Here is a 55648-nt window from a genome sequence, read left to right on the forward strand (position 1 = left end):
GCGCGCACGATGCCCTGCACCCGCTCCTGCTCGGTCTGGCGGGTGATGGTGCGCAGGCTCTCCTCGAGCGGCGAGACGCGGTTGAGCGTCGCCAGCTGGCGGGTGAACAGAGTCAGCTGCTTGCCCGACATGCGCGCGCGGCCCAGCTGCAGCCCGAACAGCGGCCGCGCCCGCGCCACCGGAGGCGCGCCGGGCTCCAGCCGCACGACATAGAGGCGCTGGCGATCGAGCGTGCTGCGCGCCGCATCGATATCGGCGGCGGCGACATGGCCGCGGCGCTCGTTGCCGCGGGTGTCGATCGCCAGATAGTCGAAATCAGCCATCGGCCGGCTGGACGAAGCTGGTCGCCGGCGGCGTCCCTTCCGCCGCGGGCGCCGGCGGATCGATGACCGGCTCGACATCGGCGGCATCGCGCCGGGAGACGCGGATCGCCTCTTCCGGCGTGGTCAGCCCGGCGACCACCAGATCGCGTGCCGCCGCGGCGAGGTTGGGCGTGCGGGCAAAGGCATGGGCCGCGATCGCCGCCTCGTCGCCGCCCTCGTTGATCAGGCGGCGGATCGTATCGTCGACCCGTACCGCCTCGAACACGCCCACCCGCCCCTTGAAGCCGGTATGGTTGCACTGCTCGCAGCCGACGGGTTCGTAGATGGTGGCGCTGGCGGGAACGCCCAGCAGGGTCGCGGGCGTGTCGCCGGTGCGTGCGCGGCCGCGCGTCGCGCTCCGCCCCGCCGCTGGCACGGCGCGACGGCAGTTCGGGCACAGCCGGCGCACCAGCCGCTGGGCGATCACCGCGCGGAGCGTGGAGGCGAGCAGGAACGGCTCGACCTTCATGTCGCGCATCCGGGTGATCGCGCCGACCGCGTCGTTGGTATGCACCGTCGACAGGACGAGGTGACCGGTCAGCGAGGCCTGCACGGCGATCTCGGCCGTCTCGCGATCGCGGATCTCGCCGACCATCACCACGTCGGGATCCTGGCGCAGGATCGCACGCAACCCGGCGGCGAAGGTCAGCCCGACCTTGGCATTGACCTGGGTCTGGCCGACTCCCTCCACCGCATATTCGACCGGATCCTCGACCGTCAGGATGTTGCGGCTGCCGTCGTTGAGCAGGCGCAGCGCGGCGTAGAGACTCGTCGTCTTGCCCGAACCGGTCGGGCCGGTGACGAGGATGATCCCGTTCGGCTCGGCCAGCGCGCCCTTCAGCAGCGCATACATCGCCGGGGTCATGCCGAGCGCGTCGAGGTCGATGCCGGCATTCTCCTTGTCGAGGATACGCAGCACCACCCGCTCGCCGGCGCGGCTCGGCAGGGTCGAGACGCGCACGTCGAGCAGCTTGCCGCCCAGCGTCAGGCCCATGCGTCCGTCCTGCGGCACGCGCCGCTCGGCGATATCCAGCCGTGCCATCACCTTGATGCGGCTGACCACGACAGGCGCGACGTGCGGCGGCATGCGCAGCGTCTCGCGCAGCACGCCATCGATCCGCATTCGTACGACGAGACCCGTCTCATAGGGCTCGATATGGATATCCGACACGCCGTTGCGCGCGGCATCGGCGATGATCCCGTTGATCAGCCGGATGGCGGGCGCATCGTCCGCCGTGTCGAGCAGATCCTCCGCGGTCGGGATCCCTTCCGCCAGCTCGTCCAGCTCGTTGCCCATGCCCACGGCCGCGAGCGCGCGCGCCTGCCCGTCCATCGCATAGGCGTCGGAGAGCAGCCGGTCGAAGCCCGGCTGGTCGACGGGCTCGATCGCGAAGGGCTGTGCCAGGAAGCGGCGCACCTCGATCAGCACGCGCGGATCGGCGCCTTCGCGCAATGCCACGGTCAGCGGTCCCTCCGGCTCGCCGGGCCGCACCGCCACACCATATTTGCGCGCGAAGCCATAGGGCAGGACGAGCTGCGGCACGACCGCGCGCTCGCCGTCCGCGGCGGGCGGAACGATTGGGTCGTCGGTCGCCGGGGTCATTTGCGGTCCGGCCGGATCGACATGCTCGGCTGCCCCTGGCGGGGCACGGCGATGTTCGGATCCTCGATATTGCCCGGCAGCGGCGCCGACGGGATCGGCGGCGCGGCATTCATATAGTCGCGGACCAGCTGGTCGATCGACGGCTCCACGCCCGGCTGCGCATAGCCCTGCGTGGCGCGCAGATAACCGTAGCGTTGCTCGGTCACCCGCCGGCTGTCCTCGGGCGTGCGCAGGATGGTCGGCCGGATGAAGACCATAAGGTTGGTCTTGGTCCGGCTACGCGCCTTGGACTTGAAGAGGTTGCCGAGCACGGGAATGTCGCCGAGCAGCGGGATCTTCTCGATCGTCCGCCGCTCCGCATCGTCGAGCAGCCCGCCGATCACGGTGATCTGCCCGTCGTCGGGCGTGAAGACGTTTTCGAACGCGCGCTTGTTGAGGATCAGCTCCTGGTTGCTCGCCGAGACCGGCCCGGCGATCGAGCTAACCTCGAGCCGGACGTGGAGCTTCAGCGATCCGCCTGCATTGACCTGCGGCTTCACGTCGAGCTGGATACCGACATTCTGCCGCTGCACCGTGCGGAAGCTGTTGTCGAAATTGTTCGACAGCGCCTGTCCCGTCGTCACCGGGATCTCCTGCCCGACCAGGCTATGCGCCTGCTGGTTGTCGAGCGTGATGATGTGCGGCACCTGCAGCAGGTTGGAGGTGTTGTCGCTCTTCACCGCGTTGATGATCGCACCGAAGATCGTGTCGCCCACCCTGCCGCCCCAGCCGGCGAAGCCGCCGCTGGTGCCCAGGATCGAGCTGATCGCCGACTGGGTCAGCTGATCGGTCGCCGCATTGGGCGTGGTGGTCGTCGTCCGCGTACCGTCGGTGCCGATCACGGTCGTGGTCTGACCGCCGATATAGCGCGCGCCGACGGCACCTGCGATCTGGAGGATGTTGGGCGCGGTGTTGGTATAGGTGGACGCCGCGAAGGCGCCACCCGACAGGTTGCCCAGCAGGAACTGCGCGCCGAGCCGCTTGACCGTGGAATCCGAGACCTCGGCGATGATCGCCTCGATCAGCACCTGCTCGCGCCGGGTGTCGAGCTGGCGCGTGACCTCGGCGAGCTGCCGCTGGATGTCGGCGGGCGCCGCGATGACGATTGCGTTCGCGCCGGTGAAGCGCGTCACGACCGCCTGCGTGCGGCTGCCCACCGACGAGATCGGCGCCTGCTGGCCGTTGGCCAGCGTCGTACCGCCGCCCCCGCCACTGGTCGGCACCGGATTGGACGGCTGGATGATCTGCGGCGTGATCTGGCCGCTGCTCGTGCCCGTCGTTCCATTGGTGGTCTGGAAGCTGCCGCGCGACAGCGTGGTCTCCTGCACCGGATCGGGCGTCTGCCCCACCAGGCGCTGAAGTACCGGCAGCAGCTGCTCGGCATCGGCGTTTTCGAGGAAGACGACCTTGATCTCGGTCCCGCTCTGCGCCTTGCGGTCGAGATCGACCGCGATCTGCGCCAGCCGCGTGACGCTCGACGGGTCGCCGCGAAGACCGATCGAGTTAGAGCTTTCGATCGGCACGACGGATACGCTACCCGGTGCCACCGAGGCACCGCCGCCGCCGGTGCTCGAGCCGCCCCCGGCCAGCGCCTGAAGCGCCGTGGCGATCTCGCGCGCGGACGCGTTGCGCAGCGTGACGACGCGGGTCGCGGCACCATCCGTATCCACCCGCCGCAGCACCTCGCGGATGCGGCGGATATTGTCGGCGAAGTCGACCACGACGATGCTGTTGCCGCCGCGATTGGCGGTGACCGACCCTTGCGCGCTGACCAGTGGGCGCACCGTCTCCACCGCGCTCTGCGCGTCGATCGAGCGCAGGCGGACGATCTCGGTGACGAAGCTGTTGCGCTGGGCCCCGGCGCTGCCGATGCGGCTCGGCTGCGCGGCGGCATTGTCGAGCGGCTGGACGCGCAGCACGCCGTTGCCGGTCGGCACCGCGACCAGCCCGTTGGCGCGCAGCGTCGACAGGAACACCTCGAAATATTCCGATCGCGACAGCGGCCGGTCGGTGACCACCGTCACCTTCCCCGCCACCCGCGCATCGACGATGAAGGTGCGGCCCGTCACCCGGGCCGCATCGGCGATGAAGGCCCGGATGTCGGCATCGCGGACGTTGAGCGTCAGCTGCGCGGCGACGGGCGCTGCCACCGCCAGCGCGGCGGCGAGAACAGGCAGGGAAAGCGAGGAACGGATCATTTCTTGGGGGCCGCTATCGTGATGGCGAGCGGCAGCGTGTCCTGTCCGCGCTCGACGGTGATGGGAATGTTGCCGCCGCCGGCGAATTCGGCGGCGATACGGTCGATGTCGCCGGGGCCGGTGACCGGCCGCCCGCCGATCGAGGTGACCACGTCGCCCTCGCGAAGGCCGGCCCGGCGAAATGCCTCGCCGCCGCCCTGCGGCCGGACGACGAGCCCGCTGATCCGGCCGTTGTCGAGGCGGGGGATGAAGCCGATGTCCTGCCGCAGCTGGCTGGCGGGCAGGCCGCCGCCGGGCACCGCCGAGCCGCCGGACGCGGCGGGGGTGATCGGGCCGACTCCCGCCGGCAGCGGCGGCGCGCCCGGCGGTCCGCCCGTACCCGGCGGCGGCGGCGTCGCGCCGGACTGGTCGAGGAACAGGTCCTCGGTCACGCCGCCGCGGTCGAGCGTGATATGGTCGAAGGCGACGCCCTTCAGCCGGACGCCCGGCTGGATCTCCTCGCCGACCGCGACGCTCTGCTGGACGCCGTCCGGGCCCGCGACGATCGCCGAACCGCGGCCGGTCGCCTCGTCGAGCCGGATGCCGAATACGGTCAATTGCAGGTTGGTCACCGTCGTGGGCGCGGTCTGCGCCTGTTGCAGACGGAAGAACGGGTCGAAATCGGTCAGCAGCTCGAGCGCCGATCCCGGAACCGCGACGCCTGCCGGCCGCCAGTCGCCGACCGGCCCGACCGGGGTCGCGACGACCCAGATCAGCCGGGCGAGCTGCACGGCGAGCCCCGCCATGAGCGCGAGTTCGGCCACCGAATAGACGTTGACGACCGGCAGCCGCTCCAGCAGCCGCCGCGCGCGCGGATCGAGCCTCAATCGCATCGCCAGATCATCCCGCCGCCCGATCGCATACCATCGACCCTGCATCTAACAGCGAACGGCCGCGCTGCCGACAAAAAAGACGCTTGGACGCGCGCTGCGCGCGCTGCCACTCTGCCGGCCATGCCAAGCTCCCTTTCTCTCGGCTCCGGGCTCGACGGCGCGCCGATCGCCGAGCGCATCCTGTCGCATCACGGCGTCCAGCGCATCCCCAGTCCCAAACTCACCCTCTTCGTCCAGCGCGACTTCCTGCCGCCGGAGCTTTGCACCGCCCTGATCGCGCGGATCGATGCGGTCCGCCGCCCCTCGACCATTGCGGACGCCAATGGCGATGCCGCCTACCGGACCAGCGAGACGGGCGACCTCGCGGCGGACGATCCGGTGGTGATCGACACCGAGGCGCGGTTGCTGGCCTTTACCGGCCTCGATCCGACGCATGGCGAGCCCCTGCAGGGGCAGCGCTACGCGGTCGGGCAGGAGTTCAAGGGGCATACCGACTATTTCGAGCCGCAGGGCATCGACTATGACCGCTACTGCTCCGTTGCCGGCAACCGGACCTGGACGGCGATGGTCTATCTCAACTCTCCCGAAGCGGGCGGCGCGACGCGGTTCAAGGCGGCCGACAAGATCATCCAGCCCGAACGGGGCAAGCTGGTCTGCTGGAACAATCGCCGCCCGGACGGCAGCCTCAACCCCGCCACGCTCCATCAGGGCATGAAGGTGCGCAGCGGGGTCAAGTACGTCATCACCAAATGGTATCGCGAGCGGCCCTGGGGATAGACCTTGATCCGTTGAAGCTGAAACGATCGTCATCCCGGCAAAGGCTGGGATCTCCCGGTAAAAGCACGAGGCATGAACCGCTCGAGGCCCCAGCCTGCGCTGGGGCGACGATTCAGGTCGGCTGGACCGAGCTTTAGCCGCCGCCCGCGCCCGGCGTCAGAACTGGATGCTGGCCCCGAGGCTGAAGACCCGGCCGAGCCGGTACCGGTTGATGTCGACCCGCGCATTCTCGAAGGTCTGGAACTCGCGATAGCCGGTACCCGTCAGGTTGCGCGCCTCCGCCTTGATCTCGACCTCCTTGCCCGCGATCCGGATGCCCTGCCGCCCGACGATGTCGAGGCGGATGCCGGGGCGCTCGATCAGATCGGGCAGGCGCACGCCGCCGTCGCCGACCGGGCCGCGATTGGTCAGCCGGTCCGAGGCATAGTTGAACAGGAAGGTCAGCTGGCTGAGCGACTCCTTGTCCTCGATGCCGAGCTGGAGATTGACCAGATGGTCCGACTGGCCGACCAGCGGGGCGCCGTCGCGGAACAGCACGTTCGCCGGCCGCAGGTCGGCGATCGCGCCCGAGGACAGCGGGCTGGCGATCAGCTGGTTGCCCGCCTCCACCTTCGAATGGGTGTAGGTGTAGTTGACGATCGCGACGAGGCGGCGCGTCGCGAAGAAGCCGTCGCCCAGCGCATCGAGCGGGATATACTTCTGGAACTCGACCTCGCCGCCGTAGAGCTTGGCGCGCGGCGCGTTGGCGAAGCCGGTCTGGAGGGTCGACGAGCCGGCCGGGAAGAAGGCCACTGCCTCGATCGGATCGTCGATCCGCTTGAAGAAGCCCGCCAGGTTGAAGCGCTGGTCGCGCGCAAAATACCATTCGTAGCGCAGCTCGGCATTGTAGAGCTGCGAGTCCTTCAGGAAGGTGTTGCCGAAGAACAGGCGGTCGCTCTCGAAATCCTGGTAGAGCTGCGGCGCGAGTTCGCGGAACTGCGGACGGGCCAGCGTCTTCGACAGATGGCCGCGCAGCTGCATGTCGGGCGCGAAGTTCCAGGTGATGGTGACCGCAGGCAGCCAGTAGCTGTTGTCCAGCCGGGTGCCGGTGGCGGTGCCGATCGGGTTGACCCACTCGACCGCCTGCTCGTAGCGGATGCCGCTGGTCGCGCGCAGCCCGTCGGTGATCTCGCCCTCCACCTGGGCATAGCCGCCATGGACGCGCAGGCTGGCGTCATAGGCCGCCGCGCCCTGCGCGGTCGAGGTGTTGCGCAGGCTGATGCCGTAGGTCAGCACCGTATAGTCGGACAGCAGATAGTCTGGGCGCAGCTGCGCCACCGCGACCGGCAGCGTGGCGTTGTTCGGCGCCTGGTACTGGAAGGTGTAGCGGCTCGAATCGCGGCTGGTGTCGGTATAGGCATAGCCGACCGAGACCGAGAAGGGCCGGTCGAACGACGAGACGTTCCAGGTCAGGTTCGCCTGACCGGACCATTGCCGCTCGTCCAGCTCGGAAAAGGCGATCGACGCGCCTTCCAGCCCGCTGAGGCTGTTGCGATAGTCGCGCGCCTGATTGCTGTACTGATAGGTGAAGCCACGCTCGTAGGGGCTGTTGCGCTGCGTCTTGGCGAAGGAGCCGCGCACGTCGAGCGCGATGTCGGTCCATTTGAACTCGCCGACGGCCTGGGTGTCCATCAGCTCGCGCTCGAACCAGCTGGTGTTCTGGACGATGAAGGGCTGGATGCCGCCGGGCAGGATGCCGACATTGGCGGTGTTGCCGCGGCTCAGCCGGCCCTGCTTGACCGTGTCGTGAATGTAGAGGTTGGTCAGCCGGATCTTGTGCTCGTCCCACTCGGCGCCGACGCCGAGCAGGCCGTTTACGATCGCGCGATTGTCGGTCAGCACGGTCTGGAAGTCGCTGATCAGGATCCCGGTCGGGTCGTTGGTCAGCTGCTGGCGGTTGTCGCGGGTGCGCCAGCTGTTGCTGATCCCCGCCGCCGCGATCACGCCGACGCGGACGCTGCCGAAATCGGCCGAGGTGCCGAAGCTCATCTCGCCCGACCAGTTGGCGGGGAGCTGGTTGTTCTGCTGGAGGAGCGTCGTCTCGGCATTGGTCAGCCCGGTGATCTGCTGCGGGGTCAGCGACGTGCCGTTGACCCCGGCGGCGCGGATGACGCCCGGGACCTTGCGCTCGCCGCTGTCGAAGCCGGTCCAGTCGTACCGGCCACCGTCATAGACATAGCCGAGCTCCGACGTGGTCACCGTATCGGCGGCCAGCGAGCCGCCGAGCTGGAAGAAGGTCTCCTTGGGCACCGCACGGGTGGTCAGGTTGATGACGCCGCCGCCGAACTCCGCAGGATAGTTAACCGAATAGCTCTTCTGCACCAGCGCAGAGGCGATGACGTTGGTCGGGAAGATGTCGAGCGGCACGACGCGGCGCAGCGGCTCGGGCGAGGGCAGCGGCGAGCCGTTGAGCAGCGACGAGGAATAGCGGTCGCCGAGGCCACGGACATAGACGAAGCCGTTGCCGACCACCGACAGGCCGGTGACGCGGGTCAGCGCGCCGGCGATGTCGCCCTCGCCCGTCCGCGCGATGTCGGCGGTCGACAGCACGTTCACCACCTCGGGGGTCGAGCGCACGATGTTGGGGATGTTGCGGCCGACGACGACGATGTCCTCGTTGCCGGCCGAGCCGGGCGCCGAGACCTCCACCTGGTCGGTCTGCCCTGCCCCACCCGGGGTGGCGGTGCGCAGATCGTCATTGTCGACCGGCGTTCCCGCCTGCGGCGCGACGACGCTGCCCGAAGGCGGCGAACCGGCCGGCGCGCTGCCGGCTGTCCCCTGCGCGATCGCGGCCGCGGGCATCAACATGGACGTGCCCAGCAGAAGGGTGGTGAAGGTCTTGGTCATGGCTGCCCCGGCAGAAAAAGGAATTGGCGGGCGGCCCCCCGGACCGCCCGCTTCGATATGCGCCCCGTCCGGATCAGCCGGTGGGCAGCGCGGTGCAGCTGCCGCTGGTCGAGCCGAAGCTCGCCCGGTTGGAGTTGCACGTCCAGCCTGCGAAGGAGGTGTCGTTCGGTCCGCTCACCGCGCCGATGAAGCTGGTGTTGACGAAGAAGGAGTTGATCGTCGACGCGTTGAACGGGGTCGTCGTGCTGGCGACGCCGGCCGGCAGGTAGGTGCCGGTCAGGATGCCCGTCGCGCTCGCCGTGTTGTTGGTCCCCGCGGTGAACACCGCCGCCTGCTCGGCCGCGGTCACCGTCACGCCGTTGACGGCGGTTTCCGCATAGGAGCTGGCGCAGCCGAACACGACCGAGCTGAACACCGGCGGCCCGAGGTCGTCGAGCGTGGTGTTGGCCGGACGGATCGTCGACTTGCCGTTCGAGTCGAGGCCCGCGACGATGTTTAGGCAGGCGTTCGGGCCGGTGACGATGCCGTTGATGAAGCGGGCATCCGCGCCGCCGCGCAGGCGGATCGCGGCGTTGGTCGCCGTCGAGGTCGAGACGAAGGTGAAGTTGGCGAGGTTGTACCGCTGGCGGGGCAGCGCATCCTCGTTGCCGTTCGAGTCGATCTCGGTCGAGTAATTGTCGGTCTGGGTGTTGTTCGGCTTCTGCACCGCCAGCACGAACTGCACGAAGCCCTGCCAGCCCACATCGGTGTCCAGGCCGTCGTCATCGGCGCCGGTGATCGCCAGATACTTCATGTTGGTCCGGCCGCCGAACACCTCGATGCCGTCGTCCGAGGAGTTGTGGACCTGGACGTGATCGATCGTCGTGCCCGAACCGGTGCCGCCCAGCGTCAGTCCCTGCAGCTCGTTGTTGGGGCTGATGACGGTGCCCGAATAGCGGATCTGGACGTAGCGGACGGTGCCCGAATCGTCGGTCGCGTTGGCGCCGCCGTAGAGCGCCGTCGTGGTGCCCTCGACGATGTTCTCGCAGGTCGCCGAACCGCCCGCGACGGTGGTGTTGCAGTTCGAGATCGGCGCACGGCCGGCCATGATGATGCCGCCCCACAGGCCCTGGCTGTCGTCGCTGACGCCGCCGGTCAGGTTCTGCTGCGCGGTGAAGATGATCGGGCTGGCCGCTGTGCCCTCGGCGAGCAGGCGCGAGCCGCGGTTCACGACCAGGAAGTCGTTATTGGCGTTGGTGGTGTTGGCGTAGACGATGACGCCCGGCTGGACGGTCAGGTCGACGCGGGTGCCGCCCGACTTGGTGCCGTCGCCGCCGATGTCGACGCCGACATCGACCTGGCCGTTGATCTCATAGGCGACGCCCGGCAGCTTCTGCAGGGTCAGGCTGCTGGTGACGACCGTCGGGATGCGACAGCCGCGGAAGTTGCCGACCACGCCCGCATCGGCGAAGCCGGTCGGGCACGAGGCGGCCGGCGTGCCCGCGGTGGGGGTCGGGGTGCCGGTGGGGGTCGGCGTCGGCGTGCTGCCGCCGCCCGGTGCCACGATCACGCCTTCGCCGGGCGAGGCGACGCTGTCCGCGCCATCGCAGGAGGCCAGAAGCATGGAGGCGGTACCCGCCATCAGGAGGCGGGTGGTGCGCGAGAAGGTGGACATCGGAAGACTCCCGGTCGATCATTGGATTGCGGGCCATTCGCCCGGGATCGACTCGGGTCCCCCTGCCGATCACGGCAGTCCGATTAGGCATGTTAAATGACGGCTAGATGGGATTCGCGTTTCGAAACCATGACGCCACCGTTACGGTTATGTGACGCGCGGATTCGAGATCCGGCGTTTTCGTGCGGTCCTCGATGACGTCATTCCGGCACGATCGCATGCACGGCGATGGCGGCATGGCCGTCGCGCGCGATGACGAGGTGATCGTGCAGCCGGATATCGAGACACTCCGCCGCGGTCGCCAGCCGACGCGTGAACAGCCGGTCCGCCGCACTCGGCGTCGGATCGCCGCTGGGATGGTTGTGGACCAGCACCAGCCCCGTCGCGCCGAGCAGCAGCGCGCGCTCCAGCACCTGTCGCGGCTCGACCGACAGCGCCGAGGGCGTCCCCTGCGCGATCGCCTCCTCGGCGATCAGCTCGCGCCGTGTGTTGAGGAAGAAGGCGTGCAGCGTCTCGACCGGGGCGAAGGCATGGGCGTGATGGAGATAGTGGATCAGCGCGTGCCGGGTGGCCAGGATCGGGCCGCGGACCGCCGCCTCGCGCAGTGTCCACAGCATCGCGCGATGGTGCGCCTTCAGCATCCGTGCGGCGTCGCGATCCGCCAGGACGTCCGCCAGCCGATCCGGGCCGGCTGCCAATGCGGGCCCGACGGCGCCGAACACCTCGATCAGCCGGTCGGCGTGCGAACCGGCGCGGTCGGCATCAAGGCCGGCCAGGAGATCGACCAGGACCTGTCGCGCCCGTGCGCGTGCACCCGCTGCCGGTGGCGATACGTCGCCACGACCAGCGTCAGGAGGATCGGATAGGAGGCGATGGCGTGCGCCGCCTTGTAGACGTCGGGGAGAATGTCCGGCGCGATCATCCTCGCCAGATGCGCCACCAAACCAAAGGCGTGCAGAGCGCTCAGGCACAGCGGCCAGAACCTGTCCGCCAGCGCGGCGACCGCGACCAGCGCGAGGAGGAGAACGGCGTCGACCGCCAGGATGCCATATTCCACATGGCGGAACTGTCCGCCATGATAACCGCGCCCCAAGATTGCGACCAGGAAGGTCGATAGGGCGGCGAGTGGCAGCAGCACCGCGACCCAGCGTTCGGGCGCCCCGCCGCAGCGCAGCGCATAGCCGCACGCCCCGACAAGAAGGACATAGAACAGAAGGACATGGATCATGGCTCGGATCGCGGCGCCTCGCCGAAGCGCCGCGATCCGAAACGGGCGTTCAGGCCGCGATGCGGACGATGCTGGCCTCGCGGTCGGCCGCGTCCGCCAGGCTCCGGACGAAGTCCTCGCAGGGGAATTGATCGCCGAACGCGGTGGTCAGCCCCTGTTCCTTCGCATAGGCGAGCAGCAGGCCATGAGCACGCGCGACCCTGCCGCGCGCCTCGACCAGTGCGGTGAAGGTCTCGGCAACGGCCCCCAGCACGCGCTGCGCCTCGATCGGCGAGGCGCCCGAGCGCGCGAGCTCCTCGAGCAAGTCGGCCGGCAGCCTTGCGCTCGAACGGGCAGCAAGGTCGATCTCCTGCTCCAGCGTCGTCAGACGGGTCGCGATCTTGTGGGCGGCGGCGGGCGCGATCTTGGTCATGGTCACGGGTCTCCGGGCGACCCGCGGCGAAGAGCACGGGCGAGGTCGGTCGCCGGAGCATCAGAAGCGCAATCCCCGGCTCGCCTCGACGAAGAAGCCGACCGCCGCGATCAGCAGCACGGTCAGCAGCACGACGATGGCGAGCCTGGCGGGAATGGAGAGTGCGTTCCGCTGCCCCCTTCGCGCCGGATAGGGCAACGGTAGGACGAAACCGGTCGGCGGCGGCGCGAGGCCACTGGCATCCGCCAGCCCGCGCGTCGTCGTCTCCGTCTCGTCGTCCCGCTCCCGGTCCGACTGGCCCGCCGCTTCAACGTCGTAATAGGACCGGTCCGCTATCCCCGGCGGGGCACTAGTACCCGAAGCACCAGCCTCGTCCGCCGCCACCATCCGCGCCGCATCGATACTCCGCGCAACGCCCAGCGCGGTGCGCGCGGCACTCAGATGGTTCTTCACCGTCAGGTCGGAGATGCCGAGCGCGCGGCCGATCTCCTTCCCCTCCAGCCCCTGTGCCACCAGGCGCAGGCATTCGCGCTGTCGGGGGCTGAGCGCCTTGAGCCGATCGTGGCGGGGGTCGGGCATGACCGCCACGTAGGGGTTCCCGGGCCTGTTTGCGGGCCGATTACCTCCATTATGGAGCAACCGCGCGGGATTGCGCGTCCAAGCATTTGGCGACACAGCCAATGCTCATTTCTGGGGGAAGACGATCATGCCATCGGGTCTGGCTGCGCTGCTCGACGACGTCGCCGCGATCACCCGCCTCGCCGCCGCGTCGATCGACGATGTCGGCGCCGCCGCCGGACGCGCGGGCGCGAAGGCGGCCGGCGTGGTGATCGACGATGCCGCGGTCACACCGCGCTACGTCACCGGCCTCTCGCCGGCGCGCGAGCTGCCGATCATCTGGCGGATCGCGCTGGGCTCGATCCGCAACAAGCTCCTGATCCTGCTACCGGTCGCGTTGCTGCTCAGCGCCTTCGCGCCCTGGCTGCTGACGCCCCTGCTGATGCTGGGCGGCGCCTATCTCTGCTTCGAGGGGGCGGAAAAGCTGTGGGAGGCGGTCAGCGGCCACCATGAGGAGGCGGGCGCCGGCGATGCCGGCGCGGAGAGTGCCGAAGCGCTGGAGAAGAAGACGATCGCGGGCGCGATCCGCACCGATTTCATCCTCTCCGCGGAGATCATGGCGATCGCATTGGCCGAAGTGTCCGGTACCGGCATCGTCCAGCAGGCTGCGGCGCTCGCGATCGTCGCGCTGGCGATCACCGCCGGCGTCTATGGCGCGGTCGGGCTGATCGTGAAGCTCGACGATATAGGCCTCCACCTCGCGCGCCGTTCCTCGTCCGCGGTGCAGGCGATCGGTCGGGGCATGGTCAAGGCCATGCCGGTCATCATGTCCGCCCTCGCCGCGATCGGCACGGCGGCGATGATCTGGGTCGGCGGCGGCATCATCGTGCACGGGCTTGCCGGCTTCGGAGTGACGGCGCCCGAACACGTCATTCATGCAGCCGCCGAACACATGGCGGAGCTCGCGCCGGCGGCGCATGGCGCGATCGCCTGGACCGTGACCGCTATCGGCTCAGGCATGGTCGGGCTGGTCGTCGGCGGCATCATCGCGACCGTGCTGCATCTGGTGCCAACGCGGCACCAAGCTTCTTGACCCGTTCGTTTTGAGCGACCTCGAAGCACGGGCTGCGACACCCGCCCTTTAATTGCACTCAGGGCGAAGGGCTGGAGGTCGGGATCCAACTGGACGATGCCGTACGGTAGGTTACCGCCGTCGCCTCAGACGGGCGGCCCGCGGGCAATGTCCACCCGAACAGTCTCCGCCTTGCCCCCCGCATATGAAAAGACCCGCGCTCGTCGCCGAGCCGCGGGCCGTTCATGACCGATCGGGATGGTGGGCGCGACAGGGATTGAACCTGTGACCCCACCCGTGTGAAGGGTGTGCTCTACCGCTGAGCTACGCGCCCATCCCGGCGGGAGGCGGCCTCCTAGGCGAGGCGTGCCCCGCCTGTCCAGCCCCTAGTTGACCGAATCCTTCAGGATCTTGCCGGCCTTGAACTTGGGCTGGGTCGAGGCCTTGATCGACATCGGCTCGCCGGTGCGCGGATTGCGGCCGGTCGACGCCTTGCGGCGCGAGACCGAAAAGGTGCCGAATCCGACCAGGCGGACCTCGTCGCCCTTCTTCAGGCTGGCCGAAATGGCGTCGAACACGGCCTCGACCGCACGTGCGGCGTCGCTGCGCGCCAGTCCCGACGTATCGGCGACCGTCGCAATCAGCTCCTGCTTATTCATTGAATCGTCCCCCAAAATTCAAGCGAATCGATTATGCGCGATAACCGGGCACGGCGCGCGCAAGCGCCCACTAAAGAGCGGGGCTGCCCTCCAAGTCAACTCCGACATAGGGGTAGAAATGGTAGAACCGTGCCACGCGCCGGGTCTTGCCCCGATCGCGTGGCACCGGAATGACGGCCGCCGGCCGTCCGTCCGCTCAGTGGTGCAGTTCGCCTCCGGCCGGAGCAACCCCCGCCGGCGGCAACGCGGCAAGCTCGTCGGCATCGCTCCAGTCGATCGACTCGAGCGGCTCGGTCAGCGCCAGCCGCAGCACCTCGTCGACATGGGCCACCGGCACGATCTTCAGCCCCTCCTTCACATTGGCGGGGATGTCGGCCAAGTCCTTCTCATTCTCCTGCGGGATCAGCACCGTGGTGATGCCGCCGCGCAGCGCCGCCAGCAGCTTCTCCTTCAGCCCGCCGATCGGCAGCACGCGGCCGCGCAGCGTCACCTCTCCGGTCATCGCCACCTCGCGCCGCACCGGTACGCCGGTCAGCGTCGAGACGATCGAAGTCACGATGCCGATGCCGGCCGACGGCCCGTCCTTGGGCACCGCCCCTTCGGGCAGATGGATGTGGACGTCCTTGCGGTGGAAGAGCGACGGCTTGATGCCATAGCTGGGCGCGCGCGCCTTCACATAGCTCCACGCCGCCTCGACCGACTCCTTCATCACGTCGCCGAGCTTGCCGGTCGTCTTGATCGCACCCTTGCCGCCGACCGTCACCGATTCGATGGTCAGCAGCTCGCCGCCAACCTCGGTCCAGGCGAGGCCGGTGACCGCACCAATCTGATGCTCGGTCTCCGACAGGCCGTGGCGGAACTTCTGGACGCCCGCGAACTCGTGAAGATTCTCGGGCGTGACCGTGACGCTCTCCGCCTTGCCCTCGAGGATACGACGCAATGCCTTGCGCGCCAGCTTGGCGATCTCGCGCTCCAGCGTGCGCACGCCCGCCTCGCGGGTGTAGCGCTGGATGAGGGCGCGGAGCCCCTCCTGCGTCAGCACGAACTCGCCGGGCTTCAGACCGTGCGCCTCGATCTGCTTGGCGACGAGGTGCCGCTCGGCGATCTCGACCTTCTCGTCCTCGGTATAGCCCTCCAGCCGGATGATCTCCATGCGGTCGAGCAGCGGCTGCGGCAGGTTCAGCGTGTTCGCCGTGCAGACGAACATCACGTCCGACAGATCGATGTCGATCTCGAGATAATGGTCGTTGAACTTCGCATTCTGCTCCGGATCGAGCACCTCGAGCAGGGCCGAGGCCGGATCGCCGCGGAAGTCCTGACCGAGCTTGTCGATCTCATCGAGCAGGAACAGGGGATTGGACGCACCCGCCTTTTTGAGGTTGGTGACGATCTTGCCCGGCAGCGAGCCGATATAGGTCCGCCGGTGGCCCCGGATCTCGGCCTCGTCCCGCACGCCGCCCAGCGACTGGCGGATGAATTCGCGCCCGGTCGCCTTGGCGATCGACTGGCCGAGGCTGGTCTTGCCCACGCCCGGCGGGCCGACGAGGCACAGGATCGGCCCCTTAAGCTTGTTGGTGCGCGCCTGCACGCCGAGATATTCGACGATCCGGTCCTTCACCTTCTCCAGCGCATAATGATCCTGGTCGAGGATCGCCTGCGCGGCGGCGATGTCCTTCTTGACCTTCGACTTCTTGCCCCAGGGTAGGCCCAGCAACACGTCGAGATAGTTGCGCACCACCGTCGCCTCGGCGCTCATCGGCGCCATGGTCTTCAGCTTCTTCAGCTCCGACGTCGCCTTGGCGCGCGCCTCCTTGGAGAGCTTCAGTGTCGCGATCTTCTGCGTCAGCTCGGCGACTTCGTCGCCGTCGCCGTCATCGTCGCCATTGCCCAGTTCGCGCTGGATCGCCTTCAGCTGCTCGTTGAGGTAATATTCGCGCTGCGACTTCTCCATCTGACGCTTGACGCGGCTCTTGATCTTCTTCTCGACCTGCAGAACGCCGAGCTCGCCCTCCATCAGCGCATAGGCCATTTCGAGCCGCTTGGCCGGATCGAGCTCGACGAGCAGCGCCTGCTTGTCCGCCACCTTGACCGCGATGTTCGCCGCCACCGCATCGGCGAGGCGCGACGCGTCCTCGATCTCGCCCATCTGCGAGACGGTTTCCTGCGGCAGCTTCTTGTTGAGCTTGGCGTAGTTCTCGAACTGGCTGACGACCGAGCGCATCAGCGCCTCCGTCTCGCCGCTCTCGGCACCGGCGGCCTCGACCGGCTCCACCGCCGCCTCCAGATAGCCATCGGCTTCCCGCATCTCGCCCAGGCGGCCGCGTTCCTTGCCCTCGACCAGCACGCGTACGGTGCCGTCGGGCAGCTTCAGCAGCTGGAGCACCGTGGCGGTGACTCCCAGCTCGTACAGATCCTCGCGCGACGGATCGTCGAGATCCTTGTCGAGCTGGGCGGTCAGGAAGATCTCCTTGTCCGCCGCCATCGCCGCCTCCAGCGCGGCCACGGACTTCTCGCGCCCGACGAACAGGGGCACGATCATATGGGGGAAAACGACGATGTCGCGCAGCGGCAACACGGGATAGGTCTGGTTCATGCACACTCCGTCGGGTGCCCGCAGACGGCCGCGGGCCCGCTTCTTGTCTTCCTATATGGGGAGCGTTGCCGGGGCATCAATCGGGAACGACAATCGTCCGTCCCCAGCGACCGCCGGTCAGAAGAGTTCGTCCCGCAGACGCAAGGGATAGAGGCCCAAACGGACGCCCCGCTTTCTCAGGATCGCCGCGCGGCGGTAGTAGAACACTCTTCGCGCGAGGCCGTTGACGAAAGTACCCTTGAAAAAGCTGCGGGACGGGGAGCGCATCGGCGCCTGCGAGGTGTTCGCACCATGAACCCGCCATCGAACCCAGGAGCGGTCGATATAGTGCACCCGAGTGTGCGCGGCTGCGACGAACGCCAGCCATATGTCGTGCGCCTGCTCGTTCGCCGGTACAGGAAAAGCAGTGTCGAGCAGTTCCCGCCGAAACAGTGCCGTGCAGCCCTGACACAGGCTCTTGCGCGTCAACAGCGAGGCTATGTGATAGTCTCGATCTAGAAAAACTCTGTCGTGGACCCCCCCGAAATTGCGACGCCTGACGGAAGGAGCAACGATCAGGCCGTTCTCATCCATCATCGCGACATCTGCATGGACGAGCAGGTCATTGCCCAATTCCCGCACAAGGGATCGTAGCTTGTCGGCGTCCCAGATGTCATCCTGATCTGCCAAAGCGATGAGCGGCGCCGTGCATGCGGCGATCGCGCGCGCGAAATTGTTCTTGTACCCCAGATTCGGGACTGCCGGGAGGAGGATCAGGCCGCATCGATCCCGATATTCCTCCAGGATCGACCGAGTTCCGTCGGTTGATGCATCGTCGGATGCGATGATCTCCACATCGACGTCCTGTTGCGCATAGATGCTTTCCAACTGCTCGCGGAGCCAACGCTCACCGTTGTAAGTTGCCAGCGCGACTGACACAAAGGGCTTTTCTGCCACCAAGATGATATCCTCACGCACCGGGAAGTTGTGGCGGCCCGCCGCGGCGCCACTCCGCAATCCATGCCGCAAGAGCAAGAGGCAGCCCACGTAGCGGGACGTTACCCAAACTCGCAGCGTGTAAGAATCGAGCAAGAGCCGTCCGCCGCGCTAACCAGGGCGGATCGCCCAGTGCGCGAGCGTAAGGTTGCGCCGCGGCGTGGAAGGGGGACAATTCAAAACAGACCATGTTGAAATAGTCTACACGCTGCTGGCTGCGCTCGGGCACCTTTGTGAACAACCAGGGCTTGTACCGACCCAACATATGGACGAACGCTGGCGGCGGCGCGAACATTGTCCGCAAGCGATCGATCACGTGAAAACCATTCGCGCCGCAATGCTGCACCATGTCAGGCCCATTGCGAATATAGTGAACCGGAACGTCATGAAATCGCTCCGACACAAGCAACGCGGCCAGCACATCCTGATCGCCAACGAGATGCGTTTCTCGCCGCGCGATCGGCTGCTCCTGTGCGGTCTTGAAGCGCGGGTCCGCCATCATGGCGCGCCACGCCTCCAACAGCGTACGATGCGCTTGGGTCACTCGCAGCGAACCGGAATTTGTCATCCAGTCCAGCTCGCGAGCAACTGTCAGGCCCCAGGCTCGCGCCCGGCTTGAGCATCCCCCCGGCTGGCGATAGCGAAATTCCTCGCCGACGACGATCGCGTCCCGCGGCCAGGACGCGATCAGCCGCTCAAGATCGCCTGAGACAATGACATCGGTGTCGAGCCAGAGAGCCTTTTCTGCTTCGCCCAGCGTGCGCAGCAGCACTTCGGGTTTCACGCTCCATCCGCTGCCATTGAAGCTCCTTGTGTCGCGGACGGCGACATTGGGGAGTTCAGTCACAAGTGCGGAAGCCGCGGGAAGAGGTGAATAGATTAGTAGATGGAGGTTGGGAGCCTTGTCAGCCAATGATCTCGCCAAAAGCTCAAGGCCGGGCACGGCCGATGGCCGATCCTCATAGGTGCAAACCAGCAGTGATCTTTTCGCAGACCCCTGATCGATCATCGCGAGGGCCGCAGCGCATGACGGTTGGATGGCACGCCCATCTGAAGTGCCACGAGCAGATCGGTAACCGGCGACTCGCCGCTGTGTGCGGCACATATCGCGCCATAACGTCGCCACCAACGTCGATTGGTCAACGCATCAAGGGCCTGCCGCTTGGGGGCTGCCAATTCGCCGCCGAACCGCGCCTCAATAGCTGCAAGGCGGTGATTGGCGCCTTTCGCAAGTTTGGCCGTGTCGATCATCCGCTCGCGGAAATAATCGCGGGGTCGGCTGGCCCGCTTCAAAGCCGTGGCGAGCCAGCCCCGTCGATCTTTGGGTCGACCGGATCCGGTCTCGTTGGCCCCGTGCCGCCTAAATTGAATCAGAGGAGCTTCAACATGGCCGATACGCCCAATAGCCGCCGCGACGATGCACAACCACCAGTCGTGCATGTGTGCGTCTGCCGGGACCGGCAACGCCGCCCTTAGGAGCGCACGGTTCACCATCACTGCGCAACCAGGGACGTGGTTGCTGATAGTGAAGTCAGCGATCGCATTCGCTTCGCGCGATTTGAAGGTACCGTCGTAAAAGGAGCTGGATATCAGATTGAGATTTCCGTCGACGATCTGAAGATCGCTGTAAACTAGTGCTGGAGAGTCCGGCGCCCCGGCCTCGACCGTCCGCAACCGCTCCACCATCTGCGCGATCTTACCCGGCATCCATACGTCATCCTGATCCGCCAGCGCTGCGTATGGAGCCTCGGCCAGGTGAAGGGCCTTTGAGAAGTTATCCTTTGCCCCAAGATTGACCGGATTCCGCACGAGATGCACCGGAAGCCGATCGAACCGCTCCAGCAATTCGACCGTTCCGTCTGTCGAGCCGTCATCGCATACGACGAGGCGCAGGCCCGTCCAGTCCTGCGCCACCAGCGATTCAAGCATCTCAGGCAAGTATTTGGCGCCGTTGTAGGTCGCCATCACCACATCGACGGGCGGCCGGTCGGTTATCATGCCTTAGTATCCCCGTTGCACGAGCCCGAGGGCACGGTCGATGCAGATTAACCTGCTTCGATCGACTAGGCGAGTCAGCGACTTACGCCGCGTCGCCGGCCTTCTTCTTCTCGGCATAGACGCGGATCGGCTCCTTGCGGCCCTCCACCACGTCCTTGTCGATCATCACCTCGTCCACCCCGTCCATGCCCGGCAGGTCGAACATCGTGTCGAGCAGGATGCCCTCCAGGATCGAGCGAAGGCCGCGAGCGCCCGTCTTGCGCTCGATCGCCTTCTTGGCGACCGTGACCAGCGCGTCGTCGGTGAAGCCCAGCTCGACCTGCTCCATGTCGAACAGCTTCTGATACTGTTTGACCAGCGCGTTCTTCGGCTCGGACAGGATCTTCACCAGCGCCGGAACGTCCAGATCCTCCAGCGTCGCGATCACCGGCAGGCGGCCGACGAATTCGGGGATCAGCCCGAACTTCAGCAGATCCTCCGGCTCGGTCTGGCGCAGCACCTCGCCCGTCCGCTTTTCTTCGGGCGCGGCGACATAGGCGCCGAAGCCGATCGACTTGCCCTGCAGGCGGTCGCCGATGATCTTCTCCAGCCCCGCAAAGGCACCGCCGCAGATGAACAGGATGTTGGTCGTATCGACCTGGAGGAACTCCTGCTGCGGATGCTTGCGCCCGCCCTGCGGCGGGACGCTGGCGGTGGTGCCCTCCATCAGCTTCAGCAGCGCCTGCTGCACGCCCTCGCCCGACACGTCGCGCGTGATCGAGGGGTTCTCCGCCTTGCGGCTGATCTTGTCGATCTCGTCGATATAGACGATCCCGCGCTGCGCCCGCTCGACATTATAGTCCGACGCCTGGAGCAGCTTGAGGATGATGTTCTCGACGTCTTCACCGACATAGCCGGCCTCGGTCAGCGTGGTCGCATCCGCCATGGTGAAGGGCACGTCGAGGATGCGCGCCAGCGTCTGCGCCAGCAGCGTCTTGCCGCAACCCGTCGGGCCGACCAACAGGATGTTCGACTTGGCCAGCTCGACATCCGCGCCCTTGGCGCCATGATTGAGCCGCTTGTAGTGATTGTGCACCGCGACCGACAGGACGCGCTTGGCCTGCTTCTGACCGATGACATAATCGTCCAGGACGTTGCAGATCTCCTGCGGCGTCGGCACGCCGCCGTCCTTCTTCGATACCAATGCCGACTTCGTTTCCTCGCGGATGATGTCGTTGCACAGGTCGACGCACTCGTCGCAGATGAAGACGGTCGGACCGGCGATCAGCTTGCGCACCTCGTGCTGCGACTTGCCGCAGAACGAGCAGTAGAGCGTGCTCTTCGAATCGCCACCGGACAGCTTCGTCATTCAGATAACCTTCTTTACCGTCCGCCAGTGGAACGGCCCTTGTCGCCGGGGTCGGGCAGCGACCCCCGGCCAGATATGCCCCTCCGGACGGCGTACTACAAGACGCTGCGCGGCGGCCGCGATGTCGGTCGGGTCCCGCCCGTCCCGCAGTCGCACGATGCGGCTCCTCACCTGCGGCGCCAGGTGAAAAGCGAGGACATGGCGTAGTTCCACACCACGCTGACCAACACACCCGCCACGGCGGACAGAACCCAATAGGTCTCGCGACCGAACAGCCACTCCGCCACCCCGATGTTCGCGACCGCGCCCGTCGCGCACACGAGGTTGAAGGTCACCCAGCCGCGCAGAAGTGCCGGGCCCCGCAATCTTTGATCGCGATAGGTAAGCAAATTGTTGAGAACGAAGTTGTTGGTGATGGCAACGATCGTCGCCGCCGTCTGCGCCAGTCCGAAACCCGTTTGAAGGCCCAGATAGAAAGCGGACAAGATCAGGAAGTGCACGGCAAGGCCGAAGCCTCCCACCAGCGCAAAGCTCACGAAGCGCACGGGCACAATGCGGCCGAACGCCTTATCGAGGATCAGCTGAAAATATTCCCACAGCACCAGCGAGTCCAACTTGCTCTCGCCGTGCTGCCGCGTGCGAAAGGTATAGGGCATCTCCGCGATGCGCAGCGGTGCCGGAGCGCTCGCCGTGATGTCGAGCAGGATCTTGAAGCCGACCGTCGAGAGACGCGGCAGGGATCGCTCGAACGCCTCGCGGGTCAACATGAAGAAGCCGCTCATGGGATCGCTGATCGGCGTCCGCGTCAGGCTGGTCGCCATGCGGGTCGCGAGCCGGCTCGCCGCGACGCGACCACGGGTCCACTCGCCCATGCTGCCGCCTTCGGCATAGCGGCTGCCGACGACGAGATCGACGCCGCCCTGGCGCATCCGCGTCAGCATCCGGGCGAGCAGGCTTTCGTCATGCTGAAGATCCGCGTCCATGACCGCGACGATCGGCGCCGCGCTGGCCAGGATACCCTCCACGCAAGCGCTCGACAGACCGCGCCGACCAAACCGCTGCACGATCCGAACGCGCGCATCCAGCTGCGCCACCGCGCGCACCGCGGCGGCGGTGCCGTCGGGCGAATTGTCGTCGACGAAGATGATCTCCCATCGCACCCCCGCCAGCGCTTGCTCGGTCGCGGCCACGAGCAGCGGAACGTTCTCGATCTCGTTGAAGGTCGGGACGACGATGGTCAGCTCGGCCGGCAAAGCCGCTGGTACAGCGTCGTGACCCGATGATACCGCCAGGGAAGGGACCAGCCGCGCGCTAGATTCGCTCAAGATCGCCCCCCCGATCATAGCCCCGTCGGCGGACGCCACGCAGACCCCAAGGTGTTCGCCGCCCCGCGCGATACGAGGGCGGCGCCGCATCGCCGGTCCCGACAGCCGGCCCGTCGGGCGACGCCACTCACCGATCGCGGCAAGGACAGCCGGCGGAGTGCTCTTCCGGAGGCCGGTCCTTGCGGCACCATCGATTAAGCCGCCGCGGCAACCTCGTCCGAGGGCACGGGACGCTTGTCGAACACCTCGTCGATCAAGCCGAAATTCTTCGCCTCGTCCGACGAGAGGAACGTATCGCGATCCATGCGGCGCTCGATCTCCTCGATCGGCTGGCCGGTATATTTGGCGTAGAGCTCGTTCATCCGCTGGCGGATGCGCAGAATCTCCTTGGCCTGGATCTCGATGTCCGACGCCATGCCCTGCGCGCCTCCCGAGGGCTGGTGGATCATGATCCGCGCATTGGTCAGCGCCACGCGCATGCCGGGCTCGCCGCTGGCGAGAAGGAAGCTGCCCATCGACGCGGCCTGCCCGATGCAGACCGTGCCGACGCGCGGGCGGATATACTGCATCGTGTCGTGGATCGCCATGCCCGCCGTGACGACCCCGCCCGGCGAGTTGATGTACATGAAGATGTCCTTCTTCGGGTTTTCCGATTCGAGGAACAGCAGCTGCGCGGTGATCAGGCTCGCCATGCCGTCCTCGACGCCGCCCGTCACGAAGACGATGCGCTCGCGCAGCAGGCGGCTGAAGATGTCGAACGACCGCTCGCCGCGGTTCGACTGCTCGATGACGATGGGCACGAGACCGGCCTGGGTCTGGCGAAGCCCCACCCCTGCGCCCGCCAGCGCGCCTGCGAAATCACCGGTCTCGAATGGATTGTGCATGTGATCGTTCCTTATGCCTCGGCCGCGTAGATCGAAGGTTCGCAGGCGGACTTCAAGCCCCGATCCTCGCCGCGACCCTTCAGGGCGCCGGATAGGAGAGATAGGCGAGCCGCCGCACCTCGCGCCGGCCCCGCACCACCGTATCGAGGATCAGCCCGGCGAAGAAGCTGAGTGCGGCGAGGATCTCGAGCCCGGTGATCAGGATGGCGGTCGGCATCCGGGGTACCAGTCCCGTCTGCACATAGGTCAGCAGCAGCGGGATACCCAGCACCACCCCGATCAGCGCCAGCACCAGCGCGACCGCGCCGAAGAACCAGAGCGGCCGCTCGAACCGATAGAGCGTCAGGATCGTGTTGAGGATGCGCCAGCCATCGGCATAGGTGTTGAGCTTCGAGGTCGAGCCTTCGGGCCGCGCATAATAGGGCGTCTCGATCTCGGCGCACGGCATCTTGAGCTCGAGTGCGTGCACGCTGATCTCGGTCTCGATCTCGAAGCCTGCCGACAGCGACGGGAAGCTCTTGACGAAGCGGCGCGAGAACACGCGATAGCCCGACAGGATGTCGGTGAAGCTGCGCCCGAACAGCCGGGCCAGCATGCCAGTGAGCAGCGCGTTGCCGAAGCGGTGGCCCCGCCGATAGGCCAGCTCCGCCTCGCTGACCCGGCTGCCCACGATCATGTCGAGCTGCTCGGCCACCAGCTCGGCCACCAGCCGCGGCGCGGAGGCGGCATCGTAGGTGGCGTCGCCATCGGCCATCACATAGACGTCGGCATCGATGTCGGCGAACATCCGCCGCACCACGGCGCCCTTGCCCTGGATCCGCTCGCGCCGCACGACCGCCCCCGCGGCGCTGGCGACCTCCATGGTCCGGTCGCGGCTATTGTTGTCGTAGACATAGATGACGGCGTCGGGCAGCGCGGCACGGAATTCCGCCACCGTCCGGCCGATCGCCGCTTCCTCGTTGTAGCAGGGCAGCAGAACGGCGACGCGCAAGGCAGTCTCGCCGCTGGTGAGCGACAGTTTAGTCACCAGCCTTCGGCGTCTTCAGCCGACCCTCGGTTCGATCGAGATGACGCTGAAAGACAACGTCGCGGCAGCTTGCCGTCCAGCACAGACTGGCGTCTTCGGTCGCGATCGCCTTGGATTCATATTGGCGCAGGACGAACCACGCTATGCCGGCGACAATCAGCAAGCCGATTGTCACTATCAACTGTAGATTGGTTCGCCACCAGCGCCTGTCCATACAAGCAAACCTCGTTCGCGTCCGCTGTCTTGAAGGAGAAAAGCCCGTTCAGACCAGAACGGGCTTCCCCCGGCATCACGCCTCGGCGGGCTTGGCCTTCTTGGCGCGCGGCTTCTTGGCCGGCGCCTCTTCGGCCGGGTCGGCGGCGGCCGGCTGTTCGGCGGCATCGTCAGTGGCTGCGGCCTTCTTGGCGCGCGGCTTCTTGGCCGGGGCCGCTTCGGGTGCCGCGGCGGCATTGGCGTCCCCGGCCGCGACCGGCTTCTTGCGCGATGCCTTGGGCTTCGGCGCGTCCTCGGCCGTGCCCGTCACCTCGGTCTCGGCGACCGCCGCATGGTCGTCGCCATGCGCGTGGCCGTGATCATGACCGTGGTCATGGTCATGGTCATGGTCATGGTCATGGTCATGGTCATGGTTGTGGACGTGCGTGCCGGTCGCGAAGCCGTCCTCGCTCTCGATCGCCGCTTCCAGCTCCTCGCGCGTCGTCTCGCGGTCGGTGATCGCGGCCTTATCGAACAGGAAATCGACGACCTTGTCCTCGTAGAGCGGCGCGCGCAGCTGGGCTGCGGCCATCGGCTCCTGCTGGACATATTGGATGAAGCGCTGGCGATCCTCGGGGCCGTACTGCTGCGCGGCCTGCGCGATCAGCCGGTTCATCTCGGCCTGGGTCACCTCGACGCCGTTCGCCTGGCCAATCTCGGACAGGAGCAGGCCCAGCCGCACGCGACGCTCCGCGATCTGGCGATAGTCGTCGCGCTCCGACTCCATCTCGGCCTTGGCCTTTTCCGGATCGGCCTCGTGCGTCGCCTCATGCTCCAGCTGCGCCCAGATCTGGCCGAATTCGGCCTCGACCATCGACGGCGGCACTTCGAAATCATGGCCTGCGGCGAGCTGGTCGAGCAGCTTGCGCTTCATGTGCGTGCGGGTGAGCTGATTGTGCTCCTGCTCGATCTGGCCGCGGATCAGGCCCTTCAGCTGATCGAGCGACTCAAGGCCGAGATTCTTCGCGAGCTCGTCGTCGATCCTGGTCTCGCCCGCGGTCTTTACCGACTTGATGACGAGGTCGAACGTCGCCGGCTGGCCTGCCAGCTCCTTGGCGGGATAATCCTGCGGGAAGGTGACCGCGATCTGCTTCTCCTCGCCCGCCTTGGCGCCGACCAGCTGGTCCTCGAAGCCGGGGATCAGGCGGCCCGCGCCGATCTCCACGCCCATGTCGGTGCCGGTGCCGCCTTCGAAGGCGACGCCGTCGGCGGTCTTGCCGACAAAGTCGACCGTGACGAGGTCGCCCTGCTCGGCCGCCTTGTCGCCGGCATCGTCCCAGCTCTTGGCGCCCTCGGCGAACTTCGCGACCTGCTCGTCGATCGCGCTGTCGGACACGGGGATGGTCAGCCGCTCCAGCGTCAGGCCGTCGATCGCCGGCGCCGGAACCTCGGGCAGCACCTCGAGCGTCACCTTCACCTCGGCGTCCATGCCGGGCTCATAGCCCTCGCCCAGCTCGACCGAAGGCTGGATCGCGGGACGCAGCTTCTTGTCGGCGATCAGGCTCTGGATGCCCTGCTGGATCGCGCTATTCAGCGCGTCCTGGGCCAGCGCCTCGCCATGCATCTTGCGGACGAGATTGGCAGGCACCTTGCCGGGGCGGAAGCCGGGCATGCGCACCTGCGGGGCGACGCGCTTCACCTCGGCCTCGACCTTCGCGTCGATGTCCTTCGCGGTGATGGTGAGGGTGTAGGCGCGCTTCAGCCCCTCGTTCAGCGTCTCGACAGTCTGCATTGCTGGCCTTTGAAAGAGAGAGAATTTCGGGCTGCGTCCCGCCTTGCCTCGGGCGGGACTGGTGCGGGCGAAGGGACTCGAACCCCCACATCTTGCGATACCGGAACCTAAATCCGGCGCGTCTACCAGTTCCGCCACGCCCGCATACAGGACCCGCCGTTGGGCGCGCGTCTATACCAGCCCGGAGCCAAGGAGCAAGCGGAGAGGCAACCTCCGGCGCGAACGGCGCGTTTTGCCGGTCCAAAGGAGACCCGACCCATGGCCACCCAGCCGCCCCCCGAAACCCCGGCACCCTCGCCGCAGCCCGTCCAGCCGGACAGCCCGCCGCCCGAGATCACGCCGCCGGGACCGGACTTCGACCAGCCCTCGCCAGGGACCCCGATCGGCAACCCCGGCACCAGCCAGCCGGCGGAGATCTGACGATGGCCGATCGCGAGGATGCCGGCATGCCGGAGAACCATGTAGGCACCGATCCGGAGACTCCGATCGAGCGCCGGGACGAGGATGCGCGCAGCGACCTCGAACAGGTCGTATCCGCTCGCTCCGACGCGGTCGAGCGCGGCGAAGGCGGACCCGAGCCCGAGACCTTCACCCGCGCCGGCGACTTCGACGGCAATAGCGGCACGGGCGGCGAGGTGAAGAACCAAGACCTTACGCAGCAGTGAGGCCTTGAGGCGACACGAACGGGCCGGCCAGCCTGATCGTGTCGCTCCTCAGCCCCGAAGCGGGGCACCCTGCGCGTCATACCACCGACGACGGTGGTGGATGCCGCGCGGCGACAGCCCTTCGGGCGGCTTGATGGACGGCGCTACCTGGTGATCCGGCGCGCCGAGATGAGGGTCGGGGGAGCCACGGGCACTTCCCCCTTGAACGCGCCGCGAACCGTCGCATCCGGCGAGACGGGCGCGTTGAAGAGCTTGAGCACCACGTCCATCCCCTCGACCACACGGCCGAACGCCGCATAGCCGAGATTGTCGCCGGGCCGCGCCGGGTCCGCGTCGAACGAGGGCTGATCGCCCACGGAGATGGTGAATTCGCCGCGCGCCGTCCCGGGCGCCAGTCGCGCGGTCGACAGCGTGCCGTCGAGATGCTTCAGCCCGGTCTCGCTGGTCGGCTCGTGGCGGATCGGCGGGAGCGAGCGCTTCGGGTCGCCGTTCGATCCGAACTGCACGAAGCCGAAGTGGTCGGCGACCTTGACCACGCGATAGACGTGCACGCCGTCCAGCCGCTTCTGGTCGACATAGCGCAGGAAATTGCCCGCGCTGACCGGTGCATGCTTGGTATCCGCCTCGACGACGAAACGCCCGGCCGAGGTTTCGATCGCCACCCGCGGCAAATCTGCGGGAGGGGCGGCGGACGGCACCGGCGTCTGCGCAGGCAAGGATGAGGATAATCCGATCATCACTAGCGAAAGCAGCAGCTTAGCAGCCATGGTTCGTTGCCTTTCTCAGCTTTGGGCGAGCATTGCCTTCAGCCGTTCGTTGACGATCGCCGGGTTGGCCTTGCCCGCCATCGCCTTCATCGTCTGACCGACGAAGAAGCCGAACAGCGCCTCCTTGCCGCCCCGATACTGTTCCAGCTGGCCCGGATTCTTGGCGAGCACCTCGGCGATCACCGCATCGATCGCGCCGGTGTCGCTCGTCTGCTTCAGCCCGTGCTCCGCGACGACCTCAGCCGGAGACTGTCCCGTGTCCAGCATGATCTCGAACACCTGCTTGGCGAGGCTGCCCGACAGCGTACCATCCGCCACCAGCTTCAGCAGTTCGGCGCCCTGCGAGGGGCTTACCGGCGATTCCTCGATCGCCTTGCCAAGCCGGTTGAGCGCGCCGAACAGCTCCGAGGTCACCCAGTTGGCGGCTTGCACCGGCGGCGCCCCGGCCTCCAGCAGCGCATCGAACCAGCGCGCCGCCTCGACCTCCGCGGTCAGCACGCCCGCCTGATAGGCGGAGACGCCTGCCGCCTCGTAGCGCTGCCGCTTTGCGTCGGGAAGCTCCGGCAACGAGGCGCGGCACTCCTCCAGAAATCCCTCGTCGAGTTCGAGCGGCAGCAGATCGGGATCGGGGAAGTAGCGATAATCGTGCGCATCTTCCTTCGAGCGCATCGACCGGGTCTGACCCGTGTCGGGATTGAACAGCCGCGTCTCCTGCACGATCGCGCCGCCATCCTCGAGCACCGCGACCTGTCGCTTCGCCTCGTGCTCGATCGCCTGCATGACGAAGCGCACCGAATTGACGTTCTTGGTTTCGGTCCGCGTGCCGAACGGCGCGCCCGGCTTGCGCACCGAGACGTTGACGTCGGCGCGCATCGAGCCCTGGTCCATATTGCCGTCGCACGACCCGACATAGCGCAGGATCGAACGCAGCTTCGTCAGATAGGCGCCTGCTTCGGCGGGAGAACGCATGTCAGGCCGGCTGACGATTTCCATCAGCGCCACGCCGGAGCGGTTGAGGTCGACATAGGAGCGGGTGGGATGCTGGTCGTGCATCAGCTTGCCGGCATCCTGCTCGACATGGATCCGCTCGATCCCGATCCGCTTCACGGCATCCGGATTCTTCTCGTCCGGGCTGACGTCCAGATGCCCCTCGCCCACCAGCGGGTGGTAGAGCTGGCTGATCTGATAGCCCTGCGGCAGATCGGCGTAAAAATAGTTCTTGCGGTCGAACCGAGACCAGCGATTGATCTGCGCATCGATCGCCATGCCGGTGCGCACCGCTTGGCGGATGCACTCGCGGTTCGGCACGGGCAGCATCCCCGGCATCGCCGCATCGACCAGCGACACCTGCGTATTGGGTTCCGCGCCGAACGCCGTCGCCGCGCCCGAAAAGAGCTTGGCGTTCGAGGTGACCTGGGCGTGCACCTCAAGCCCGATCACGACCTCCCACTCCCCGGTGGCGCCCTGGATCCTGTACGTCTGCTCAGTCATGCTTCGGTCCATCCTGCGACAGCAGTGCGCGGGTCAAGTCCGCGAACTGCTGCATCATGCCACGTGTCGAATAATCCTCGCGCCGGAAGCGGTCGTGACCCCGCGCCGCCATCGCTCGCCGCGCCTCCGCCGACTGCGCGCGCACCGCCTCGCGCCAGGCCGCGGCATCGCCCGGCGGCACGAACAGCGCCTCCCCGTCGCCGACATAGGTCGGTACCCCGCCGGTACGGGTCGCGATCAGAGGCACGCCCATGGCCATGGCTTCGAGCGCAACGGTGATCCCGGAATAGATGTTCTCGCGCATCGGCACTGCGATATAGGTGGCCGAGGCGTAGAGCCGCCGGAACTCCGCCATGGACGGGCTGCGCGGAATGCGGAGGTTCGCGTAGCGCTCCATCAGCGAGTCCGGCAACTCGCGATTGACGAAGACCAGATCCACCGCCGGATCGTTGCCGAACGCGTCGAGCAGCACGTCCCAGTCGCGGGTCGGATCGTTGCCCGCGGCGACGATCGCGATCGGTCCCCCATCGGGCCCGGGCTGCGCCGGCGGAAAGGTCTCCGAGGCGATTCCGAAATGCATCAGCCGGCTGCGAACGCCGGGCAGTCGCTCGCGGCACGCGTCCAGGCAGGGCCGGGTATGGACCAGCAGCCAGTCGAGCCGTTCGAGAAGCGGTCGGTAGATCGCGCGCTGCCAGCCGGCCAGAGTCGGCCACCAATTTACCACCCAGATGGCGGTGCCGATCACCGGCCGACGCGGCACGATACGCAGCGCCATCAGCAGACGCGCGCCGATCGCGTCCCACTCGTTCATCGTCCAGATGATGTCGGCCCGCCGCATCGCACGCCGATTGGCAAGGCTGTGAGCTATATCAAAATGAAGGAAGCGCCGGCACTTGGTGGACAGCCACCGGCCCACCCGCCCCAGCCGATCCTCGGCGAAGCTCACGTCGAAGCCCCATTCCGCGGCCCGGTGAAAGCCATAGGGACTCGCATCGGGCTCGCGGCCGTCCTCGAACCGCCTGCGATAAGCTTCGGCGTCGGCACCGTAAGGCAAATGGACGAAGACGCGCGGCGCGGAGTTCTCGCCGCGCATCCGGTTCACCACCAGGCCTCCGGCCGCGCCGCGAATCCTGCCCGCTCCTCAATGGCCAGCCCGGCATCGAGCACGCCTTGCTCGTCGAGCGGCCGGCCGATGATCTGGAGGCCCAGCGGCAGGCCCGCCGCGTCCAGGCCGCCGGGCACGCTCATCGCCGGCAGTCCGGCGAGCGACGAGGGCACGGTGAACACGTCGTTGAGATACATGGCGATCGGATCGGCCGACTTTTCGCCCAGCGCGAACGCCGCCGAGGGCGCGGTCGGCGCGAGCAGCACGTCGCAGCGTTCGAACGCCTGTTCGAAGTCGCGCGCGATCAGCGCCCGCACCTTTTGCGCCTGGGTGTAGTAGGCATCGTAGAAGCCGGCGGAGAGCACATAGGTGCCGATCATGATGCGGCGCTTCACCTCGGCGCCGAAGCCGTCGGCCCGCGTCGCCGCGTACATGTCCTGGAGCCCCGCCCCCTCGGGCAGGTCGCGCTGGCCGTAGCGGACCCCGTCATAGCGGGCGAGGTTGGACGACGCCTCGGCCGGTGCGATGATATAATAGGCCGGCAGCGCGTATTTGGTGTGAGGCAACGAGACCTCGACGATCTCCGCCCCGGCGTCGCGCAGCCAGTCGACACCCTGCTGCCACAGCGTCTCGATTGCGGCGGGCATGCCGTCGACCCGATATTCCTTGGGAATACCGACGCGCTTCCCCTTGAGATCGCTCGACAAGCCCGCCTCCCAACGCGGCACGTCGAGCTGCAGCGAGGTCGCGTCCTTGGGATCGAAGCCGGCCATCGCCTCGAGCATGATGGCGCAGTCGCGCACGTCGCGCGCCATCGGCCCCGCCTGGTCGAGGCTGGAGGCGAAGGCGATCGTTCCCCAGCGCGAGCAGCGGCCATAGGTGGGCTTGATGCCGCTGATCCCGGTGAACGCTGCCGGCTGGCGGATCGAGCCGCCCGTATCGGTGCCGGTCGCGCCGGGGCAGAGCCGAGCGGAGACGGCCGAAGACGAGCCGCCAGAGGAGCCGCCCGGCGCCAGCGGCGCATTGCCGCCGTCGCTCCGCCGCCAGGGCGAAATGACGTTGCCGAAGGCGCTGGTCTCGTTGGACGAGCCCATCGCGAACTGGTCCATGTTGAGCTTGCCGAGCATCCCCGCGCCGGCATCCCACAGATTCTGCGAGACGGTCGATTCGTAAGTCGGGGTGAAGCCCTCGAGGATATGGCTCGCGGCGGTGGTCGGCACCCCGGCGGTGCAGAACAGGTCCTTCATGCCGATCGGCACGCCGGCCAGCGGCTTGGGCGCCTCTCCCGCGGCGCGGGCGCGGTCGGCGGCATCGGCCGCCGCCAGCGCATGGTCCGGCGTCTCCACGAGAAAGGCGTTGAGGGCCTTGGCCCCCGCGACCCGCGCGTTGAAGGCCTCGGCCACCTCGCGCGCGGAGAAATCGCCGGCACGGACGCCGTCGCGGATCGCGGCGATGCCGAGGTCAGTGAGTTCGGTCATGCGCCGCCCTTGTTCGTCATCCCGGCGAAGGCCGGGATCTTGTCGTGATTGGCCCGGCAGGAGCCGCGGGAGATCCCGGCCTGCGCCGGGGTAACGGACATCGCCGCCATCACTCGATCACCTTGGGCACGGTGAAGAACCCGTGCTCCGCCTGCGGTGCATTCGTCATCAGCGCATCGCGGATGCCGCCCCCGGTCAGCGGATCGGCGTTCACCACATCGTCGCGCAGCCTCAGGCTGTTGGGGATCACGGCGGTCATCGGCTCGACGCCCGCGGTATCGACCTCGCCGAGCTGCTCGATCCAGTGGAGGATGTTGCCGAGCTCGGGCGCGAGCCGGGCGGCGTCCTCCTCGGTGATCGCGATCCGGGCGAGGCTCGCGATCTTCTTGACGGTGCTGGTGTCAACGGACATGCCGCGCGGCTAGCACCCCCCTTCCCCGCCGCGCAACGGTTTTGCGGCACGGACGGGCGGCAGCGGAGTAAAGTCTTGGCGCGCAAGTTCCTGTACGTGATCGCGGCGCTCGTCGTCCTGGTGCTGGCCGGCGCCGTCGCCTATCGCTATTTCGGCAACGACCTGATCCGCATGGCGCTGGTGCCGGGCGAGTCCTATCGCGCGCAGCCCGTCGCCCAGTCGCATGTCTACGACCGCCGCATCCTGTGGCTCGCGCGGCCCGACATCCCCGGCAATCCGGCGCTCTGGACGCCGGCGGGCGAGACGCCGGGGCCGGCCGGCAAGGGCGCGGCCGTCTTCTTCATCCATCCCACCTCCTATGTCAGCCGCGACCACTGGAACGCGCCGATCGACGATCCGGAGACCAACGACCGCGCCGCGCTGTTCCTGCGCGGCCAAGCCAGCGCCTTCAACGCGGTGGGCGAGGTTTGGGCGCCGCGCTACCGCCAGGCGACCTTCGGGGCCTTCCTCACCAGCGCCGCCGATGCGGACCGCGCGCTCCAGGCCGCCTATCGCGACGTGTCGGCGGCGTTCGACAGCTTCCTGACCCAGATCGACCGACGCCGTCCGATCATCCTGGCGGGTCACAGCCAGGGCGCACTGCACCTCACCTGGCTGCTCCGCGACCGGGTGGCGAAGGACCCTCGGCTCGCGCGCAGGATCGTCGCGGCCTATGTCGTCGGCTGGCCGGTCTCGCGCGCGACCGACCTGCCGTCGATGGGCCTGCCTGAATGCGCCGGGGCCGAGGCCGCGGGCTGCATCCTGTCGTGGCAAAGCTTCGCCGAGCCGGCCGATCCCGCCCTGATCGTGGACACCTATGACCGCACGACCGGCTTCGATGGCCGGCCGCGGCGCGGCACGCCGATGGTCTGCACCAACCCGCTGACCGGCACGCCGAACGCCGCGGCGCCGGCCACCGCCAATCTCGGCACGCTCTTCCCCGCCAGGGACCTCAGCACCGCCGATATGATCGCCGGCCGTGTCCCCGCCCGCTGCGCCGATCGCGGCTTCCTACTGATCGGTACCGGGCCCGATGTCGGGCCCTATGTGCTGCCGGGCAACAACTACCATGTCTACGACTACAGCCTGTTCTGGGCCAATGTCCGCGCCGATGCGGCGCGCCGGATGGCGGCCTGGAAGGCGCGGCCGCGATGATCACCGCCCGCGCGGCCGAGTTTCGCGAGGCCCTGCCCGAAGGCGGTCGCCTGATCGGGCTCGATGTCGGCACCAAGACGATCGGCACCGCCTTGTGCGATGCCGGCTGGAGCTTCGCCAGCCCCGCCACCCTGATCCGTCGCTCCAAGTTCACCAAGGACCGCGAGCAGCTCGTCGCGCTGATGCGCGCGCAGGGAGTGAAGGGTCTCGTCATCGGCCTGCCCCTCAATCTCGACGGCAGCGAAAGCCCGCGCAGCCAGTCGTCGCGCGCCTTCGCCCGGCTCGTCGCCGATCTCGGCCCGGTGCTGCTATGGGACGAGCGCTGGTCGACCGTGGCGGTCGAGCGGGTGATGATCGAACAGGATATGAGCCGCGCGAAGCGCGCCGAGCGGATCGACAACCTCGCCGCCGCGCATATCCTGCAAGCGGCGCTCGACGCGCTGGTCGCCGCCTGATCGCCTTGCGCCGCCCCGCCGGGGTCGTTACCCGGCAGCTTCGATGTCTCACTCGGACCACCGCCCCGGCACGCTCATCCATGGCGGCGCCGTCTTTCCGCATCGTCACCTCACCGGGATCGAGGGGCTTCAGCCCCATGAGATCACCTTCCTTCTCGACGAGGCGGAGCAATGGGTGGAGGCGAACCGCTCGCATGCCAAGGGCGACGGACGGCTCGCCGGGCTGACGCAGATCAACGCCTTCTTCGAGAACTCGACGCGGACGCTCCTGTCCTTCGAGATCGCCGGCAAGCGGCTCGGCGCCGACGTCGTCAACATGCATGCGGCCCAGTCGAGCGTGAAGAAGGGCGAGACGCTGATCGACACCGCCCAAACGCTCAACGCGATGCGGGCGGACGTGCTGGTGATCCGCCATATGAGTTCGGGCGCGGTCAAGCTGATCGCCGACAAGGTCGACTGCCCCGTTCTCAACGCCGGCGACGGTCGCCACGAACATCCCACCCAGGCGCTGCTCGACGCGCTCACCATCCGCCGCCGGCGCGGCGCAGTGGCGGGGCAGCGGGTGGTGATCTGCGGCGACCTGCTGCACAGCCGCGTCGCCCGGTCCAACATCCTCGCGCTCACTGCGCTGGCCGCGGAGGTGCGGGTCTGCGCCCCCTCCACGCTGATGCCGCCCGCAATCGAACGCATGTTCGTCACCCCCTATACCGACTTCGACGCGGCCCTGGAGGGCGCGGACGTGGTGATGATGCTGCGCCTGCAGAACGAGCGGATGGAAGGCGCGCTGATCCCCTCCCCGCGCGAATACCGGCTCCGCTACGGCCTGACGCCCGAGCGGCTGGCCCGCGCCAAGCCCGGAGCGCTGGTCATGCATCCCGGCCCGATGAACCGCGGGGTCGAGATCGATTCGTCCGTCGCGGACGGCATCCAGTCGGCGATTACCGAGCAGGTGGCGATGGGGGTCGCGGTGCGGATGGCCTGCCTCGACGTGCTGACCCGCCGGGCGCGCGGCGTGGAGGGCTGGGCATGACGCTGGCGATCACCAATGCGCGCATCGTCGGTCCCGACGGTGAGACCCGCGGCACGCTGCTGGTCGAAGGGGAGCGGATCGTCGCGATCGGCGCGGTCGAGGTGCCAGACGGGGTCGAGACCGTCGATGCGCGCGGTCGCTGGCTCGCCCCCGCCATCGTCGATCTCGGCGTCTTCGCGATCGACCGCGAGGCGTGCCGCCGCGGCGGGATCGTGCGGGTCGCGCTGATGCCCGACCAGTCGCCGGTGCTCGACGATCCCGGCATGGTCCAGCGCGCCGCGCTGGTCGGCCGGCCGGACCTGTGGATTCACCCGCTGGTCGCGGCCACCCGCGCCCTGGCCGGGCACGATCTCGCCGAGATCGCCTTCTGCCAGCAGGCGGGCGCACGTGCCGTCGCGACCGGGCGCGGCTGGATTGCCGACACGGCGGTGATGGAGCGCGTCCTGTCCTATGCCCGCGACCTCGACCTTGCCGTCGTCACCCATGCTGAGGATGGCGCGCTCGTCGCCGGTGCGGTGGCGACGGCAGGCGAGACGGCGACCCGGCTCGGCCTGCCCGCGGCTCCCGCCGTCGCCGAGGCCCTCGCGGTGGCGCGCGACCTGATGCTGGCCGAGGCAACGGGCGCGCGACTTCATATCCGGCAAGTCAGCACCGCGGCCGCCCTCGATCTGGTTCGCGCGGCCAAGCGGCGTGGCGTAGCGGTCACCTGCGGCATCACCCCGGCGCATCTGCACCTGTCGGATATCGCGATGAGCGATTTCCGCACCTTCGCCCATCTCTCCCCGCCGCTGCGCAGCGAGGCGGATCGTCAGGCGTGCCGCGCCGCGATCGCGGACGGCACGATCGACGTGATCGCCTCGGGCCACGACCCGCAGGGACCGGAGGCCAAGCGGCTTCCCTTCGCCGACTCCGCTCCCGGCATGGCCGGCGCTGAGACGCTGCTGCCGCTGGCGCTGATGCTGGTTCGCGACGGGCTGTGCGACATGGCCACGCTGTTCCGGCTGCTGGCGACCCATCCGGCGCAGGTGCTGGGCCTCGACGCCGGAACGCTGACGGTGGGCGCCCCCGCCGACCTCATCCTCTTCGACCCCGAAGCCCCGTGGCGGATCGAAGGCGACCGCTTCGCCTCGGCCGGCAACACACCGTTCGACGGCCTGCCGGTGCAAGGCAAGGTGCTGCGCGTGTGGAAGGGCGGGCGGGAGCTGAGGGGCTAGAGCCTGATTCATTCGGCCAAAATCGTCGCCCCAGCGCAGGCTGGGGCCTTCTGCGGCTCTTGCCTCGTACTCTCACCGGAAGATCCCAGCCTTCGCTGGGATGACGACAGAGAGAAGCGGAAACCTAATCCAGATTCGGGCGCAACCACCGGGTCGCCTGCGCCACGTCCACCCCGCGCCGCGCGGCATAGTCCGCGACCTGATCCTCGCCGATCCGCGCGACGCCGAAATATTCCGCCTGCGCATGGCCGAAATAGAAGCCGCTCACCGCGGCGGTGGGCAGCATGGCGAAGCTCTCGGTCAGCTCGATCCCGACCGCCGCCTCCGCACCGAGCAGATCGAACAGCGTTCGCTTCAGGCTATGCTCCGGGCAGGCCGGATAGCCGGGCGCCGGCCGGATGCCGCGATACTGTTCGCGGATCAGCGCGTCGTTGGTCAGCTGTTCGCCCGCGGCATAGCCCCACAAATCCGTGCGGACATGCGCGTGCAGCCGCTCGGCGAACGCCTCCGCCAGGCGATCGGCGAGCGCCTTGAGCAGGATGTCGTTGTAATCGTCGTGACCGGCCTTGAACCGCTCCAGATGCGGCTCGATACCGTGGATGCCGACCGCGAAGCCGCCGATCCAGTCGCCGGCAGGGTCGATGAAATCGGCGAGGCACATATTCGCCCGCCCCTCCCGCTTGGCGATCTGCTGGCGCAGGAAGGGCAGCCTGATCTCTTCAAGCCCCTCCCCTTCAGGGGAGGGGTTGGGGTGGGGCGCTTCCAAAGGCGATGAGGTTCGCGGAGACTCCCCACCCCCAGCCCCTCCCCTGAAGGGGAGGGGAGCCTGAAGCACCACATCGTCCCCATCACGCCGGCACGGCCACAGCGCCGCCACGCCCCTCGCGGTCAGCCACTTCTCCGACACGATCCGGTCGAGCATTGCCTGCGCATCGCCGTAGAGCGACCGCGCGCTCTCGCCGACCACGTGATCGTCGAGGATCGCCGGGAAATTCCCCGCCAGCTCCCAGGCGCGAAAGAAGGGCGTCCAGTCGATATAATGGCGCAGCTCCTCGAGCGACCAGTCGTCGAATACATGCACGCCCGGCGCGCGCGGCACGGGGGCCTTGAGCATCATGTCCGCGACGAAGCCACGCGCGCGCGCCTCGGCGAGCGGCAGCAGGTCGTTCTGCCCCTTGCCCGCCCGCGCATCGCGCACCTTCTGATATTCCGCGGCGACGTCCGCGACATAGGGGTCGCGCTGGGTGTCCGACACCAGGGTCGTCGCAACGCCCACCGCGCGGCTGGCGTCGAGCACATGCACCACCGGCCCCTGATAGGCCGGGGCGATGCGCAGCGCCGTATGCACCTTCGACGTCGTCGCGCCGCCGATCAGCAGCGGCATGCGCATCTGCGCGCGCTGCATCTCCTCCGCCACCGTCACCATCTCGTCGAGCGAGGGGGTGATGAGGCCCGACAGGCCGATCATGTCGGCGTCGTTCTCGTTCGCCGCTTCGAGGATCTTCGCCCAGGGCACCATCACGCCCAAGTCCACGACCTCGAAGCCGTTGCACTGAAGGACGACCCCGACGATGTTCTTGCCGATATCGTGCACGTCGCCCTTGACGGTCGCCATGATGACCCGGCCCTTGGCCCGGGCGCCCGCCGCCTTCTCCGCCTCGATGAAGGGGAGGAGGTGCGCCACCGCCTTCTTCATCACGCGCGCGGACTTGACCACCTGCGGCAGGAACATCTTGCCCGAACCGAACAGGTCGCCGACTACGTTCATGCCCTGCATCAGCGGACCCTCGATCACCTCGATCGGCCGGCCGCCGCGCGCGGCGATGTCCTGTCGCGCCTCTTCGGTATCCTCCACGACATGCGCGTCGATGCCCTTGACCAGCGCATATTCGAGCCGCTTGACGACATCGAGCCCGCGCCATTCCGCCGCCTGCTTCTCCGCCGCCGCATCGGTGCCGCGAAACTTCTCGGCCAGCGCGACCAGCCGGTCGCCGGCCTCGGGATCGCGGTTGAGGACGACATCCTCGCAGGCGGTGCGAAGCTCGGGATCGATCGTGTCGTAGACGTCGAGCTGGCCGGCATTGACGATCCCCATGTCCATCCCCGCCGGAATGGTATGGTAGAGGAACACCGAGTGCATCGCGCGCCGTACCGGCTCGTTGCCGCGGAAGCTGAAGGACAGGTTCGACAGGCCGCCCGAGATGTGGACGTGCGGGCACCGCGCCTTGATCTCGCGGCACGCCTCGATGAAGTCGACGCCGTAATTGTTGTGCTCCTCGATCCCCGTGGCCACCGCGAAGATATTGGGGTCGAAGATGATGTCCTCGGGCGGGAAGCCGATTCCGGTCAGCAGCCCGTAGGCGCGCTCGCAGATTTCGACCTTGCGGGCCTGGGTGTCCGCCTGTCCGGCCTCGTCGAACGCCATCACCACCACGGCCGCGCCATAGGCCATGCACTTGCGCGCCTGCTCGAGGAAGGGCGCCTCGCCCTCCTTCATGCTGATCGAATTGACGATCGGCTTGCCCGACACGCACTTCAGCCCCGCCTCGATCACGCTCCACTTCGAACTGTCGATCATGATCGGCACGCGCGCGATATCGGGTTCGGCCGCGATCAGCTTGAGGAAGGTCGTCATGGCGAATTCGGCGTCGAGCAGCCCTTCGTCCATGTTGACGTCGACCACCTGCGCGCCGTTCTCCACCTGCTGGCGCGCGACCTCGACCGCGCGGGCATAGTCACCCGCCATGATCATCTTCTTGAACGCCGCGGAGCCGGTGACGTTGGTCCGCTCGCCGATATTGACGAACTGGGTGGAGGAAGTGGTGGTCATGGTTCTTTCTTCAGATCCTCCCCGCTCGCGGGGAGGGGGACCGCTCGGCGCAGCCGAGGGGTGGAGGGGGTTCTCCACCAGCGATTACCGTCGTGGAGAACCCCCTCCACCATGCTTCGCATGGTCCCCCTCCCCGCTGGCGGAGAGGATCTGACTAGGCCGCCATGGTGAACGGCTCCAGCCCGGCGAGCCGCGTCCGCACCGGCGGCCTCGGGATCGCGCGCGGCGGCACGCCCCGCACCCGCTCGGCGATCGCGCGGATATGGTCGGGCGTCGAGCCGCAACAGCCGCCGAGCACATTGACCTGGCCCGCCCCCGCCCATTCATGGACCAGGCCGGCGGTCGTCTCCGGCGCCTCGTCATAGGCGCCCAGCTCGTTCGGCAGGCCGGCATTGGGATAGACCATGATCAGCGTGTCGCAGATCTCCGACAGCGTCTTCACATGCGGGCGCAGCTGCTCCGCCCCGAACGAGCAGTTGAGCCCGATCGTCAGCGGCTTCGCATGGCGCACCGCATGCCAGAACGCCTCGACGGTATGCCCCGACAGATTGCGCCCCGACAGATCGGTCAGCGTCATCGACAGCATGATCGGCACGTCGCGCCCGCGATCCCGCCCGGCATCGAGCGCGGCCATGATCCCCGCCTTGGCATTGAGCGTGTCGAACACCGTCTCGATCAGGATGAAGTCGGCGCCGCCGTCGAGCAGCGCATCCGTCTGCTCGCGATAGACGCCGGTCAGATAGTCGAAGTCGATCTCGCGATAGCCGGGATCGTTGACGTCGGGCGACAGCGACAGCGTCTTGTTGGTCGGCCCGATCGCCCCGGCGACGAAGCGAGGGCGACCGTCGCGATCCGCAAACTCGTCGGCGATCGTCCGCGCCATCCTGGCGCTCTCGAAGTTGATCTCGCGCACCAGATGCTCTGCGCCGTAGTCGGCCTGGCTGATGCTGTTGGCCGAGAAGGTGTTGGTCTCGGCGATATCCGCTCCCGCCTCGAAATAGGCGCGGTGGATCGCGGCCGGCACCTCGGGCTTGGTCAGCGCGAGAATGTCGTTGTTGCCCTTCTGGTCATGGGACAGCCCCAGCGACCCGGCATAATCCGCCTCGGACAGCTTCCAGTTCTGGATTTCGGTCCCGAACGCGCCGTCGGTGATCAGGATGCGCTTGGCCGCCTCTGCCAGGAATATGTCGCGTGTGGTCATCATTCGTCCCTCTAGGCCCCTCCCCTTCAGGGGAGGGGTTGGGGTGGGGCGTAGCAGTCTCATCGAGACACCGGCGCCCGTGGAACCGCCCCACCCCTTACCCCTCCCCTGAAGGGGAGGGGCTGTGATTTCTAAGCCGCCGCCTCGACCGCCACCGGCGCCTTCGCCCGCACCCCCAGCAGGTGGCAGATGGCGAAGGCCAGCTCGGCCCGATTGAGCGTGTAGAAGTGGAGCGCCTTCACCCCGCCCGCATAGAGCCGGCGCGACAGCTCCGCCGCCACCGTCGCCGCGACCAGCTGCCGCGCGGCGGGATGGGCGTCGAGCCCCTCGAACAGGCGCCCCATCCAGGCCGGCACCGCCGTCCCGCACATCGCGCTCATCCGCTGGACCGAGGCGAAATTGCACACCGGCATGATGCCGGGCACGATCTCCGCATCGATCCCCGCCGCCGCCGCCGCGTCGCGAAAGCGGAAGAAGGTCTCGGCCTCGAAGAAGAACTGGGTGATCGCGCGGTTCGCGCCCGCGTCGAGCTTGCGCTTCAGATTGTCGAGGTCCGCTGCGGTGCTCGCCGAGTCCGGATGGCTCTCCGGATAGGCGGCGACCGAGATCTCGAACGGATGCAGCCGCCGCAGCCCCGCAACCAGCGCCGCCGCATTCTCATACCCGCCCGCCGGGCTGGAGAAGCGCGCGCCCTGTTCGGGCGGATCGCCGCGCAGCGCGACGATGTGGCGCACGCCCGCCGCCCAATAGCCTTCGGCGACCTGATCGATCTCCTCGCGCGTCGCCTCGACACAGGTCAGGTGCGCCGCCGCCGACAGGCTGGTCTCGCGCTGGATGCGCGCCACCGTGCCATGGGTCCGCTCGCGCGTCGTCCCCCCGGCGCCATAGGTCACCGAGACGAACTCCGGGCCCAGCGGCTCCAGCGTCCGCACCGCATCCCACAGCTGCTCTTCCATCTTCTCGTTCTTGGGCGGGAAGAATTCGAAGCTGACCGCCAGGTCGCCGCGCACATCCGCATAGAGGGGCGCATCGAGCGCACGCCGCGCCTCTTCGAGCTGGTTGACCGAGATCGTCATGCCGCCTTCACCTCATGCAGCCCGGCCGCACCCTTGCGGGCGAGCCATAATTTCACCGTCAGTTCGCCCCCGCCCAGGGTCTCGACCCGCATCATCCTAAGACCCGCCGCCTCGGCCCAGCCCTCGATCTGCGCATCGGCGAAACCGAGGCGGACATGGGCGTCGCGCGCGCGCAGTTCCTCGCGGTCGTGCGGCGCGAAATCGACGATCAGCAGGCGCCCGCCGGGGGCCAGCACCCGCGCCGCCTCGGCGATCGCCGCGCCGGGTGCCGCCGCGAAATGGAGGACGTGATGGATAATCGCCAGATCGGCCGCCCCGTCCGTCATCGGCAGCGCATAGAGGTCCGCCTGGCGCAGTTCGGTATTGGCCGATCCCGCCAGCTTCGCCCGGGCGAGCCGCAGCATCTCCGACGAGCGGTCGATGCCTAGAGCCGCATCGGCGCGGCCGGCGAAGAGCTCGAGCATCCGCCCGGTGCCCGTGCCGATATCGATCAGCGTGCCGATCGGCGCCGGGCCGAGCACCTCCGCCATCGCGGCCTCCACCTGCGCCTCCGCGACATGCAGCGAGCGGATCGCGTCCCATTCGCCGGCATGGGTCTCGAACCAGGCGGTGGCGGCCGCCGCACGGTCGGCACGCACGGCTGCCAGCCGGGCGATGTCGGCGACGGCCCAATGGTCCGCCTGTCCATGCGCCCAGCCATCGAGCGCGGCGGCGATCGGCGCCACCACCTCGGCCGAACCCAGCGCGACGAAGACCCAGCTGCCCTCCTTGCGTCGCTCGGCCAGGCCGGCATCGCAGAGGATCTTCACGTGGCGCGACACGCGCGGCTGGCTTTGCCCCAGCACCTGCGCCAGCTCGCCGACCGACAGCTCCATGCGCCGCAGCAGCGCCAGGATGCGCAGCCGCGTCGCGTCGCCTAACGCACTGAAGATGGGGAGCGGGTCGACCATAGGCATCAACATATAAAGATATCTTTATATGAGGTCAATCGATCCCGGCGCGGGAGCCGAAAGGGATCGCTCGCGTTACGACCCGCACGTCCGGGCTCGTTCCGGACCTATTCGGGAGCCATAGAGATGAAGAAGCTGATCGTCCCCGCCCTTGTCGCCGCCGCAGCGCTGTCGGCCTGCAGCCAGAACGCCCGCAACGAGACCTCGGAAGCGGCCGGCGCGGTGGGGGCGGATGTCGAGGCGACGACCCGCAACGCGACCGGCGACGTCGACGCCGCGACCGATCGCGCCCTGAACGGCGCCGAGCGCAGCCTCGACAATGCCGGCACCGCGATCGACCGCAGCGCCGACCGCGCGGGCGATGCGATCGGCAATGCCGCGGACCGCGCCGCCGACACCACCGGCGCGGCGCTGGAGAATGCCGGCCAGAAGCTGCGCGACTGACGCGATCGCGCCCCCTCGCCGCCGCGCGAGGGGGCGGTTTCCCGGTGCAGCAGGAGCGCCCGCATGACCCTTCGCCGGCTCGGTTCGACCGACCTCAAAATCGCGCCGCTGGTTCTCGGCGGCAATGTTTTCGGCTGGACCGCCGATCGCGCCGCCAGCTTCGCGGTGCTCGACGCCTTTGTCGAGGGCGGCGGGACGATGATCGATACCGCCGACGTCTATTCGGCCTGGGTCGACGGCCATCGGGGCGGCGAATCGGAGACGATGATCGGGGAGTGGCTGCGGGCTTCGGGCAAGCGCGACCAGGTCCTGATCGCGACCAAGGTCGGCATGCTGCCCGGCGAGGGCGGCGAGAAGCTGGCGCCCGCGCGGATCGCCGCAGCATGCGAGGCGTCGCTCAAGCGCCTCGGCACCGATCGGATCGACCTCTATTACGCGCATCAGGACGACGATGCCGTGCCGCAGCAGGACGTGCTCGCCGCATTCGGCCGGCTGCTCGACGACGGCAAGATCCGCGTGCTGGGCGCCTCCAACTTCTCCGCCGCCCGGCTGAAATCGGCGGTCGACCTGTCACGCGACGGCAGCTTGCCGCGCTACCATGCTCTGCAACCGGAATATAATCTGGTCAGCCGGCACAAGTTCGAGGGCGAGCTGCAGGATTTCTGCGTGACCGAGAATATCGCGGTCCTGCCCTATTATGGCCTCGCCTCCGGCTTTCTGACCGGCAAGTACCGGACCCGCGAGGATCTGTCGAAGAGCGCGCGCGGCGGCGGACTGGCCTCCCTGCTGGAGGGGCGCGGCAAGGCGGTGCTCGACGCGATGGACGGGGTCGTCGGCGAGACCGGCGCTACCCATGCGCAGGTCGCACTCGCCTGGCTGATCGCGCAGCCGGGTGTCACGGCACCGATCGCCAGCGCCACCAGCGTCGAACAGCTGCGTGACCTGCTGCCGGCGATGACGCTGGAGCTGTCGAAAGACCAGCTGGAGCGATTGACCGACGCTGGCGCCTGACGACCGCCACGTCTAGCATCGGTGTGTGAACGCTCTCGCCCGCACGCTCGCCCTTCTCGCCCTCTGGCTCGTCGCCTTACCGGCGCAAGCCGCGGTGACCGCGACGTTCTGGAGCCACGAGCTGGGCAACAGCTTTCCCCATGCCTTCTTCACCCTCAGGGGAACGCCCGACGCCGGCGGCCCGCCGGTCGACATCGCCTATGGCTTCACCGCGCGCAGCCTGTCACCGGCGATCCTGATGGGAACGGTGAAGGGCCGGCTCGAAAGCGCGAAACCGGCCTATATCCGAGGCAGCGACGCGCAGTTCGCAGTTGTGCTCAGCGATGCCCAATATGCCAGCCTGCTCGCGCTGGCGCGCGCCTGGAGCGAGGAAGGCGGCGACAGCAGCTACAACCTCAACCATCGCAACTGCGTCCATTTCGTCCGCGAGGCCGCGCGCCGCATCGGTCTGACCGGACTGGATCAGCCGGCGCTCATGAAAAAGCCCCGCTCCTTCCTCAAGGCCGTCGCCGCTGCCAACACCGGCAAGGTGATCGCGCTCGGCATTCCCGGCAAGGCCTATCTCGCGACGCTGCCGCCGCTGCGGTGAGGGGCATCGAACCGCGCTCCGCTCAGACTCAACCAGCCGTCATCCCAGCGAAGGCTGGGATCTTCCGGTGATAGCGCGGGTCAGGAGTCGCGTGAGGCCCCAGCCTGCGCTGGGGCGACGATCATGGACAGGTGAGTCAGACTCCGATGCCGTTGGTGCCGAGCCGCACCTGCCTGTTCGTACGGCCCCCCGTTCGTGCTGAGCTTGTCGAAGCACTGTTCTTCATCTCCCGACCCCATCGATGCCGGTGCGGAAGACAAGCAGCACTTCGACACGCCAGTACGAACGAGTGGGGGGTCATGCGCACCCTCACCGCCCGAGCATATGATCCACGAACTGCCCGAGCGTCCGGAACCCCGCCAGCCGCAGCGGCCCGCCCTCGGCTGCGATCGCGCCCGGCACCAGCCCGCGCTCGAAGCCCAGCTTCGCGGCCTCCTTCAGCCGTAGCGGCGCGTGCGCGACCGGCCGGATCTCGCCCGACAGCGCCACCTCGCCGAACGCCACCGCCTCCGCCGGCACGGGCCGTTCGGACAGGGCCGACACCAACGCTGCCGCCACCGCCAGGTCCGCCGCCGGATCCTGCACCCGGTAGCCGCCGGCGATATTGAGATAGACCTCGGCCGCGGAGAAGGAGAGGCCACAGCGCGCCTCCAGCACCGCCAGGATCATCGCCAGCCGGCCCGAGTCCCAGCCCACCACGGATCGCCGCGGCGTCGCTCCGCTCGCCAGCCGCACCACCAGCGCCTGGATCTCGACCAGCACCGGCCGCGTCCCCTCCAGCGCCGGGAACACGGTCGCGCCCGTCATCCCTTCCTCGCGCTGGGTCAGGAACAGGGCCGAGGGGTTCGCCACCTCCGCCAGCCCCTCGGTCTGCATCGCGAACACGCCGATCTCGTCGGTGCCGCCGAAGCGATTCTTGATCGAGCGGAGGATGCGATACTGATGGCTCCGCTCGCCTTCGAAGGCGAGGACGGTATCGACCATATGCTCCAGAACCCGCGGCCCCGCGATGCTGCCGTCCTTGGTGACATGGCCGACCATGACCAGCGCGGTGCCGCGCTCCTTGGCAAACCGGATCAGCTCCTGCGCAGAGGCACGGACCTGGCTCACCGTGCCCGGCGCGCCCTCGATCAGGTCCGAGTGCATGGTCTGGATCGAATCGATCACCAGCAGCGTCGGCGCAGCGCCGGACGACAGCGTGGTCAGGATGTCGCGGGTCGAGGTTGCCGCGGCCAGCTGCACCGGCGCCTTCCCCAGCCCCAGCCGGCGTGCCCGCAGTCGCACCTGATCGGCCGCCTCCTCGCCCGACACATAGGCGACGCGGTGGCCATCCAGTGCCATTCGCGCCGCGGCCTGGAGCAGCAGGGTCGACTTGCCGATTCCCGGATCGCCGCCGATCAGCGTCGCCGACCCTTCCACGAACCCGCCGCCGAGCGCCCGGTCGAACTCCGCGATCCCGGTCGCCAGCCGCGCCGGCAAGGCGACCTCCGCGTCCAGGCTGGTCAGCACGATCGATCGCCCGCCGCCTTGCAGATTATGCTTGGCGGCAAAGGGGGTGACGACCGCCCCCGCCTCCTCGACCAGCGTGTTCCACTCCGCGCAGTCGGCGCATTGCCCCTGCCAGCGCGACGCCACCGACCCGCAGGCCTGGCACACATAGCGTTTCTGCGACTTTGCCATGCCTGTCATGTAGCGGAACGATACGGGAACGCAATTGGTCCGTGGCCGATCTCGCCGGCTGGCGGGTGGCGTTCCGGCCGCAGCGGCGCTATCGCCCCCGCCTCATGCAGGCATCCGACCTTCGCGTCGCGCTCTTCAGCGGCAATTACAATTATACGCGCGACGGCGCCAACATGTCGCTGAACCTGCTGGTCGGGCATCTGCTGCGCCATGGCGTCGCGGTCCGGGTCTATTCGCCGACCACGGCGCGCCCGGCCTTCGCGCCGACCGGCGACCTCGTACCGGTCCCGGCGATCCCGCTGCCGGCGGGTCGCAGCGAATACCGGCTCGCCCGCGGCCTGCCTGCCGCCGTCCGCCGCGATCTCGAGGCGTTCGCGCCCAATATCGTCCATGTCTCCGCGCCCGAACTGCTCGGCCACGCGGCGCTGCGCTGGGCGGAGCGGCATGGCGTCACCCGCACGGCCTCGTTCCACACCCGGTTCGAGACCTATGCCAGCTACTATGGCATCGGCTTCGTCGAGCCGTTGCTGATCGCGATGATGCGGCGCTTCTACAACCGCTTCGACCGTGTCTTCGTGCCTTCGCCGAGCATGATCGCGCTGCTCCGGCAATGGGGCGTCAGCGCCGACATGGCGATCTGGTCGCGCGGCATCGACCACGACCGGTTCCGCCCCGACCGCCGCAGCCTGGCGTGGCGGCGCGACCTCGGCATCGGCGACGACGAGGTCGCGATCGGCTTTCTCGGGCGGCTGGTGAAGGAGAAGGGGCTCGACGTCTTCGCCGCCGTCGCCCAGGAACTCGCCCGTCGCGGCGTGCCGCACCGGGTGCTGGCGATCGGCAAGGGCCCGGCGGAGGACTGGTTCGCGCGCGAGGTGCCGGGGGCGATCCTCGCCGGCTATCAGAGTGGCGACGATCTCGGCCGCGCGGTCGCGTCGATGGACGTCTTCTTCAATCCCTCCGTCACCGAGACCTTCGGCAACGTCACCACCGAGGCGATGGCGGCCGGCGTCCCGGTCGTCGCGGCACGGGCGACCGGCGCGGTCGATCTGGTGGTCGACGGCGAGACGGGCTTCCTCGTTCCCCCACGCGACATCGCCGCCTATGCCGACGCGATCGCCGCGATCATCGCCGATCCGAGCCTCCGCGCCGCCATGGGCGAAGCCGGCTACCGCCGCGCCGACGCCTATCGCTGGGACACCGCCAACCAGGCGGTGCTGGACGGCTATCTGGAGTTGAAGAACGGACACTGAGCTTCCCCCGCCAGGGGGCGGTGGCCGGCTTCAGCCGGTCGGAGAGGGAGGATATGAAACCTCCGCCTTCAATCCCCCTCGCGCCAGTCGAAGGTCAGCGGTGCCTCGCGAAACGCGAACCGGTCGAGATGGCTTGCCACCACGTCGCGCATCCGGGCCGCGTCCTCGCCCGCCGGCACGGTCAGCACGACGTCGAGCGACTCGCTGTCCGCCCGCATCGCCAGCCGCGATCCGTTGGGAAAGTCGATCGTCCCCTCCTCGGGCGTGAAGGCGACGGTCATCTTGTGGCTCCAGTGCTTGGCGAGCTGCTGGAGATAGCGACTGGCCGACAGGGTCGGCACGCGGGCAATGCTGGTCGTCATCACAGCCTCTCGATCTTCTGGACGGCCTCGTCGATCACCGCGGCGATCGCGTGGGCGGTTTCGGCATCCATCTCGCCATGCAGCCGGTTCTGCACCGCATGGCGCAGATTGGCGATCGCGCGGCGCACCGGTGCGTGGTCGCCGCGATGCCGCTCCTGGCCCAGCCCGGTCAGCCGCGCGATCAGTGCCGCCACCTCCTCGGCCCGCTCGGCCAGATGCGCTTCGCCCGAGGGCGTCACCGCGAAGCGCTTGCGCGCGCCCTCGCTCGCCTGTTCGGCGATCAGCTCCATCTCGCCGAGCATCGTCAGCGACGGATAGACCACGCCCGGGCTGGGCGCATAGGCGCCGCCGGTCAGCTCCTCGATCGCCTTGATCAGCTCATAGCCGTGGCGCGGCGCATCGGCGATCAGCCGGAGCAATACGAGCCTGAGCTCGCCCCCGTCGAACATCCGCCGCCGCCCGCCGCCGCTGCGCTGCGCCTCGTCCCAGCGCGCCGCGACCTCGCCGGCGAAGCGTTCCCAGCCGCCTCGTCCGCCGCCAAAACCCCGGGCGAAGTCCCGCCCGCGAGGGCCGCACCCGCGGCCGTGCATATGAAAGTGCATGGTCGATCGTCCTTTCTTCGATGCGCACGAGATATATCTTAGATAGCATCTGACAAGCCCCTTTGTTCGGATTGTCGCGACAGGGTGACGAGCCCCCTGCCCCGGCCTACATGGAAGGGCATGGCCGACCTGTTCGCCGGTATCGAACCTCCACCCGCCCCCGCTGGGACGCCCGCCGCCGACGCGCCGCTTGCCGACCGGCTGCGCCCGCGTGACCTGGCTGAGGTGGTCGGGCAGGAGCATCTCACCGGCCCCGACGGCGCGATCGGCCGGATGGTCGCGGCCGGGCGGCTGTCCTCGACGATCCTCTGGGGCCCGCCCGGTACCGGCAAGACGACGATCGCGCGCCTGCTCGCCGATGCGGTCGGCCTGCGCTTCGCCAGCATCTCCGCCGTCTTCTCCGGCGTCGCCGACCTGAAAAAGGCGTTCGCCGAGGCCAGGGACGCCGCCCGCGCCGGCCGCCGTACCCTGTTGTTCGTGGACGAGATCCACCGCTTCAACCGCGCGCAGCAGGACGGCTTCCTCCCCTTTGTCGAGGACGGCACCGTAGTGCTGGTCGGCGCCACGACCGAAAACCCTTCCTTCGAGCTCAACGCCGCGCTCCTTTCCCGCGCGCAGGTGCTGGTCCTGCACCGTCTCGGCCCCGCCGCGCTCGACCAGCTGCTCGCCCGCGCCGAGGCGATCGAGGGGCGCCCCCTCCCCCTCACCGACGCCGCGCGCGAGGCGCTGGTGGCGAGCGCCGATGGCGACGGCCGTTTCCTGCTCAATCAGGCGGAGACGCTGTTCGCGATCGATCTCGCCGAACCGCTCAATCCTGCCGGCCTGTCGCAACTGCTGCAGCGCCGCGTCGCCATGTACGACAAGGATCGCGAGGGCCATTACGGGCTGATCTCCGCGCTCCACAAATCGATCCGCGGCTCCGATCCCCAGGCCGCGCTCTACTATCTCGCCCGGATGCTGGTGGCGGGCGAAGAACCGCTCTACGTGCTGCGCCGCCTGACCCGTGCTGCGGTCGAGGATATCGGCCTCGCCGATCCGCAGGCGCTCATCCAGTGCCTCGCCGCCAAGGACGCCTATGATTTCCTCGGCAGCCCGGAGGGTGAGCTGGCGATCGTGCAGGCCTGTCTCTATCTCGCCACCGCCCCCAAATCGAACGCGCAATATCTCGCGCAGAAAGCCGCGTGGCGCACTGCCAAGGAAAGCGGCTCGATCAGCCCGCCCAAGTCGATCCTCGGCGCGCCGACCCGGCTGATGCGCGATCTCGGCTATGGCGCGGGGTACGAGTATGACCATGACGCCGAGGGGGCATTCTCCGGCGCCGATTACTGGCCCGAGGAACTGGCGCCGCAGCGCTTCTACGAACCCTCCGGCCGCGGGTTCGAGAAACGGATCGCCGAGCGGCTGGCCTGGTGGGACGAGCAGCGCGCCCAACGCCGCGGATGAGGCGGTTCGCGCGTTTCGCCTGTTTCGACTGGTCCGGCGCCGCCGTCCTCCGCCCGCCCGGCATCGCGCTGGCGATCATCGATCGCGCCGGCCCGCCCCGCATGATCGAGCCGCCCGGCGGCTGGTCGCGCATGGGCGCGCTCGACTGGCTGCGCGAGGCGGCGGCGGCGGGCGAGGACATGCTGATCGGCATCGATTTCTCGCCCGCCCTGCCCTTCGCCGACAGCGGCGCCTATTTCCCCGGCTGGTCCGACAGCCCCGCCGATGCGCGCGCCTTATGGGCGCTGGTCGATGACCTCACGGCCGGCGACCTGCATCTGTCGGTTTCCACCCTCTTCGCCCATCCGGAAATCGCCCGCTATTTTCGCCAGCATGGCGGCCGGCAGGGCGACCGCTTCGGCTCCCGCGGCGGTGGCCGCCTCCGCCTGACCGAAGAGCGGGCAAAAGCCCTGCGCCTCTCGCCCTCCAGCACGTTCAACTGCGTCGGCGCGGCGCAGGTCGGCAAGTCGAGCCTCACCGGCATGCGCCTTCTCCACAAGCTCGGCGGCGCGATCCCGATCTGGCCTTTCGATGCCGTTCCGGAGACAGGCCCGCTGCTGGTCGAAATCTACACCAGCCTCGCCGCCCGCGCCGCCGGGCTCGCACCGGGGCGCAGCAAGCTGCGCACCCCCGCCGCCCTGAACGCTGCCCTGATCCGCTTCGAAGCCGCCCCCTTGGCAATGCCGCGGCACGACGATCATCGCGCCGATGCGGCCCTGACCGCCGCCTGGCTGCGCCACGTCGCCGACGACCCGGCGCTCTGGCACCCCGCCGATCTCGACCGCGTCGCCATGACGGAGGGCTGGACCTTCGGCGTCACCTGACGCATGGGAAGCGCCAGGCCGGTTTAGCTCAGCTGGTAGAGCAGCGGTTTTGTAAACCGAAGGTCGCGGGTTCGATTCCTGCAACCGGCACCAAGGCCATTGCTCCATAACGGCATCTAGAGCCGACCTGACCCTCCGCCTGAGTAGAGTCGAAGAGCCTGAGGCTCACAGTACTTCGACTGCGCTCGGTCTGAACGGGTCAGCATGACATGATCCGACCCTACGATCCGCTGCCGCCCGCCCGGTCCTGGTCGAGATCGTCGCCCTCGGTGCCGCCGCCGGCGCTGGCGCCACTGCCATGGACCGCCCCCGTCCGCTGGTCGACATGCGCGCGTTGCCCTGCATCCTCGGGCAATTCGGGATGCTCGCCTGTCGCAACCGGGTCCACCGCCATGCCGGCATCGCGCTGGCCGACGCCGACGCGCTGCGGCTGGCGGTGCTCCTGCGTGTCGTATTCGATGCCGTAATAGCCACCCTTCTCGCCGCGGCGGTTGCCGTGGATCTCGATGGCGGGCTCGGTCTCGGGCGACGCATGGTCGCGACTGTCGCGGTTGTCGGTCATGCCGTCCAAACGCGCGAGCGGGCCGGCGGATGCGCGGAAACGCCCGGCATCCTCCGCGGATGCCGGGCGTCCCCCCTTGTAACCGTTCGTCGTGCCGCGATCAGGCGAGCGTGGCGCGGACCGAGGTCTGGCGGCTGCGATAGCGCATGCCCGCGCCGACCAGGCCGAAGCCGACCAGCATCATCGCCCAGGTCGTCGGCTCGGGCACCGCGCCGGTGAAGCGGACATTGTCGATCTCGAGCGAGTTGACCGACGAGGTCAGGCGCAGGCCGGTCAGCACTTCACCCTGTCCGGCGGTGAAGGTGAAGGCGCGGTTCGTGGCCGGCAGCGTCTGCGAGCCGTTGGCGGCGGCGGGATCGGCGAGCTGCGAGCCGGTGTAGCTCATCAGCACCTTGCCACCGGCGCCGAGCAGCTGGACGGTGTTGCCCGCGTCGATCGAGCCCATGTAGATCGAGATCGACTGATAGCCGGTGATCCCGCCCGCGATCGAGGCGATCGTCGCGACCTCGTTGGACTTGACCGCCAGATAGTGGTTGTCGGCCGGCGCGGGATAGGGATTGGCGCCCATGCCGCTGACGTTGCCGGTCATGATCGTGCCGCCGGTGCGGACGAAGCCGGCCGCGTTGGCGGCGGTCTCGAAGGTGTACTGCGCGCCGGCCGCCGAGGCGTTGAACACGTCGGTGGAGCCGTTGGTGGCCGTGTAGGTGACGGCGCCGGCCGGCACGGCGGCGACGGTGGCGGCGAGGGCGGCGGCGGCGAGAGCGATCGTCTTCATGGCAGGTCCTTCCTGGTGTTCGCCGCGGGGAGGGAAATCGGTGCGGCCGTTCGATGCACCTCAAATGCCGCCGGAAATTCCTGTCTGCCAGATGAACGACGGTCCTGATTCGGGACCTCCCGGCTTGGGACGAATCAAGGTTAATTCAACCATTCGGCCATTTCGCTTCCGTTATGGAAACCGACAGGGGGTCGCGGATGTTTTCGCCAGGATGACCGACACTGCGCCGCTTCCCGTCCTCAAGGTCGCCAGCTACAATATGCGCAAGGGGATCGGCACCGACCGGCGCCGCAACCCGGAGAGGATTATCGAGGTGCTGCGCGAGATCGACGCGGACATTGTCGCCCTGCAGGAAGCGGATCGGCGATTCGGCGCGCGCGAGGGCGTGATCCCGCTTCATCTGCTCGACGAGCATACCGACTGGAAGCCCGTCGCGGTCGGCAAGCGCGCGGCGTCGATGGGCTGGCACGGCAACGCGTTGCTGGTCCGCAAGTCCGCCCAGGTCGTCGGGTGCCATGCCCTCCACCTCCCGGCGCTGGAGCCGCGCGGCGCGGTCTCGGCCGACATCGCGATAGGCGGCGCGCTGATCCGGGTGGTCGGAATGCATCTGGACCTGTCCGGCCTATGGCGTCGCAAGCAGGCGGCGGCGATCCTCGCCCATGTCGGCGGCACCCGGCCCCGCTGCCCCACGGTGATGATGGGCGACCTCAACGAGTGGACGGCCGCAGCCGGGTGCCTGCGTGATTTCGGGCGCGATTTCCGATTCGCGGCGACCGGCCCTTCCTTCCACGCGCGCCGTCCGGTCGGTCGCCTCGACCGGATCATGGTGTCGTCAGACCTCGCGATCGAGGACTGCGGGGTCCATCTCAGCGCAACCGCGCGGCGCGCGTCGGACCATCTGCCGATCTGGGCGAGGATCGCCGCCGCCTGATGCGCGAGAAGGAACTGCGCCTCGCCCTGGTCTGCTATGGCGGCATCAGCCTCGCCGTCTACATGCACGGCATCACCAAGGAGATCTGGCGCCTCGTCCGCGCCAGCCGGGCGATGCATGCCGGCGAGGCGCCGCTCGGTGGCACCGACGCGGTCTATCACGCGCTTCTCGCCGAGATCGGCGAGCGGGCGGACCTGCGCCTGCGGGTGCTGGCGGACATCATCGCCGGCGCCTCTGCCGGCGGGATCAATGGCATCTTCCTCGCCCAGGCGATCACCACTGGGCAAAGCCTCGATCCGCTGACCGACCTGTGGCTCGAATCGGCCGATGTCGATGCGCTCACCGATCCTGATGCCGCCCCATCGTCGCGCTTCTCGAAAATGTGGGCGCTGCCCCTCGCCTGGATGGCGGCGGGGCGCAGCGCCGAGGCAGTCGATGCGCTGGACGATCCGTCCACGCGGGAGGAGGTACGCGCCAAGCTGTCGCGCTTCGTCCGCTCGCGCTGGTTCGAGCCACCCTTTGGCGGCGCGATCCTCACCCGGCTCGTCCTTGATGCGCTGGCGGTGATGGCGAAGGGGGAGATCGGTCCGCGCCTCCTGCCCCCCGGCCAGCCGCTCGACCTGTTCATCACCGTCACCGATTTCGGCGGCCATCCGGAGCGGCTGCCGCTCAACTCTCCTGCCGAAGTCATCGAGACGGAACATCGTCTCGTCCTCGCCTTTTCCGACGAGGGGCGCCCGACCGAGGCGCTCGCCGCCGCCCCCGAGCTCGCCTTCGCGGCCCGTGCCACCTCGAGCTTCCCCGGCGCCTTCCCGCCCTTCCGCGTCGCCGAGCTCGACGCGGTGCTCGCGGAACGCGGCGAGGACTGGCCGGGACGCGACGCCTTCCTCGCCCGTGCGCTGCCCCGTCATCATGCCGCCAAGGGCGCCGAGAAAGCGGTGCTGATCGACGGCTCAGTGCTGGCTAACGCGCCGTTCCGCCCGGCCATGGAGGCGCTGCGCAACCGCCCCGCCCGCCGCCAGGTCGACCGCCGCTTCGTCTATATCGATCCGTCGCCGGGTCTGAAGTTCCGGCTGGGCGGCAGCAGCGCGACGCCGGGCTTCTTCCAGACGATCCTCGGCGCGATCAGCGAGTTGCCGCGCCACCAGCCGATCCGCGACAATCTCGATGCGCTCGCCACCCGCAGCCGGGCGATCGAGCGCACCCGCGCCATCCTCGACGCGATCCGGCCGGCGGTGGAGGCCGAGGTCGAGGCCGCGTTCGGCCGCGTCCTCTTCCTCGACCGACCGACGCCCTCTCGCCTGTCGGCCTGGCGCAGCCGCGCGCAGCAGGCGGCAGCGCGGCAGGCGGGCTATGCCTTCGCCGCCTACGGCCATCTGAAATTGGCCGGCGTGATCGATTCGATCGCCAAGCTGGGCGAGGGCGCGGGCGCCAACCGGCGGGCCCGTTCCGCCATCGCCGCGATCGCGCCGGCCGACCCGGGCGATGCGGCGGGGATCGACTTTCTGCGCCGCTTCGACATCGGCTACCGCATCCGCCGCCTCCGCCTTCTCGCCCGGCGGCTGGGCGAGATGGAGGATGACGGCAACCGCACGCTGGGGCCGGTGCGGGATGCCATCTACGAGTCGCTCTCCGCCTATCTCGATGCGCAGCGCACCGATACACATCAGGCGCTGCAACCCCTCGCCCGCCGCCTTCGGGCCGCGCCTGCCGAGTTCCTCGACGCCTTGTCGGACACGCTGGCGCTGACCGACCTCGACGATGCGACCGACCGGAACCTGGCCGGCGCGCTCGCCGCGCTCGATCGCGACAGCCGGCGCACGCTCCTCCTCACCTATCTCGGCTTCCCCTTCTTCGATGCCGCGACGCTGCCCCTGCTGCGCGAGGAAGGCGTCGACGAATTCGATGCGATCCGGGTCGATCGCATCTGCCCCGACGACGCCGTGGCGATCCGCGCCGGCGGCGCGGAGGCGACGCTGAAGGGTGCGCAATTCGAGAATTTCGGCGCCTTCTTCAGCCGCGCCTATCGCGAGAACGACTATCTCTGGGGCCGGCTGCACGGCGCGGAGCGGCTGATCGACATCGTCGTCTCGACGCTGCCCGGCGCGGTACGCCTCCGCCCCGGCCGCGTCGCCGCCATCCGCCGTCGCGCCTTCCGCACGATCCTCGACGAGGAGGAACCGCGGCTGACCACCATCGCGCCGCTGTTCGCGTCGCTCAGGCGGGAGATCGGGTAGCGGCTATCGCGCAATCGCCCCGCCGCCCCGCGCTCCCTTCTTCCGTCATCCCCGCGAAGGCGGGGATCCACAACCTCTGACGTTTGCGAATGATGCGGCACGCTCCCGCGCGTCTGGATCCCCGCCGTCGCGGGGATGACGAAGTAGGAGAGGACGAACACCAATCCCCTCCCCGCTGGTCAATCGCGCCCCCCTCTTGTAGCACCGGCGGCAGGAGGCGATCGATGCAGTTCCTCAAGATCCTTTTCTGGTGCCTTCTCGCCTTCCTGGCGGCGGCGTTCACGATCGGCAACTGGGTCGCCGTTCCCATCCGGCTGCCCGGCGGCCTCGTCGCCGACGTCAACCTGCCCGTGCTGCTCGCGGTGACCTTCCTCGCCGGGCTGCTGCCGACGCTCGGCTGGCAGGCGGCGCGGCGCTGGCGGCTCAAGCAGCGGCTAATGACCTGCGAGCGCGTCCTCGCCGAGACCCGCGCCGCGCAGCAGACCGGCGCGGCCGCTCCGATCACGCCCCTCGCGCCGCCCATCGCCGATCCCTCGGCGCCGCCGGCGATCGGCGCATGAGCAACCGGATCTATGTC

The 55648-nt window shown here is 68.3% G+C and carries 53 protein-coding genes and 3 tRNA genes (2 of these 56 running past the window's edge); 19 read left to right on the top strand and 37 right to left on the bottom strand.

Features of this window, described 5'->3' with window-relative positions:
- The 4 genes in view from gspF to IEX18_RS13050 are tightly spaced (each overlapping or abutting the next) and all read right to left on the bottom strand, a layout consistent with a single transcriptional unit that may run on beyond the window.
- Positions 1-323, bottom strand: the 5' end (the start) of a protein-coding gene (gene gspF / locus IEX18_RS13035; RefSeq protein ID WP_188659179.1) for a type II secretion system inner membrane protein GspF. 901 nt of this gene lie to the left of the window's left edge; 323 of the gene's 1224 nt are visible here — the first part of the coding sequence; its start codon is at positions 321-323; the stop codon falls past the left edge of the window.
- Positions 316-1965, bottom strand: coding sequence for a GspE/PulE family protein (locus IEX18_RS13040; protein ID WP_188659180.1), 1650 nt, complete (start codon positions 1963-1965; stop codon positions 316-318). The genes gspF and IEX18_RS13040 overlap by 8 nt, the downstream gene beginning before the upstream one ends.
- Positions 1962-4202 (bottom strand): type II secretion system secretin GspD, encoded by a 2241-nt coding sequence (gene gspD, locus IEX18_RS13045; RefSeq protein WP_188659181.1) that lies wholly within the window; start codon positions 4200-4202, stop codon positions 1962-1964. The genes IEX18_RS13040 and gspD overlap by 4 nt, the downstream gene beginning before the upstream one ends.
- Positions 4199-5119 (bottom strand): type II secretion system protein N, encoded by a 921-nt coding sequence (locus IEX18_RS13050; protein ID WP_308419347.1) that lies wholly within the window; start codon positions 5117-5119, stop codon positions 4199-4201. The genes gspD and IEX18_RS13050 overlap by 4 nt, the downstream gene beginning before the upstream one ends.
- Positions 5120-5194: 75 nt before the next feature.
- Here IEX18_RS13050 and IEX18_RS13055 point away from each other — a divergent pair, with 75 nt between their 5' ends.
- Positions 5195-5851 (top strand): prolyl hydroxylase family protein, encoded by a 657-nt coding sequence (locus IEX18_RS13055; protein ID WP_188659182.1) that lies wholly within the window; start codon positions 5195-5197, stop codon positions 5849-5851.
- Between the two features lie 156 nt (positions 5852-6007).
- On the opposite strand, the gene IEX18_RS13060 is transcribed toward IEX18_RS13055, so the two are convergent.
- From IEX18_RS13060 to IEX18_RS13085, 6 genes are all read right to left on the bottom strand, one after another.
- Positions 6008-8737, bottom strand: coding sequence for a TonB-dependent receptor domain-containing protein (locus IEX18_RS13060; protein ID WP_188659183.1), 2730 nt, complete (start codon positions 8735-8737; stop codon positions 6008-6010).
- Between the two features lie 73 nt (positions 8738-8810).
- Entirely contained in the window at positions 8811-10391 is a 1581-nt protein-coding gene (locus IEX18_RS13065) for a beta-helix domain-containing protein (protein ID WP_188659184.1), read from the bottom strand.
- A 200-nt stretch (positions 10392-10591) separates the two neighbouring features.
- Positions 10592-11113, bottom strand: a complete 522-nt coding sequence (locus tag IEX18_RS13070; protein ID WP_229664554.1) for a JAB domain-containing protein — start codon at positions 11111-11113, stop codon at positions 10592-10594.
- A 5-nt stretch (positions 11114-11118) separates the two neighbouring features.
- Positions 11119-11619 (bottom strand): hypothetical protein, encoded by a 501-nt coding sequence (locus IEX18_RS13075; protein ID WP_188659186.1) that lies wholly within the window; start codon positions 11617-11619, stop codon positions 11119-11121.
- A gap of 49 nt (positions 11620-11668) precedes the next feature.
- The gene (locus tag IEX18_RS13080) at positions 11669-12031 is read right to left on the bottom strand and encodes a hypothetical protein (protein ID WP_188659187.1); all 363 of its coding nucleotides are present in this window, start codon (positions 12029-12031) and stop codon (positions 11669-11671) included.
- A 60-nt stretch (positions 12032-12091) separates the two neighbouring features.
- Positions 12092-12610: a helix-turn-helix domain-containing protein gene (locus IEX18_RS13085; protein WP_188659188.1), complete on the bottom strand. Its 519-nt coding sequence runs from the start codon at positions 12608-12610 to the stop codon at positions 12092-12094.
- A 127-nt stretch (positions 12611-12737) separates the two neighbouring features.
- On the opposite strand from IEX18_RS13085, the gene IEX18_RS13090 reads away from it, so the two are divergent.
- Positions 12738-13682 carry a DUF808 domain-containing protein gene (locus IEX18_RS13090; RefSeq protein WP_188659189.1) on the top strand — a complete coding sequence of 315 codons (945 nt, stop codon included), beginning with the start codon at positions 12738-12740 and terminating at the stop codon, positions 13680-13682.
- A 238-nt stretch (positions 13683-13920) separates the two neighbouring features.
- Here the strand turns inward: IEX18_RS13090 and IEX18_RS13095 are convergent.
- The 13 genes from IEX18_RS13095 to IEX18_RS13155 form a co-directional block, all read right to left on the bottom strand.
- Positions 13921-13995: transfer RNA gene (locus IEX18_RS13095), tRNA-Val, on the bottom strand.
- A gap of 52 nt (positions 13996-14047) precedes the next feature.
- Positions 14048-14320 carry an HU family DNA-binding protein gene (locus tag IEX18_RS13100; RefSeq protein WP_188659190.1) on the bottom strand — a complete coding sequence of 91 codons (273 nt, stop codon included), beginning with the start codon at positions 14318-14320 and terminating at the stop codon, positions 14048-14050.
- A 196-nt stretch (positions 14321-14516) separates the two neighbouring features.
- Complete coding sequence (gene lon, locus IEX18_RS13105) at positions 14517-16913, bottom strand: endopeptidase La (protein WP_188659191.1); 2397 nt, start codon at positions 16911-16913, stop codon at positions 14517-14519.
- Positions 16914-17030: 117 nt separating this feature from the next.
- Positions 17031-17870 (bottom strand): glycosyltransferase, encoded by an 840-nt coding sequence (locus tag IEX18_RS13110; RefSeq protein WP_188659192.1) that lies wholly within the window; start codon positions 17868-17870, stop codon positions 17031-17033.
- Positions 17863-18897 carry a hypothetical protein gene (locus tag IEX18_RS13115; RefSeq protein ID WP_188659193.1) on the bottom strand — a complete coding sequence of 345 codons (1035 nt, stop codon included), beginning with the start codon at positions 18895-18897 and terminating at the stop codon, positions 17863-17865. The genes IEX18_RS13110 and IEX18_RS13115 overlap by 8 nt, the downstream gene beginning before the upstream one ends.
- Complete coding sequence (locus tag IEX18_RS13120) at positions 18894-19886, bottom strand: glycosyltransferase family 2 protein (RefSeq protein ID WP_188659194.1); 993 nt, start codon at positions 19884-19886, stop codon at positions 18894-18896. The genes IEX18_RS13115 and IEX18_RS13120 overlap by 4 nt, the downstream gene beginning before the upstream one ends.
- Positions 19887-19968: 82 nt before the next feature.
- Positions 19969-21234, bottom strand: a complete 1266-nt coding sequence (clpX, locus tag IEX18_RS13125; protein WP_188659195.1) for an ATP-dependent Clp protease ATP-binding subunit ClpX — start codon at positions 21232-21234, stop codon at positions 19969-19971.
- 167 nt (positions 21235-21401) lie between these two features.
- Positions 21402-22487: a glycosyltransferase gene (locus IEX18_RS13130; RefSeq protein ID WP_229664555.1), complete on the bottom strand. Its 1086-nt coding sequence runs from the start codon at positions 22485-22487 to the stop codon at positions 21402-21404.
- Between the two features lie 266 nt (positions 22488-22753).
- Complete coding sequence (locus IEX18_RS13135; protein WP_188659197.1) at positions 22754-23443, bottom strand: ATP-dependent Clp protease proteolytic subunit; 690 nt, start codon at positions 23441-23443, stop codon at positions 22754-22756.
- A gap of 79 nt (positions 23444-23522) precedes the next feature.
- Complete coding sequence (locus IEX18_RS13140; protein WP_229664556.1) at positions 23523-24470, bottom strand: glycosyltransferase family 2 protein; 948 nt, start codon at positions 24468-24470, stop codon at positions 23523-23525.
- Positions 24463-24684 carry a hypothetical protein gene (locus IEX18_RS13145; protein ID WP_188659198.1) on the bottom strand — a complete coding sequence of 74 codons (222 nt, stop codon included), beginning with the start codon at positions 24682-24684 and terminating at the stop codon, positions 24463-24465. Before IEX18_RS13145 ends, IEX18_RS13140 begins: the two co-directional genes overlap by 8 nt.
- A 75-nt stretch (positions 24685-24759) precedes the next feature.
- Positions 24760-26454, bottom strand: a complete 1695-nt coding sequence (gene tig / locus IEX18_RS13150) for a trigger factor (RefSeq protein ID WP_188659199.1) — start codon at positions 26452-26454, stop codon at positions 24760-24762.
- A 59-nt stretch (positions 26455-26513) separates the two neighbouring features.
- Positions 26514-26598: transfer RNA gene (locus tag IEX18_RS13155), tRNA-Leu, on the bottom strand.
- Positions 26599-26712: 114 nt separating this feature from the next.
- On the opposite strand from IEX18_RS13155, the gene IEX18_RS13160 reads away from it, so the two are divergent.
- Complete coding sequence (locus tag IEX18_RS13160) at positions 26713-26874, top strand: hypothetical protein (RefSeq protein ID WP_188659200.1); 162 nt, start codon at positions 26713-26715, stop codon at positions 26872-26874.
- Positions 26875-26876: 2 nt separating this feature from the next.
- Positions 26877-27119 carry a hypothetical protein gene (locus IEX18_RS13165; RefSeq protein ID WP_373284564.1) on the top strand — a complete coding sequence of 81 codons (243 nt, stop codon included), beginning with the start codon at positions 26877-26879 and terminating at the stop codon, positions 27117-27119.
- A gap of 143 nt (positions 27120-27262) precedes the next feature.
- On the opposite strand, the gene IEX18_RS13170 is transcribed toward IEX18_RS13165, so the two are convergent.
- The 5 genes from IEX18_RS13170 to gatC form a co-directional block, all read right to left on the bottom strand.
- Positions 27263-27886 carry a peptidylprolyl isomerase gene (locus IEX18_RS13170; protein WP_188659201.1) on the bottom strand — a complete coding sequence of 208 codons (624 nt, stop codon included), beginning with the start codon at positions 27884-27886 and terminating at the stop codon, positions 27263-27265.
- 15 nt (positions 27887-27901) lie between these two features.
- A complete protein-coding gene (gatB, locus tag IEX18_RS13175) occupies positions 27902-29377 on the bottom strand; it encodes an Asp-tRNA(Asn)/Glu-tRNA(Gln) amidotransferase subunit GatB (protein ID WP_188659202.1) in 1476 nt (491 codons plus the stop codon).
- On the bottom strand, positions 29370-30470 hold the full coding sequence (locus IEX18_RS13180; protein WP_229664604.1) for a glycosyltransferase family 4 protein: 1101 nt from the start codon (positions 30468-30470) through the stop codon (positions 29370-29372). Before IEX18_RS13180 ends, gatB begins: the two co-directional genes overlap by 8 nt.
- A gap of 5 nt (positions 30471-30475) precedes the next feature.
- Positions 30476-31960, bottom strand: a complete 1485-nt coding sequence (gatA, locus tag IEX18_RS13185; RefSeq protein ID WP_188659204.1) for an Asp-tRNA(Asn)/Glu-tRNA(Gln) amidotransferase subunit GatA — start codon at positions 31958-31960, stop codon at positions 30476-30478.
- Positions 31961-32069: 109 nt separating this feature from the next.
- The gene (gatC, locus tag IEX18_RS13190) at positions 32070-32372 is read right to left on the bottom strand and encodes an Asp-tRNA(Asn)/Glu-tRNA(Gln) amidotransferase subunit GatC (RefSeq protein WP_188659205.1); all 303 of its coding nucleotides are present in this window, start codon (positions 32370-32372) and stop codon (positions 32070-32072) included.
- 75 nt (positions 32373-32447) lie between these two features.
- Here gatC and IEX18_RS13195 point away from each other — a divergent pair, with 75 nt between their 5' ends.
- Genes IEX18_RS13195 through IEX18_RS13210 form a run of 4 tightly spaced genes read left to right on the top strand, consistent with a single transcriptional unit; the run spans position 32448 to position 36265 of the window.
- Entirely contained in the window at positions 32448-33566 is a 1119-nt protein-coding gene (locus IEX18_RS13195; protein ID WP_188659206.1) for a DUF3089 domain-containing protein, read from the top strand.
- A complete protein-coding gene (ruvX, locus tag IEX18_RS13200) occupies positions 33563-34021 on the top strand; it encodes a Holliday junction resolvase RuvX (protein ID WP_188659207.1) in 459 nt (152 codons plus the stop codon). Before IEX18_RS13195 ends, ruvX begins: the two co-directional genes overlap by 4 nt.
- Positions 34022-34064: 43 nt before the next feature.
- Positions 34065-35051: an aspartate carbamoyltransferase catalytic subunit gene (locus IEX18_RS13205; RefSeq protein ID WP_188659208.1), complete on the top strand. Its 987-nt coding sequence runs from the start codon at positions 34065-34067 to the stop codon at positions 35049-35051.
- A complete protein-coding gene (locus tag IEX18_RS13210) occupies positions 35048-36265 on the top strand; it encodes a dihydroorotase (RefSeq protein WP_188659209.1) in 1218 nt (405 codons plus the stop codon). The genes IEX18_RS13205 and IEX18_RS13210 overlap by 4 nt, the downstream gene beginning before the upstream one ends.
- 124 nt (positions 36266-36389) lie before the next feature.
- Here the strand turns inward: IEX18_RS13210 and metH are convergent, their stop codons facing one another.
- The 4 genes from metH to IEX18_RS13230 all read right to left on the bottom strand — a co-directional run bounded on the left by metH (position 36390) and on the right by IEX18_RS13230 (position 42322).
- Positions 36390-39095: a methionine synthase gene (gene metH, locus IEX18_RS13215; RefSeq protein WP_188659210.1), complete on the bottom strand. Its 2706-nt coding sequence runs from the start codon at positions 39093-39095 to the stop codon at positions 36390-36392.
- A gap of 154 nt (positions 39096-39249) precedes the next feature.
- Positions 39250-40296 (bottom strand): homocysteine S-methyltransferase family protein, encoded by a 1047-nt coding sequence (locus IEX18_RS13220; RefSeq protein WP_188659446.1) that lies wholly within the window; start codon positions 40294-40296, stop codon positions 39250-39252.
- Between the two features lie 131 nt (positions 40297-40427).
- Entirely contained in the window at positions 40428-41372 is a 945-nt protein-coding gene (gene metF, locus IEX18_RS13225; RefSeq protein WP_188659211.1) for a methylenetetrahydrofolate reductase [NAD(P)H], read from the bottom strand.
- Complete coding sequence (locus IEX18_RS13230) at positions 41369-42322, bottom strand: ArsR/SmtB family transcription factor (protein ID WP_188659212.1); 954 nt, start codon at positions 42320-42322, stop codon at positions 41369-41371. Before IEX18_RS13230 ends, metF begins: the two co-directional genes overlap by 4 nt.
- 126 nt (positions 42323-42448) lie before the next feature.
- On the opposite strand from IEX18_RS13230, the gene IEX18_RS13235 reads away from it, so the two are divergent.
- The 3 genes from IEX18_RS13235 to IEX18_RS13245 all read left to right on the top strand — a co-directional run bounded on the left by IEX18_RS13235 (position 42449) and on the right by IEX18_RS13245 (position 44366).
- Positions 42449-42766, top strand: a complete 318-nt coding sequence (locus IEX18_RS13235) for a hypothetical protein (protein ID WP_188659213.1) — start codon at positions 42449-42451, stop codon at positions 42764-42766.
- Between the two features lie 63 nt (positions 42767-42829).
- Positions 42830-43777, top strand: a complete 948-nt coding sequence (locus IEX18_RS13240) for an aldo/keto reductase (RefSeq protein WP_188659214.1) — start codon at positions 42830-42832, stop codon at positions 43775-43777.
- A gap of 25 nt (positions 43778-43802) precedes the next feature.
- Positions 43803-44366, top strand: a complete 564-nt coding sequence (locus tag IEX18_RS13245; RefSeq protein ID WP_229664557.1) for a hypothetical protein — start codon at positions 43803-43805, stop codon at positions 44364-44366.
- 309 nt (positions 44367-44675) lie between these two features.
- Here the strand turns inward: IEX18_RS13245 and radA are convergent, their stop codons facing one another.
- Entirely contained in the window at positions 44676-46046 is a 1371-nt protein-coding gene (radA, locus tag IEX18_RS13250) for a DNA repair protein RadA (protein ID WP_188659215.1), read from the bottom strand.
- Between the two features lie 104 nt (positions 46047-46150).
- Here radA and IEX18_RS13255 point away from each other — a divergent pair, with 104 nt between their 5' ends.
- Positions 46151-47296, top strand: coding sequence for a glycosyltransferase family 4 protein (locus IEX18_RS13255; protein WP_188659447.1), 1146 nt, complete (start codon positions 46151-46153; stop codon positions 47294-47296).
- Between the two features lie 68 nt (positions 47297-47364).
- Here IEX18_RS13255 and IEX18_RS13260 read toward each other — a convergent pair whose 3' ends face one another.
- Both IEX18_RS13260 and IEX18_RS13265 read right to left on the bottom strand, forming a co-directional pair.
- A complete protein-coding gene (locus IEX18_RS13260; protein ID WP_188659216.1) occupies positions 47365-47658 on the bottom strand; it encodes a DUF2218 domain-containing protein in 294 nt (97 codons plus the stop codon).
- A complete protein-coding gene (locus IEX18_RS13265; protein ID WP_188659217.1) occupies positions 47658-48260 on the bottom strand; it encodes a PadR family transcriptional regulator in 603 nt (200 codons plus the stop codon). The genes IEX18_RS13260 and IEX18_RS13265 overlap by 1 nt, the downstream gene beginning before the upstream one ends.
- Before the next feature lie 120 nt (positions 48261-48380).
- Here IEX18_RS13265 and IEX18_RS13270 point away from each other — a divergent pair, with 120 nt between their 5' ends.
- From IEX18_RS13270 to IEX18_RS13280, 3 genes are all read left to right on the top strand, one after another.
- Positions 48381-49703, top strand: a complete 1323-nt coding sequence (locus IEX18_RS13270; protein ID WP_188659218.1) for a replication-associated recombination protein A — start codon at positions 48381-48383, stop codon at positions 49701-49703.
- Positions 49700-50566 (top strand): hypothetical protein, encoded by an 867-nt coding sequence (locus IEX18_RS13275; protein ID WP_188659219.1) that lies wholly within the window; start codon positions 49700-49702, stop codon positions 50564-50566. Before IEX18_RS13270 ends, IEX18_RS13275 begins: the two co-directional genes overlap by 4 nt.
- 17 nt (positions 50567-50583) lie before the next feature.
- Positions 50584-50659: transfer RNA gene (locus IEX18_RS13280), tRNA-Thr, on the top strand.
- 127 nt (positions 50660-50786) lie between these two features.
- On the opposite strand, the gene IEX18_RS13285 is transcribed toward IEX18_RS13280, so the two are convergent.
- Both IEX18_RS13285 and IEX18_RS13290 read right to left on the bottom strand, forming a co-directional pair.
- Complete coding sequence (locus IEX18_RS13285) at positions 50787-51128, bottom strand: hypothetical protein (RefSeq protein WP_188659220.1); 342 nt, start codon at positions 51126-51128, stop codon at positions 50787-50789.
- Between the two features lie 100 nt (positions 51129-51228).
- Positions 51229-51903: a PEPxxWA-CTERM sorting domain-containing protein gene (locus IEX18_RS13290; RefSeq protein WP_229664558.1), complete on the bottom strand. Its 675-nt coding sequence runs from the start codon at positions 51901-51903 to the stop codon at positions 51229-51231.
- Positions 51904-52114: 211 nt separating this feature from the next.
- Here IEX18_RS13290 and IEX18_RS13295 point away from each other — a divergent pair, with 211 nt between their 5' ends.
- From IEX18_RS13295 to pyrF, 4 genes are all read left to right on the top strand, one after another.
- Positions 52115-52834, top strand: a complete 720-nt coding sequence (locus tag IEX18_RS13295; protein ID WP_188659221.1) for an endonuclease/exonuclease/phosphatase family protein — start codon at positions 52115-52117, stop codon at positions 52832-52834.
- A complete protein-coding gene (locus IEX18_RS13300) occupies positions 52834-55071 on the top strand; it encodes a patatin-like protein (protein ID WP_188659222.1) in 2238 nt (745 codons plus the stop codon). The genes IEX18_RS13295 and IEX18_RS13300 overlap by 1 nt, the downstream gene beginning before the upstream one ends.
- 224 nt (positions 55072-55295) lie before the next feature.
- Positions 55296-55631: a hypothetical protein gene (locus IEX18_RS13305; RefSeq protein WP_188659223.1), complete on the top strand. Its 336-nt coding sequence runs from the start codon at positions 55296-55298 to the stop codon at positions 55629-55631.
- Positions 55628-55648, top strand: partial view of an orotidine-5'-phosphate decarboxylase gene (pyrF, locus tag IEX18_RS13310; protein ID WP_188659224.1) — the 5' end (the start) only. 654 nt of this gene lie beyond the right edge of the window; the window shows 21 of its 675 coding nt (coding positions 1-21); the start codon lies at positions 55628-55630; its stop codon lies beyond the right edge, outside the window. Before IEX18_RS13305 ends, pyrF begins: the two co-directional genes overlap by 4 nt.

Origin of the sequence: Sphingomonas metalli, assembly GCF_014641735.1 — a bacterium.
In the GTDB taxonomy this organism is placed as follows: Bacteria; Pseudomonadota; Alphaproteobacteria; order Sphingomonadales; family Sphingomonadaceae; genus Sphingomonas; species Sphingomonas metalli.

What these genes read in the sequence shown, in the direction of transcription:
- IEX18_RS13040 (WP_188659180.1), bottom strand. Translation starts at nt 1,965, where the DNA reads ATGACCCCGGCGACCGACGACCCAATCGTTCCGCCCGCCGCGGACGGC.
- gspD (WP_188659181.1), bottom strand. Translation starts at nt 4,202, where the DNA reads ATGATCCGTTCCTCGCTTTCCCTGCCTGTTCTCGCCGCCGCGCTGGCG.
- IEX18_RS13050 (WP_308419347.1), bottom strand. Translation starts at nt 5,119, where the DNA reads ATGCAGGGTCGATGGTATGCGATCGGGCGGCGGGATGATCTGGCGATG.
- IEX18_RS13055 (WP_188659182.1), top strand. Translation starts at nt 5,195, where the DNA reads ATGCCAAGCTCCCTTTCTCTCGGCTCCGGGCTCGACGGCGCGCCGATC.
- IEX18_RS13060 (WP_188659183.1), bottom strand. Translation starts at nt 8,737, where the DNA reads ATGACCAAGACCTTCACCACCCTTCTGCTGGGCACGTCCATGTTGATG.
- IEX18_RS13065 (WP_188659184.1), bottom strand. Translation starts at nt 10,391, where the DNA reads ATGTCCACCTTCTCGCGCACCACCCGCCTCCTGATGGCGGGTACCGCC.
- IEX18_RS13075 (WP_188659186.1), bottom strand. Translation starts at nt 11,619, where the DNA reads ATGATCCATGTCCTTCTGTTCTATGTCCTTCTTGTCGGGGCGTGCGGC.
- IEX18_RS13080 (WP_188659187.1), bottom strand. Translation starts at nt 12,031, where the DNA reads ATGACCAAGATCGCGCCCGCCGCCGCCCACAAGATCGCGACCCGTCTG.
- IEX18_RS13085 (WP_188659188.1), bottom strand. Translation starts at nt 12,610, where the DNA reads ATGCCCGACCCCCGCCACGATCGGCTCAAGGCGCTCAGCCCCCGACAG.
- IEX18_RS13090 (WP_188659189.1), top strand. Translation starts at nt 12,738, where the DNA reads ATGCCATCGGGTCTGGCTGCGCTGCTCGACGACGTCGCCGCGATCACC.
- IEX18_RS13100 (WP_188659190.1), bottom strand. Translation starts at nt 14,320, where the DNA reads ATGAATAAGCAGGAGCTGATTGCGACGGTCGCCGATACGTCGGGACTG.
- lon (WP_188659191.1), bottom strand. Translation starts at nt 16,913, where the DNA reads ATGAACCAGACCTATCCCGTGTTGCCGCTGCGCGACATCGTCGTTTTC.
- IEX18_RS13115 (WP_188659193.1), bottom strand. Translation starts at nt 18,897, where the DNA reads ATGATCGATCAGGGGTCTGCGAAAAGATCACTGCTGGTTTGCACCTAT.
- IEX18_RS13120 (WP_188659194.1), bottom strand. Translation starts at nt 19,886, where the DNA reads ATGATAACCGACCGGCCGCCCGTCGATGTGGTGATGGCGACCTACAAC.
- clpX (WP_188659195.1), bottom strand. Translation starts at nt 21,234, where the DNA reads ATGACGAAGCTGTCCGGTGGCGATTCGAAGAGCACGCTCTACTGCTCG.
- IEX18_RS13135 (WP_188659197.1), bottom strand. Translation starts at nt 23,443, where the DNA reads ATGCACAATCCATTCGAGACCGGTGATTTCGCAGGCGCGCTGGCGGGC.
- IEX18_RS13145 (WP_188659198.1), bottom strand. Translation starts at nt 24,684, where the DNA reads ATGGACAGGCGCTGGTGGCGAACCAATCTACAGTTGATAGTGACAATC.
- tig (WP_188659199.1), bottom strand. Translation starts at nt 26,454, where the DNA reads ATGCAGACTGTCGAGACGCTGAACGAGGGGCTGAAGCGCGCCTACACC.
- IEX18_RS13160 (WP_188659200.1), top strand. Translation starts at nt 26,713, where the DNA reads ATGGCCACCCAGCCGCCCCCCGAAACCCCGGCACCCTCGCCGCAGCCC.
- IEX18_RS13165 (WP_373284564.1), top strand. Translation starts at nt 26,877, where the DNA reads ATGGCCGATCGCGAGGATGCCGGCATGCCGGAGAACCATGTAGGCACC.
- IEX18_RS13170 (WP_188659201.1), bottom strand. Translation starts at nt 27,886, where the DNA reads ATGGCTGCTAAGCTGCTGCTTTCGCTAGTGATGATCGGATTATCCTCA.
- gatB (WP_188659202.1), bottom strand. Translation starts at nt 29,377, where the DNA reads ATGACTGAGCAGACGTACAGGATCCAGGGCGCCACCGGGGAGTGGGAG.
- IEX18_RS13180 (WP_229664604.1), bottom strand. Translation starts at nt 30,470, where the DNA reads ATGCGCGGCGAGAACTCCGCGCCGCGCGTCTTCGTCCATTTGCCTTAC.
- gatA (WP_188659204.1), bottom strand. Translation starts at nt 31,960, where the DNA reads ATGACCGAACTCACTGACCTCGGCATCGCCGCGATCCGCGACGGCGTC.
- gatC (WP_188659205.1), bottom strand. Translation starts at nt 32,372, where the DNA reads ATGTCCGTTGACACCAGCACCGTCAAGAAGATCGCGAGCCTCGCCCGG.
- ruvX (WP_188659207.1), top strand. Translation starts at nt 33,563, where the DNA reads ATGATCACCGCCCGCGCGGCCGAGTTTCGCGAGGCCCTGCCCGAAGGC.
- IEX18_RS13205 (WP_188659208.1), top strand. Translation starts at nt 34,065, where the DNA reads ATGTCTCACTCGGACCACCGCCCCGGCACGCTCATCCATGGCGGCGCC.
- IEX18_RS13210 (WP_188659209.1), top strand. Translation starts at nt 35,048, where the DNA reads ATGACGCTGGCGATCACCAATGCGCGCATCGTCGGTCCCGACGGTGAG.
- metH (WP_188659210.1), bottom strand. Translation starts at nt 39,095, where the DNA reads ATGACCACCACTTCCTCCACCCAGTTCGTCAATATCGGCGAGCGGACC.
- IEX18_RS13220 (WP_188659446.1), bottom strand. Translation starts at nt 40,296, where the DNA reads ATGACCACACGCGACATATTCCTGGCAGAGGCGGCCAAGCGCATCCTG.
- metF (WP_188659211.1), bottom strand. Translation starts at nt 41,372, where the DNA reads ATGACGATCTCGGTCAACCAGCTCGAAGAGGCGCGGCGTGCGCTCGAT.
- IEX18_RS13230 (WP_188659212.1), bottom strand. Translation starts at nt 42,322, where the DNA reads ATGGTCGACCCGCTCCCCATCTTCAGTGCGTTAGGCGACGCGACGCGG.
- IEX18_RS13235 (WP_188659213.1), top strand. Translation starts at nt 42,449, where the DNA reads ATGAAGAAGCTGATCGTCCCCGCCCTTGTCGCCGCCGCAGCGCTGTCG.
- IEX18_RS13240 (WP_188659214.1), top strand. Translation starts at nt 42,830, where the DNA reads ATGACCCTTCGCCGGCTCGGTTCGACCGACCTCAAAATCGCGCCGCTG.
- radA (WP_188659215.1), bottom strand. Translation starts at nt 46,046, where the DNA reads ATGGCAAAGTCGCAGAAACGCTATGTGTGCCAGGCCTGCGGGTCGGTG.
- IEX18_RS13255 (WP_188659447.1), top strand. Translation starts at nt 46,151, where the DNA reads ATGCAGGCATCCGACCTTCGCGTCGCGCTCTTCAGCGGCAATTACAAT.
- IEX18_RS13260 (WP_188659216.1), bottom strand. Translation starts at nt 47,658, where the DNA reads ATGACGACCAGCATTGCCCGCGTGCCGACCCTGTCGGCCAGTCGCTAT.
- IEX18_RS13265 (WP_188659217.1), bottom strand. Translation starts at nt 48,260, where the DNA reads ATGCACTTTCATATGCACGGCCGCGGGTGCGGCCCTCGCGGGCGGGAC.
- IEX18_RS13270 (WP_188659218.1), top strand. Translation starts at nt 48,381, where the DNA reads ATGGCCGACCTGTTCGCCGGTATCGAACCTCCACCCGCCCCCGCTGGG.
- IEX18_RS13275 (WP_188659219.1), top strand. Translation starts at nt 49,700, where the DNA reads ATGAGGCGGTTCGCGCGTTTCGCCTGTTTCGACTGGTCCGGCGCCGCC.
- IEX18_RS13285 (WP_188659220.1), bottom strand. Translation starts at nt 51,128, where the DNA reads ATGACCGACAACCGCGACAGTCGCGACCATGCGTCGCCCGAGACCGAG.
- IEX18_RS13290 (WP_229664558.1), bottom strand. Translation starts at nt 51,903, where the DNA reads ATGAAGACGATCGCTCTCGCCGCCGCCGCCCTCGCCGCCACCGTCGCC.
- IEX18_RS13295 (WP_188659221.1), top strand. Translation starts at nt 52,115, where the DNA reads ATGACCGACACTGCGCCGCTTCCCGTCCTCAAGGTCGCCAGCTACAAT.
- IEX18_RS13300 (WP_188659222.1), top strand. Translation starts at nt 52,834, where the DNA reads ATGCGCGAGAAGGAACTGCGCCTCGCCCTGGTCTGCTATGGCGGCATC.
- IEX18_RS13305 (WP_188659223.1), top strand. Translation starts at nt 55,296, where the DNA reads ATGCAGTTCCTCAAGATCCTTTTCTGGTGCCTTCTCGCCTTCCTGGCG.